Origin of the sequence: Paenibacillus sp. FSL H7-0703 (genome assembly GCF_038003485.1) — a bacterium.
Taxonomy (GTDB): domain Bacteria; phylum Bacillota; class Bacilli; order Paenibacillales; family Paenibacillaceae; genus Paenibacillus; species Paenibacillus polymyxa_B.
In genome coordinates this window covers 4,225,515-4,283,185 of sequence record NZ_JBBOPF010000001.1, presented here as the reverse complement: position 1 = coordinate 4,283,185, position 57,671 = coordinate 4,225,515, and the positions used below count along the sequence as shown (strand labels likewise).

The window sequence follows — 57,671 nt, the reverse complement described above, 5'->3', positions numbered from 1 at the left end:
CCCTATCGAGTGCCGCAGGCTCTTACACTATTCCGCATCACATGGGAGAAGGTCAAAGGCTTCGTCCGTAAAGCCGGAACCATTATTCTTGCAGGTTCCGTTGGCATCTGGCTCTTGTCCAATTTCGGTCCGCAGGGCTTCGGGGCAGAAATGAATGACAGCCTGCTTGCCACCGTTGGGGGTTGGTTCGCTCCATTACTGGCCCCTCTCGGTTTTGGCACCTGGCAAGCAGGAGCTTCCCTGCTCACAGGCTTTATGGCCAAGGAAGTTGTCGTATCAACGATGAATATTATTTACCACGTTCCCGATATGCAGGGACTTGAACTACAAGTCAGACAGGCCTTTACACCGCTTGCCTCTTTTAGCTTTATGGTGTTCATTCTGCTGTATGTTCCGTGTCTGGCTACGGTAGCGGTCATTCGTAAAGAAACCCTTTCGTGGCGTTGGACCGCATTTTCTGTGATCTATCCATTGACCGTCGCATATATCATCGCTGTCTTGATCTATCAATGTGGCAGATTATTAGGTTGGGGTTAAGTCAGGCCCTATAGTAAATAAAAGGAAGTGGATTCCATGATCAATATCAGCATTTTATTGGTGATCCTCGGTTATAGCGCGTGGGTGTTGGTACGATTTTTACGAAAAAGCCGTCAAGGCGCCTGTGCGGGGTGTTCGTCGAGCAAGTCATGTCCTGGCTGTGCCGTGAGTTCTATGAATGAAGATCATGCGAAAATCAAGAAAAGTATTTAATTCAAAAACTCATCATTACATGAAAAAAGCGGCTCCGGGGGTTTCTTACACCCGGAGCCGCTTCTTATTTACGCTTAAAGCTCACCGTATTCACCGATATACTGCCAAATGCTCACTTAGCTCTCGCGTGTGCAAGTAAACTTCACGGTACAGCTCGTATAGGCCTTCATACTGTGCCACACGTTCTGGGTTCGGGGAATATCTCGCTGCTTCACGCAGAAAAGCTTCAGCGCACGCTTGCAGAGATTCAAACCAGCCGCTACCATAAGCAGCCAGCATGGCCGCTCCCAAGGCAGGTCCCTGTTCGCTTTCCAGCTTGATGATATCCGCGTTAAAAATATCTGCCTGCATTTGCAGCCATGCCTCATTACGCGCACCGCCGCCGATGGAGATTACCTCATTCACCGTTTTGCCCGTTCCTCTCAGAATATCAATGGATTCCTTGAGCGAAAACGTTATTCCTTCCAGCACCGCTCGTGTAAAATGCACAAGCTTATGCCCCGCATCCATCCCGATAAAGCTGCCTCGAATGGTTGCATCCGGATGAGGTGTACGTTCGCCGACGATATAAGGCGTGAACAGCAGCCCTTGGCTGCCCGGCTCAACAGAGTTCACATCTGACAACAGTGCATCAAAAGAATGCTCTGGTGCAAAGGTATCCTTAAACCAGGTCAAGCTGTATCCGGCCGCGAGCGTAACCCCCATAATATAATAAGCATCCTGCTCACTATGATTAAAAAAATGTGCCCGTCCCTGCACATCAATATCCTTACGTTCCTCATAGGAAAGTACAACCCCTGAGGTGCCGATGCTGCACAGGGTGCGGCCTTCGCTCAAAATGCCAGCGCCAATCGCGCCACATGCGTTGTCCGCACCACCTGCAAAGACCTTCGTTTCAGGCGAAAGCCCGCTCTGCTCCGCAATCTCCGGCAGTAGTGTACCCGTCTGATCAAAGGATTCCACCAGCGGCGGGAACAGCGACAACGGTAGGTCAAACGCGGCAGCGATCTCTTCGCTCCACTGCTTGTTCGCAATATCCAGCAGCAGCGTGCCCGCCGCATCCGAGTACTCCGTCGCCAGCTCTCCTGTCAGACAGTAGCGCACATAATCCTTGGGCAGCATAAAATGTGCCGCACGGGCCAGCACGTCTGGCTCATGCTCCTGCACCCACAGCAGCTTGGGTAGCGTGAAGCCTTCCAGCGCGCGATTACGTGCGATGTTCAGCAGCTCCGATCCGAGCTTTTCTTCAATACGACGGCATTGTGCTGTTGTACGCGTGTCATTCCACAGAATAGCCGGACGAAGCACTTGGCCCTCCTTGTCAGTCAGCACAAGACCGTGCATCTGTCCCGAAAAGCTAATACCGTCCACGGCATCTGTGCCGCCGATTCCAGCCTTCTCCACAAGCTGTTTCAGTGATGCTAACGTGCCACTGACCCAGTCCTCAGGGTGCTGTTCGCTATATCCTGCCTTCGGCTGATGGAGCGGATAAGACTGGGAGGTTTCATAAGCCACCTGCCCCTTACGGTTGACCAGCACCGTTTTGACCGCGCTGGTACCCAAATCTACGCCGATGACATAGCGTTCCTGCTCCTGATTCAGCTTCTCCTGCATTGGAGTTCCTCCTTCCCTGTTATCGTACAGCCCTTATAAGTTCTGATATTAGTCAGCTAAAATGTATTGATTTAATGTTGCTTTCAGATATTCCTGACGACCGGATACGTTTTTACGTGGTGTTTCGTTCGCCAAAGCATATTCAGCCAGAGAAGCAAGCGATGCTTTTCCGGATACGATGTCTGCTCCAATACCTTCTTTAAAGCTGCTGTAGCGCTTCTCAATAAAGTCTTCAAACACACGATCCTCGATCAGTTTAGCGGCTACCTTCAGTCCCTTCGCATACGTATCCATACCTGCGATGTGCGCAAGGAACAAGTCTTCTGGCTCAAATGATGCTCTGCGCACCTTAGCATCAAAGTTGATACCGCCACGGCCCAAGCCTTCATTTTGCAGCACTTCATACATGGTTAGTGTGGCATCATACAGATCAACCGGGAATTCGTCCGTATCCCAGCCCAGCAGCAAATCTCCCTGATTTGCATCCAGTGATCCCAGCATGCCGTTAATCCGTGCTACACGTACTTCATGATCAAAAGTATGACCCGCCAAAGTTGCATGATTAGCTTCCAGATTAAGCTTGAAATGCTGATCCAGATCATATTTTTGCAGGAAGGCAATCGTCGTCGCCGCATCAAAATCATACTGATGCTTCGTTGGCTCCTTCGGTTTTGGCTCAATCAGGAACTGAGCGTCAAAGCCAATTTCACGCGCATAGTCTACGGCCATATGGAACATACGTCCCAAATTGTCCTGCTCCAGCTTCAAATCTGTATTCAGCAGTGTTTCGTAGCCTTCCCGGCCTCCCCAGAAAACATAGTTGTCTGCGCCCAGACGTTTGCCCACTTCCAGCCCTTTCTTAATCTGGGCAGCTGCGTGTGCGTACACATCTGCATTGCAAGTCGTCGCAGCTCCATGCAAATAACGCGGATGACTAAACATGTTCGCCGTGTTCCACAGCAGTTTTTTCCCTGTAGCTTTCATATGTTCCTCAATTAGATCCACGATGGTATCCAGATTGCTGTAAAATTCCTTCAATGACGCGCCTTCTGGTGCAATATCCACATCATGAAAAGCAAAATAAGGTAAATTCAGCTTATCCAGCAGCTCAAAGGCAGCCTCCACACGTGCCTTCGCCAAATCCAGCCCGGTAAACTTGGACCATGGACGTTCCGCTGTTTCTACACCAAAAGGATCGGAGCCGCCTGCAACCAGTGTATGCCAATAGGCCATGCTAAAACGCAAATGCTCCTCCATCGTTTTTCCCGCTACAATTTCCTGTGGATTATAAAATTTGAACGCAAAAGGATTGTCGGATTGCTTGCCCTCAAAGTTAATTTTAGATACCTGTTCGAAATAAGCCATTATAAGTTCCTCCTTTATAGTAAACGTTTACAAAAACGATTCTAGCACAGCCAAAAGACTTTGTCTATTGCTTAAACTAAGTTTGTTTTTATGATATAATATCAGGAATTACACCAACAGGAAGTGAATTAACCATGAATGTCACTGGCGATCAGGCGCTTGTCAAAAAGCTAAATAAATCTATTGTGCTGGAGCGTATTCGCCTTCATGCTCCGCTATCCCGGTCACAGTTATCCAGTCAAACTGGATTAAACAAGGCTACCGTCTCCAATCTGGTGGCAGAACTCATCACCGATGGACTTGTATATGAGACGGGATTAGGGGAATCCAGCGGCGGGCGTAAGCCTTTAATGCTGCTGTTCAACAGCCGTGCAGGCTTTGTACTCGGTATTGAGGTGAGCGTACAGTACATCAAGGGCGCTCTGACTGATCTGGCAGGCACCATTGAAACTGAGCTTACCCTTTCCCTTACTCAGCATGATCCCGCCTTTGTTATGGAACAGATTCGAAAGCTCGTTCAGGAGCTCATGCAGGCCACTCCTCCCTCCCCTCACGGTATTGTCGGCATTGGGCTGGGGGTGCCGGGTATGGTGGATGAAACCGGAACCGTTTTGTTCGCACCCAATCTGGGCTGGGAAGAGGTTCCGCTGCGGCAGCAACTTGAGACCGAGCTAGGTCTGCCCGTCGTAGTGGATAACGAAGCTAACGTCGGCGCACAGGGCGAGTTGTACTATGGGATGGACGGCGATCACCGACAGCAGGTGCGGGATCTGGTCTACATCAGTGCAGGGTCCGGGATCGGGGCCGGGATTATCATTGATGGCAAACCGTATCAAGGAGCTTGGGGGTACGCCGGAGAGACGGGTCATATGACCATTGATTGGAACGGACGACTCTGCTCCTGCGGTAGTCGCGGCTGCTGGGAACTCTATGCTTCAGAGAAGGCGTATGTAGCATCCACATTGAAACTACCTGCACAGAATACAGCGGAATTACTGCCATTTGCTCAGCAAGGTGAAGCAAGTACATTAAGCGTCCTTGATGATATTGGGCGATATTTGGGTGTGGGTATTACCAACATTGTGAACAGCCTCAACCCCGGAATGCTTATCATCGGCGGTCCACTGGCGGAAGCCAGACCTTGGTTGGAGCAAAGCATGCGTGATGTGATTGACGAACGTGCCCTGCCCTATCACCGTCGGCAACTACAGATTCGTTTCTCCACGCTTGGCAGCCGTTCGACGATGCTAGGTGCCGCCTATGCGGCAACAGCTCCTTTTCTGGGGCGAGTACGCGTGTCTTTATAGAAGAAAAAGCGTACGGGAACACTTAGGTTCCTGTACGCCCACTTTTCTCGGAATTTTGCAAAATCCTATAAAAAAGATTAGGGACTATAAAAAGGCCCCCTCCGCAGTATGTAACTGCGATGGAGGCCTTATCTATACCCTATAACGATCCACAGGACCGTTGTCTGCTCTTAGGTTGGATTAAGCGTTCAATACTTTTTCAAACTTGGTTTTGTTCATACCGGAAATACGTTCTTCTCCGATCAAAGTCAATGGAACGGCACGAATGCCCATATCCCAAACCTCTTGTGCAAAAGCTTCATTGGTTTCAATGTTGCGTTCTTCGTACTCTACGCCTTTTTCACTCAAATAGCTTTTTACTTGACGGCAATGCGGGCAGTTTGTAGATGTGTATACTATTGCTTTTTCCATGAATATCACCTCATCATTTATTTTGTTACAACATATTTATTCATATTTCCAAGGATCATTACAGGGCCAGTGCGCTGTGCTCCAGGCTTTCGATGTACTTCTCGCTGTCCATAGCAGCCATGCAGCCACTACCTGCTGCGGTAATCGCTTGTCTGTAGCGAGTATCCTGTACGTCACCACAAGCGAATACGCCAGGCACGTTTGTTTCGGAAGTACCCGGATTTACGACGATATAACCGTTCGCATCCGTTGTAATTTGCCCCTCGAGGAAGCCTGTATTCGGATGATGACCAATCGCCACGAACACGCCGCTAACTGTAATGATTTCCTCTTCACCTGTTGCATTATTCAGTACTTTCAAGCCAGTGACTCCGTTCTCGTCCGCAATCACTTCTACAGGAGTACGATTAAGCGCCCATTCAATTTTGTTGTTCGCACGAGCACGATCCTGCATAATTTTGGAGGCGCGCATTTCTTCACGACGATGCACCAACGTTACTTTGGAAGCAAAACGAGTCAGGAAATTGGCTTCTTCCAAGGCAGAGTCTCCACCGCCGATGACAACAATTTCTTTGCCACGGAAAAAGAAGCCGTCGCATGTTGCGCAAGTGCTTACGCCACGTCCGATATTATCCTGTTCACCGGGAATACCCAGATATTTGGCAGTCGCCCCTGTGGAAATAATCAGTGTATCAGTAACCAGTTCACCCAAACCTTCTACATCCAATGTAAATGGGCGAGCCGTTGTGTCTACCTTGTTTACCCAGCCGGTGCGGAATTCAGCGCCAAAACGCTCCGCTTGCTTACGCATATTATCCATCAAATCGGGTCCCATGATTCCTTCAGGAAAACCTGGGAAATTTTCGACTTCCGTAGTCGTAGTTAACTGTCCGCCTGGCTGTGGTCCTTCGATCACCAGTGGGCTCATGTTAGCGCGTGCCAGATAAATTGCAGCGGTCAAACCGGCAGGGCCGGTACCTATAATAATGGACTTGTACATATCTTGGTTCCTCCTAAAATATCATAAGTATTATATAACGAGTTTTCAGCACCGGGTGCTGGGCAACTGCATATACTCTAAAAGTAATTCCACCAGAAGCTTATCCCAAAATGCGGACACCCGGATATTGCAAAAACGAATCACTTGTTTTGTAGCTTCTTATGACTTAGACTGATTCTAAATCCTAATTTCATTATGCGGAAATAGCTGTAAACAGTCAAATGAAGTTTTCATGAAGCGAAGCTTAAAGATAAATCAGGTATGGAGGGATTATCCCGATTATGAATGACGTTTTTGTAGGTAGCTTTATTTCTGCCCTGTCCACTGGACTCGGCGCCGTGCCCATACTGTTTATGCGCAATATCACGCATCGGCTTCGCGATGTTCTGTTGGCTTATGCCGCAGGAATTATGACCTCTGCATCCGTGTATAACCTCATTCCCGAAGCAATCCAGCATTCCAATTGGTTCGTGCTGACTGCGGGAATCCTGCTCGGCTGTCTCGTATTACTGGTGATGGAAATGTACATTCCCCATGCGGATTTGGAGGACCCAGACTCCAAGACCTTTCAACTGGAGTCCAAATCTTTTCTCATTATCGCAGCTATTACATTGCACAATTTGCCAGAAGGACTCTCTGTTGGGGTCAGCTATGCAAGTGAAACTCACAATCTCGGCAATCTGATCGCCTTCTCTATCGGCCTGCAAAATGCCCCGGAAGGCTTTATCGTAGCGTTGTTCCTTGTGAATCAAAATATCGGCCGTTTCAAGGCATTGGGCATTGCTACCCTCACTGGAGCCGTGGAAATCATAACGAGTCTGATCGGCTTTTATTTGAGCAGCTGGGTGAACGGACTGGTACCTTACGGCCTTGCTTTTGCCGCCGGAGCCATGATGTTTATCGTCTACAAGGAACTGATTCCCGAGAGTCACGGGGATGGCAACCAGCGGATCGCCACATTCTCTTTTATTCTCGGCTTAATTACGATGATTGGGCTAACCGAATGGCTATAGCCGAGCAACACAAAAAGGCTGCCTTCTGCCTGTAATCCAGACAGATAAGTAGCCTTTTTAGCATGTTCACATGGAGATACCTCATTTTTTTTGGTTCATGGAGCGCAGTGCTTCACGGTACTGCTCGTCCTCACTTTTGTGAGTCTCCTTCTCTCCATTGGATATTTGGGAACGTCTATCCTTTTCTTCGTCCTTTTTGGCAAAACCACGTAAAGCCGCACGATAATCCTGATCTCCGTAAGCATCTTTGATATTCTCGCGATCCTTTTCCACCTTCTTATCCGTCTGGATATCAGGCATATTGCGATGCTCCTCGGCATGGTGTTCTTCGACGTCGAGATTTTTATGCTGCATCTCTCGCGTTTGATCTGTCAATTCACGCACCTCGGGTTCCACCTGCACAGGATAAGGACGTTTGCTTCTTTGCCGTGTATCCTCTTCGGTGGGCCGAGTCTTGGGAGAGGACTTGCGCGTCATCTTCGTATTAAATACCAGCAAAAAAATAAAGGCAACCGCAGCTACTACGATAAAAGCAATGGTCATCGGCGGCCTCCTATTCTCTTTCAGCGCTACGGTACCGTCCCGCTATCTCAGCGACCCGTTTGCCCAAAGAGCGACCTAGTGCAAGATCATCACCCGTTGGAAGATTAGGCGGTCCATTGGGGTCTGTCTCCACCGGACATGTTATCCCTACGCCGTAATAGGAGCCGTATAACGCATTTTCCGTAATATTAGCGGGCAGTCCTACAATAATCATGCCTTGATGAAGCATCGGAGTAATCAAATTTAGAAGCGTGGATTCCAATCCACCATGAACGGTAGCGGTTGTGCAAAACACAGCGCCGATTTTATCCACCAGCTTGCCCTGTGCCCACAGATACCCCAGCTTATCAATCCAGCTTTTCAGACCGCTGCTGATCGTACCAAAATGGCCTGGGCAGCCCCATATAATCGCGTCCACACTCACTAGCTCATTCACATCAGCCTCATTCACATGCTTTAACAACACTTCTGTGTGCTCAAGGTGTGCTCCTTCTGCGATCGAGTGAGCAAGACGTTCGGTATGCCCATTTTCACTGTCATATACAATCATGATTCTGGTCGTCATTATGCGCATCATCCTTTGTCAGCAAAATCATCTTTTCGCATGCGCTCTTAACCTTGCCCAAAATCCAACTGAATATTATGAAACGTTTGACGCATACTTTGAAAATCCAAGAACTAGGGAGGCATGTTACACATGAATTCACGCGCCATATTAGTCAACCTGCTAGTGATTATCATTATTCTGGCAGGAGGTGGAGCCGCCGCCTATTACTACAATCAATCCGCCAACTACATAAAAACCGATAATGCGCAAGTGAGCGGACAAGCGGTTACCGTTGCCTCTCCAGGCGCGGGCAAGCTCACAGGCTGGAATGCTGAAGTTGGCAAAACCTACACTGCTGGAAGCACACTTGGTAGTGTTGAGGGAGGCGGAAGCCGAATTAGCGTTACGATTCCAACCGATGGTACTATCGTGCAGCAATCTGCGGTCAACAACTCGATTGTTGGGGCGGGCACACCTTTAGCGAAGGCTTTTGATCTAAACAATTTATGGATTACTGCCAATATAGATGAAACGGCTGTACAGGATCTTCAGGTAGGACAGACGGTTGATGTATATATTGATGCTTACCCGGATACGTCTCTGAGCGGTAAACTCGAAAAAATCGGCCTGGCAACCGCATCGACTTTTTCTTTACTGCCCACTTCCAATACCACTGCCAACTATACCAAGGTGACGCAGGTCGTGCCTGTCAACATTTCCATTCAAGGTTACAAGGGGCTGGGTATTATCCCGGGAATGAGTGCGACCATCAGAGTTCACAAGTAGGAGGCTGTCATGGATCAAAAAATGTCCGTCGGACGTATTCTGTCCGTGCTGCTGCTAGGCGCCTTCATTTCGATTTTGAATCAAACGCTGCTTAACGTGGCCATTCCACACTTGATGAATGATTTCAATGTGTCTGCCACGACCGTTCAATGGCTATCCACCGGATATATGCTAACCAACGGGATTTTGATTCCTATCACCGCTTTTCTGATTGAGTCATTCGGAACACGTGCGCTATTCATCTCCGCGATGGGGTTATTTACTGCGGGATCTGTCGTCTGCGCTGCCAGTACCGGCTTTGCGCCTATGCTGGTTGGACGCGTTATTCAGGCCAGCGGAGCAGGCATTATCATGCCTGTAGTCATGAACGTGTTCCTGACTGTGTTTCCTCCGGAAAAACGGGGCGCCGCCATGGGTACCATGGGGATCGCCATGATGTTTGCCCCGGCGATTGGACCAACTTTATCCGGCTGGATTGTGGAGCATTACAGCTGGCGACTGCTATTTTTACTCGTTATTCCGCTGGCAATCATTGATATTCTGTTTGCCATACGCTGGCTCAAAAATGTATCCAAGCTAACAAAACCGAACTTTGACCTGTTGGGAACCATCTTTTCCACACTGGGCTTTGGCTTCCTGCTGTATGGCTTTAGTTCAGCTGGAGACAAGGGCTGGGATAGCAATACGGTAATACTTACACTCGCTGCCGGGGTTGTGTTTATTGTATTGTTTATCGTGCGCGAGCTGAATATGGTACAGCCGATGCTGGAGTTCCGTGTGTTTAAATATGATATTTTTACTGTATCGACCTTAGTTGGGGCTACCGTCAACATGACGATGTTTGGCGGGATGCTGCTGCTACCGATCTATTTGCAAAATATACGCGGCTTTACACCGCTGCAATCCGGTCTGCTGCTGTTGCCGGGTGCACTGCTGATGGGTGTGATGTCACCGATATCAGGGGCAGTATTTGACCGTATAGGCGCAAGGCCGTTGGCGATCATTGGACTGATTATTACGGCAGTCACGACATGGGAATTCAGTCTGCTGACCGATGCCACCACCTACGGACATATTATGATCATCTATACGATTCGCAGCTTCGGAATGTCATTGCTGATGATGTCCGTCCAGACAGAAGGGTTAAACCAGCTGCCTCCCCATCTCGGCAGCCATGGTACAGCCATGTCCAATACAGTACGGCAAATTGCCGGGTCTATCGGTACCGCTTGGCTCATAACTGTAATGAGTAGCCGGACCACGATTCATGTAGCGGATTATGCGAATGTCGCTACCACCGCCAATGTTCCTTTAACCGAAGGGGTAGCACAGTTGGGACAAACCCTCGCGCAAACAGCGAGCATTTCAACAGAAAGTGGTTCATCGTTGGCGCTACAACAGGTGTACCGAAGTGCCGTTACAGAATCAACGATCCATGGCATTAATGATGCCTTCATCATTGCTACAGGGATTGCACTAGCGGGGCTATTGTTTTCCTTGTTCTTGCGACGGTCTACGCCGCGCCGAAGATAGACGTACAGCGTTGGCGAACAAGAGGTATAAGATGAACTTGCCTTTCAGACAGGCTGGTACTGTAAAAGAAGGAGCATTCACCCCTTGGATTTTAAGAGGTATGAATGCTCCTTTCTGTTTGTCATCTTGTGATTATTAGTCCTATGACCGCAATAAGCGCAGGCCATTCAAAATGACAAGTAATGTGCTGCCTTCATGTCCAATCACCCCAAATGGCAGGGCTATATCTTGCACAAAGTTGCTGATCACAAGCAGCAAAATGACACTTACCGCGAAGATCATATTTTGTTTGACCACCCGCTGCGCCTTGCGCGCCAGTGCTATCGTCGGAGCGATCTCCTCGATTCCATCGTTCATCAATACCACGTCAGCGACCTCTAGCGCTGCTCCGCTGCCATGCATCCCCATGCCTAGTCCTACGGTTGCCGCAGTCAACGCTGGAGCGTCATTCACACCGTCGCCGACCATGACGACATGCCCGTACTGCTCCCGCAGCATGCGAATATGGCTGACTTTGTCCTCCGGCATTAAGCCAGCATATACGGCGTCGACTCCGGCCTGCTCCGCGATCACAGCAGCCGTTTCTGGGCGGTCTCCGGTCAGCATGACGACCCGGATCCCCTGCGCTTGCAGGCGTTTCACGGACTCTTGGGCCTGCGGACGCAGCTCGTCGCGTAGTGCCAGCATCCCGGCAATCTGATCATCCGTGAGGATAATGGATACGGTTTTGCCCTCAGCTTCCAGCCGGGCCCGACTCTCCATCCAATCTGGCTCTGCCAGAGAACCAGGTCCATCCAGTACATTTGTACGACCGATTTTCCACTTCACCCCGCCTATGATGCCTTCCATTCCCCATCCGGTGAGTGCCTGCACTTGCTCGGTTGGGAGAAGATCTCTCTGTCCCAATTCAGCTTCCGCTTTGGTTACAATCGCTCGCGCCAGCGGATGCAAAGAATAACTTTCAATTGTAGCAACAATGTGCAATAGCTCATCGGCATCGTATTCTGCGGCGGTAATCCAATCCGTGACGACAGGTGACCCCATCGTTAACGTGCCTGTTTTGTCAAAAGCAACAACAGAAGTCAATGCCATATTCTCCACATGTGCACCACCTTTGAACAGGATGCCTCGTCGGGCACGGTTGGAAATGGCCGATAGCATCACTGGCATAATGGATGACACGAGCGCACAGGGTGAGGCCACGACGAGGAACACCATAGCCTTGTAGAACGCTGCTGCCCACGTCCAGCCTAATGCTATGGGTGCACCGGCAATGACGATCAGCGTGACAGCAACAACAATTCGGGCGTACACCGATTCGAACGTTTTAATAAACCGCTGGGAATCGGGAACTTCGGTCTGGGCCTCTTCCACCATACGAATGATTTTTGAAAATAAAGTGTCCTCTGAGGACTGACTAACCTCTACATATAGCACGCCTTCTCCATTGATGGTGCCGGCATATACTTCGTCACCTTCCACCTTATTTACCGGAACAGATTCACCGGTAATTGATGCCTGATTCACTGCCGAAACGCCCTTGGAGATTCGGCCGTCCGCCGGAATCAGTTCGCCCGGCTTCACCAGCAGCAGGTCGCCTGGCAACAGCTGCTCAATGCCGACCGTTTCCGTTCCCTCGCGAGACAAGCGCAAAGCCGTTTCCGGCTTCAACGCCATAAGCTCAGAAATATCCTTACTACTACGCTCGGTGGTATAGCTCTCCAGCGCACCGCTGAGTGCAAAAATAAAGATCAGCATGGCTCCTTCATTCCAATAGCCAATGGCCGCAGCTCCTAGGGAGGCAGCGATCATGAGCAGATTAACATCCAGATCATGTTCTCGGATCAGTGTTTCGACCCCTTCTCTGGCTTTGGACCAGCCCCCAAGGGCATAGGACACTACATACAGAATGACCGATAGCCATTGCCACCAATGTGAGACTCCCCATGCCATCAGCATCAGCAATCCACTACCTAGAGCAGCTTGCATCTCCTTATTTTTCAGCATGCTTTTAAGCTGAAATTGCGGCTTGCGATTCGGACCGGGTCGTCCGCTGCCACTGTTTTTTGAAAGGGTTCGGTTAGAGGGAGACAATGTATCTTGTAATCGTTGAGCAGCTTGCATCATGTCACGTTCCTTTCCATATTTTGTTCCTTGTACTAGCATTTCATTGAGAATGATATCCATTGTTAAGTGCCCTAAAATAGCACATGCTGCTTCGGGAAGTCCGAAGCAGCATGTTTGACAATGAGAATGATAATCATTTTTGCATCTATACAATTATTTTGGATTAGCGAAACTTTTGTTTTATTATATACCTTTTCTTTTCCACTTGTAAACCAGCAATGGCCTAAATAAAAAAAGATACCCGCGCAAACACCGCAGGTATCCTCCATATTTAAAGCATCCTATTCCAAGAATTCCGGTTATCTTCAGGCTAAAGGAAACTTCCACGCATGATTGTGTGCAGTTCCTGAAGTGTGCTGACGATCTCCGGGCTGTTGCAATCCCAAACGCGCAGCCGCAAGGCGTGCAGTGGGAACCGCTGTGTCCGGGCAAATGACCCCCGTCAACTCATTCTCCAAGATCGAAATTCTATCCAGAGAATGGTTAATTTCATCTATTGCTACCCATAAAGGAAGCTCAGGCTTTACACGTCGAACAGCTTCCATTATGCATTTTATCGTATCACTATTATTCTCATGACCATCGACACCGGATGGAATCAACTGATCCTCAGCCCTAATGCCATCGGATGAAGTTGGTATGACTTCTAAGATGACCGTATCGGCAAAACGTGCCAGATCTGCAGCTTGAGCTACCTGCTTGATCTGTCGTACGCTCACTTCGGACATGTTATTGGAATTGGCTGACTCCCCCGACCGTGCGGCTTGCCTGTTCCCTGTTTGGTTTACGTTAGGCACCAAAGACGGGTCAACTGTCAAAAGCACACCTACCCGATATGGAATGCACCGAAGACGCCCGCATAAAGTCTGCTCTGCAACGCCGTCAATCCAGTCTCGCGTTGCCCGGAATTCGTCCACGTCAGCCGGATTGCGCACTATAATCTCCAGCTTGGGTTCTCCCCCCTGCCGCACGCTCCGCAACGCCGCACGCAGTAATGCCTCCAGCTGCATATCTTGCAAGCTTCCAATACCCACTGCATTGTTCTGCTCAATTAGGGCTATAGTGAGTGGTGATCCGTTCAAAGACTCGAATAAGCTTTCATATTGTGTTTCCAGCAAACTGATAATTCGACGGGACAAATGCTCACACAATCCAGGCAGGCCAGATGCCTGGTTAAAGGTTTTGTACGTGTCAGATGCACGTGAACCGGGAATAAGGATGGGATCGGGCTCCCCGTCAGGGGCATGAATCGTCTGTCCAGACTCTGCTACGTCCAGATAGGCATAGCATAGTTTCCCTACACGGCCAGATGCCAGTGACAAGGGACCATGCAGAAGACTATAACCGTCATAACTGCCTATTTCTGATGCTGTCTCTGTGCTTATACGACTCAAACTTGCAGGAGCATCGGCATAAATCCGTATGGAGGTGCGCCTGTATTCATCGCTCCATTTTAGGAGTGTACCCATTGCTTGCCCAATATCGTTGCCGTTATTCAGCATCGTTTCCTCAAGTAATTCCGGATTCGCAGCCATCAAAGCCTCTGCTCGACTGATTACGCCCTGCTCAGCTAAACCAACCAGCCAGCCCAACGGATCTTCCTCCTGCGTAGCAGATACTTCATGGCTGCCTGCCTTTAGCGTCTCCATAGCCAACCTCTGTGCAGCAGCCTCCATACCCGGCTCTGGAACTTTGAGATCCCGGCTATTTTTGCCACCCAACAGCTCTGCGAATACATGCATCAGTTTAGCCTCCATGCTATTAATCCATCCTTTCTTCCGTCAGCAAGTTGGCACACACGAATTCGACTACCCCTCCAAATAAAGAAAACGCTTACCCATAATGGAGCAACCGAATCTTACATGGGCCTTACTTGTAAAGCCCCTACCTTAACGTATTAGGCACGCCACACATTTATACATTTCGGCACAACTACCCTACATCCCAAAATAAATCTCTATCCTGCTGGTACAAGACCACTCGAAAAAGGAACCTATAAAATAAACACCCCCGGTCTTCACAGGATGCCTACATCCGATGTTAACCCGGGGGTGTTTATTTTTTTACTCGTAAGAACGAACCTTCAATACACGCATCACATTCAATACGGCTAGCAATGTTACACCTACATCGGAAAATACAGCCTCCCACATAGTAGCAATACCGAATGCTCCCAGCGTAAGAAACACTGCTTTGACACCTAGCGCAAATATAATGTTTTGCCATACGATACGACGTGTGCGCTTGGCGATATGGATCGCCGTAACCAGCCTTGAAGGCTCGTCGTTCATAATTACGATATCTGCCGCCTCAATCGCAGCATCCGATCCCAAACCGCCCATCGCTACACCGACATCTGCCAGCGCCAGTACGGGTGTATCATTAATCCCATCGCCTACGAACAAAATTTTGTCGCTCGTTTTTTTACTTACAGACAACTGCTCGATGGCTTCGGCTTTGTGCTGAGGTAACAGTTCTGCCCGTACTTCATCCAAACCCAACTGTCGTCCTACGGCCTCGGCAACAATCCGATTGTCACCCGTCAGCATGATGGTTTTCACCACACCCAACTTTTTCAGTGAAGCAACCGTTTGGGCTGCGTCTTCCTTAACCTCATCTGAAATCAGAATGCACCCGGCATACGTTCCGTCTACAGCCACATGTACGACCGTTCCTTCATCCAGCGTCCCTGCTTGCTGCGCCACGTTAAAAGCCACATGCTCCCGCTCCATCAGCTTGGCGTTTCCGGCTGATACCAGACGACCATCAATTTGTGCCTGAATCCCGTGACCGGATATTTCACTATATTGCTGAACCCGTTCTGCTCTGAGTTCTTTACCGTAGGATTCACGCAGAGAAGCAGCAATAGGATGTGTGGAATGCAGCTCCGCCAAAGCGGCGGTTTCGAGCAAGGTTTCGTTTGTAAAATCTCCGGCAGGATAAATCCCTGTTACACGGAAAACACCTTTGGTGAGTGTGCCTGTTTTATCAAAAACAGCGTATTTCACATGATTCAGAGCTTCAAGATAGTTCCCGCCCTTGATCAGGACACCTGAACGGGAGGCTGCCCCAATTCCCCCAAAGAAGCCCAGTGGAATGGATACTACCAGCGCACAAGGACAAGAAATAACGAGGAAAACAAGCGCACGGTATACCCAATCTGCAAATTGTGCACCTGGCACAACAAGCGGTGGAACAACCGCCAACAACAGCGCTACAATAACCACTACTGGAGTATAGTATCTGGAAAATTTCGTGATAAACTTTTCAGTCGGCGCTTTTTTGGCACTCGCATTTTGCACTAATTCCAAAATTTTCGAGACCGCCGATTCACTAAATTCTTTGCCAACCTCTACCGTTAGAAGTCCGTTCGTATTGATAAATCCACTCAACACGTTGCTTCCCGGCTCTACGGTACGAGGCACGGATTCACCAGTCAACGCAGAGGTATCCACATGCGATTTACCATCTATAACTTTACCGTCCAGCGGGATCTTCTCGCCCGGCTTAATTACAATCAAATCCCCAATGCGAACGTCTTCTGGGGACACTCTCCGTAAGGACTCAGCCGTCTTCAGGTTGGCATAGTCCGGTCTAATATCCATCAGATCACTGATGGACTTACGTGAACGGTTAACTGCGATGCCTTGAAACAGCTCTCCGATTTGATAAAAGAACATGACAGCTACGCCTTCCGGGTATTCCCCAATGGCAAATGCACCAACAGTAGCCAGCGTCATCAGGAAGTATTCGTCAAAGGCCATTCCACGCACTAAACTGCGTGCAGCCTGCAAGACAACATCACCGCCAACGATGATATATGCCAGTAAAAATAGGGCCAGCTTGCCTACACCTTCGACAGGTAACCACCAGGCAATAGCCGCAACGACCGCACCAATAGCCAAACGCGCAATCATGCGGCGCATACCGTCCGTACCGTGATCATGCGTATGCCCAGCGTGGCCATCATCTCCATGCGAATGTGAATGAGCGTGGTTGGCTTCACCATGTTCGTGCTCTGCATGGTGGTTGTGATGCTCGTGTCCATGATCGCCGTGGTTGTGTCCATCGTGCGTATGGGCTTGCTTGCCATGTGCTCCATGATGATGATCAGCGTGGCTGTGAGCCGCATGTTGCTCGACCTCGTGTGTATGCCCTTCACCTTCACTATGATGTTTATGACCGCATGCACAATCATCTGTGCAGTCTGACTGTACTGCACCAGCATTGCTTCGACTGTCTTCATGCAGGCGGCCACGAGCATTTTTCACAACCATTCGAACATGCGGCTCGAGTCTTTGAACCTTCCGTTCAGTCTGGCGAAAAACCTCTTCTTTTTGATCCGAACTTGTGGTCATCGTCAACGTTTTCGTAACAAAATTGACCGAGCAATCCAGGACCCCTTCTATTTTACTGACTCCATTTTCAATCTTTAGAGCACAGTTGGCGCAATCCAAACCTTCCAAAATCCATTCATGCCGTTCCGTTCTTTTTAGAGCATCCATAATCATTGGCCTCCAATTAACTATATATGAGCAACTGTTCATATATTATTTGTTAAGGCCATTATATTCAGGATCAGGGTCAAAAGTCAATGACTATAGCCCTTTTTTAACAAAAAAATCGACTTCAACGGACAAACGCCAAAAGAGCGCCAATCGCTTGGCGCCCTCTGTTGTTTTATCCCAAAAATTATTGATGTGATATGTGCTGATGGGTTTGCAAAAAAATCTGCTCCACATGATTATCATCCAGTGAATAAAACACCGTCTTGCCTTCTTTGCGTCGTTTGACAATACGCAGGTTGCGCAAATAACGAAGCTGGTGGGATACCGCAGATTGTCCCATGTTCAACACCTGGGTCAGATCATGAACACACAGTTCTTTTTGTGCCAGGGCATAAATCAGCTTGATTCGTGTCGGGTCACCCAGTGCTTTGAACAGCTCCGACATTTTGTATGCGATGGAATCCTCAACAAGGGAAGATTTTATGCGCTCAATTTCCTGATCTGAACCGTGACAAGCCGGCTCGCAATCCAAAGCTTCCGTTTCAGAATTCATCCTTTTCACCCCGTGTATTTCGACTTGATGCTCCTATTATAGCAAATTCGTAGAGTTTACGAATAGCTTATATTACAGCTTGCCCTGTAACAGAAAACTTCCAAGTCTCAATGCTTGCCTAACACTACAGCTTTACACTACTTAGAGCTTAATAAAGCTTAATTCAACGTTTTTAATACTTCATCACTGTAAGGAATAATTTCATTTATTTTTTGATCACGTAACTTCACCGCAAACGCTGGATCAACCAGCAAAGCACGTCCAACCGCAACCAGATCAGCTTCCTCTCGTTCTACTTGCCCCACGAGTTGTTCTAATCTTGCCTCTACACTACTGGATTGATCGGTTTGACGATTATTATTTTCCAAATCACTCAAAAACGCCTTCTCCAAACCAATCGAGCCCACAGTAATCACTGGCTTGCCTGTTATCTTTTTGGTCCAAGCTGCCAGGTTTAGATCAGACCCTTCAAATTCCGGTTCCCAAAAACGGCGGCTTGAGCAATGGAATACATCCACCCCGGCCTTCACTAATGGAGTGAGAAACTGTTCAAGTTCCTGTGGTGTTTGGGCCAGCTTTTCTTCATAATGGTACATCTTCCACTGGGAGAATCGCAATACAATTGGGAAATTCGGTCCTACTGCACGACGACAAGCCTCAATGACCTCCACCGCAAACCGAGTACGCTGGACCAAGTTGCCTCCGTATTGGTCGGTGCGCTTATTGGTTTTGTCCCAGAAAAATTGATCGATTAAATAGCCATGTGCTCCATGAAGCTCAATACCGTCAAAACCCACTCGCTGGGCATCGGCAGCGGCCTGTGCATAAGCTGAAATAATATCCGCAATCTCAGCCTCCGTCAATGGCTCAACCACCTTTTCGCCGGCGGGAGAGATACCGGATGGACCGACAGGCAATGCCTCGGGATTCGGTTGATTATCTGCACCTATTTTACGGGCCGCACCCACATGCCAGAGCTGCGGTATAATCTTGCCACCTACCGCATGAACCTCCTCAACTACCTTGGCCCACCCCTTTAATCCCTCACCATAAAAATTAGGAATGCTTGTGTGCTCCACAGCTGCGGGATGATTAATAGCAGTCCCCTCTGTAATAATCAATCCAACTGCATTTTCGGCACGGCGACGATAATACGCAGCCACGTCAGGCCCTGGAATACCTTGAGGAGAAAAATTCCGTGTCATTGGCGCCATAACAATCCGATTGGGAAGAGATAAATTACCTAACTTAAAAGGTTTAAACAGTAATTCTGTGTTCATTACTTTTTCCTCCGCTCTCCACTAGTATTATCGTTTTCACTCTACTGTTATACAATTCCATTTTACACATATGTAAACTTGAGTTCAAGAAGCCACAGTTTTTATTTTAATAAGCTACACAAAAAAAGAAGAAGCGGCTCTAAGTCCGCTTCCTCTTTCCTAATTCGTTTGTACTTGAGTGATTTTGCAAAAATTTCAACTTATTAGTGTGCTACCATGTTGTATTCCATAATCCATACAGAACCACCAACAACAGTCAACAGGATAACTACCCCGAAAATCAAAGTCATGACATTCCAGCGCGGTCCATTGCTCTCACGAATGTGCATGAAGAAGAAAAGCTGAACCAGAAATTGCAGCACTGCCGCGGCTAAAATAACAACCATGGTCGAAGTGCGGCTCAACATATGATTCATAACCACACCGAGAGGAATGATGGTCAGTACGATGGACAGAATAAACCCGATAACATAGGATTTCACTGAACCGTGAGAATCATCATGACCATGCGAACCCGCTCCTGTTTGATGCTGTGCCATCTACATCACCCCCATCAAATAGACGACTGTCAGCAAGAAGATCCAGACAGCGTCCAAAAAGTGCCAGTACAAGCTCAATGCCGAAACTTTCCCCTTCGTCTCTGGTGTAAGCCCGCGTTTTTTCAACTGGAACATGAGTCCAATCATCCAAACCAGACCTAACGAAACGTGAAGTCCGTGCGTTCCGACTAAAGTGAAGAATGCCGACAAGAACGCACTGGTTCCAAAATTGGCTCCTTCGTGTACCAACTCAACAAACTCGTAAACCTCAAAACCGATAAAGCCAAGACCCAGGATCGCCGTCACGATTAACCAGTTAATTAATCCCTTCATGCTTCCTTTGTTCATGGCCAACACAGCCAGACCACTTGTGAAGCTGCTCGTGAGCAAGAGGAACGTTTCAACAATAACGCCCGTCATGTTAAACAGCTCTGCGCCACCCGGTCCTCCGGCTGTGTTGTTCCGAAGGACGACGAAGGTTGCGAACAAGGTACTGAACAGGATTACGTCCGTTACGAGGAAGATCCAAAAACCAAGCATCTTCAATTCTTGCGGATCGTGATGCCCGTGGTCATGATCATGGCTTTGGTGTGCTGCAGCTTGTGCCATTATACAGACCCCCTTATTGCCGCTTCCGTGCGTTTTACTTCATCCGCAGGGATATAGTAGTCGCCATCATAGGAGAAGAACGAACGGCAAATCATACAAATTGCCACACCGATCAGTCCTGGAATATAGAAGAACGACCATCCGAATACGAACCCGAAACCTGCAATGAAAAAGAATACCGACATAATGAATGGAATCGCCGAGTTCTTCGGCATATGAATCGCTTCAATTGGCGGTTGCTTTCTGAAAATACCTTTTGCACGTTTATCTTTTTCTGCCCACCAGTCATCACGTTCTTCTACTTGTGGAATGGTAGCAAAATTGTACTCCGGTGCAGGTGAAGGAATCGACCATTCCAACGTATGGCCACCCCAAGGATCGCCTGTTGTATCCTTCAGCTTACGGTAATTCTTGATGCCCAAAAGAATTTGAAGAACCTGGAACAAGAAACCAATCCCCATCAAGAATGCCCCAACGGTCGAAACGAGGTTAAGCGGCTGCCAGCCGGTATCCCAGCCGTAAGTGCTCAGACGACGCGTCATACCCATCAGACCGAGAGAATATTGCGGAATAAAACATACATAGAAACCGATGTTCCAGAACCAGAAAGCCCATTTACCAGGCGTTTCAGGCAATGTGAAACCGAACATTTTAGGCCACCAATAGTACAGACCTGCCAAGTAACCGAACACTACACCACCAATCAGAGCGGAGTGAAAGTGAGCGATCAGGAAGTAACTGTTATGGAACTGGAAGTCAGCAGGCGCTACAGACAACATGACGCCCGTCAAACCAGCAATCAAGAAGTTCGGAATAAAAGCAATTGACCACATCATAGGAGTCTTGAATGTAATCTTACCCCGATACATCGTGAACAGCCAGTTAAATACTTTAACCCCTGTCGGTATTGCGATAACCATCGTCGAAATCGCAAAGAATGCATTAACATCTGCTCCTGATCCCATCGTGAAGAAGTGATGCGCCCAGGTGAAGAAGGACAAGATCGCAATAATGAACATGGCGTAAACCATGGACTTGTATCCAAACAATTTCTTTTTGGAGAATACGCTGATAACCTCGGAATAAATACCGAAGGCAGGCAAAACTACAATGTATACCTCAGGGTGACCCCACATCCAGATCAAGTTGATATACATCATCGGGTTACCGCCGAAATCAAGCGTAAAGAAGTGTCCTCCTCCGAAGCGGTCAAGGAACAGCAATGCCAAAGTAACCGTCAGAATCGGGAATGCGAAAATGATAATAACACATGACGAAAATACGGACCACGTAAAGACAGGCATTTTCATCCAAGTCATACCAGGTGCACGCATTTTAATAATAGTAACAATAAAGTTGATACCCGTAGCCAATGAACCTATACCCGAAATCTGAATACCCCAGATATAGAAGTTCTGACCGACGCCAGGACTAAATTGCAGTTCTGAAAGCGGTGGATAACTCAACCAACCTGCGTCTGGCGAACCACCGATAACGAAGGACAGGTTGAACAACATCGCTCCCATAAAGAAAAGCCAGAAGCTCAATGCGTTCAGGAAAGGGAACGCAACGTCGCGCGCACCAATTTGAAGTGGTACGGCAATGTTAAACAAACCAAACATCAACGGCATCGCCATAAACAGGATCATGATCGTGCCATGTGTTGTGAAAATCTGGTTGTAATGCTCAGGATGCAGTAGTGTAACATCCGGTGTAGCCAGTTGAACACGCATCAATAATGCATCCACGCCTCCGCGGAATAACATCAAGATGGCCGCAAGAATATACATAATACCGACTTTTTTATGGTCAACGGTAGTCAACCAGTTTTTCCAAAGCCAGCCCCATTTTTTGAAATAAGTGAGCACAAACACGATCCCGATTGTTGCCAATGCGATGGAGACGTCCGCTCCATAGATCATCGGATCTCCAGTAACGAAGAAAGTGGATGCAAACTCTTTTATTTTGTCAAGCATTGGGGGCCTCCTTCCCTATAATCATTTAATTGTGTCCGCTCATATTCATATGACTCATGTCCATTGCCGCATGATCTTCTGCGCCGGACTGAGAAGAACCTTCTGTGGATGTAGCTTCACCATGTCCAGCATGTGGGTTAGAAGCACCCTCCACTACATACTTGTTAACAATGTCTTTGAACAAGCCATCTGGAATCGAAGAATACTCATCAGGCTGGGACAAACCTGGTTTTGCAAGCGCCAAATAGCCGTCTTTCGTCAGCGGCTTAGACTGCTTTTTGATGTCAGCGACCCAGTTTTTATACTCTTCATCCGACTGGACTTCTACATCAAAACGCATTTGTCCAAAATGCTCACCGCTAAAGTTTGCACCCGAACCAAAGTAAGTTCCTTCGTGATCGGCCTGCAAATGCAGTTTCATAGCCATGCCTGACATGGTGTAGATTTGTCCGCCCAATTGCGGAATCCAGAACGAGTTCATCGGGGCGTCAGCAGTCAGTTCAAAACGGACTGGAACACCTTTAGGAATGTGAACTTGGTTAACTGTAGCTATACCTTCCTCTGGGTACATAAAGAGCCATTTCCAGTCCAGTGAAGTCACTTGAATGGTTACTGGCTTTTGCGTACTTGCCAACGGCTTGGAAGGCTCCAGCAAGTAGGTATATCTTGCAGTAATGACCGCAATAATACAGATAACGATAATTGGAATAGCCCACCATGTGGTCTCCAGCTTTTTGCTGTCATCCCAGTGGGGTTGATACTTCACCTTGTTTGTCGGTGTATCACGATACCGCCAAATGATGAAGAAAGTCAAAATCATGACCGGTACAATTATTAGCGCAGACAATGCCGTTGTAAGAATGATCAGCTCTTTTTGTGCTTGCCCAACGGGTCCTTTCGGATCGAAAACAACGTATTTTCCGCCAGCATAAAAACACGTCCAAATGAGCAATGCTACCGTGAGCACGGTCAAAACCAACGCAATAATCGCTTTTGGTTTTTTGTTCATGTTGTTCCCCTCTCCTTAAATAATAAATTACTCAAAACTTTACGAACTCCTGTAATGTTGCCCCTATATAAGATAGCAGAAAAGTGGCCACTTTTTTTATTGTTAACAGAATTGTCGATTATTTGTCCGTTTTTTGTGAAAAACATCTCTAAAAATAAAATTTCTCTTGCAAATTCAAAATTTCTTATTAATACAAAGATGACATAATAAAAACGTTATTTGTGTATCTTAAAGAAGTTATATTAAAGAAAAAAGCGGGACTCCTTACAGTTATCATCCTACACTGCTCGAAGCCCCACATTGTTGTTTTCAGCATATATTTGCTTTAAATCATTTTTAAATTGTATTAACTGCGGCCGTTTTCCTGGTCTTCCTTCTTGCGGGCAATGACAAATGATTTCCCAACTAGAAAAATAAAAATCCCGGCAACAACGCAGCCAATACCTGTCATTAAATATATATTCCGATCAGTTAAATTACCTATATCAAGCAAAATAAGGATAATACCTGCAATACAGGCGATCCAAGCGATAACAGATACCGTCCGGCTCATTTGCCCGTCAGTTGATCCTGATTTCCTAAAATTTGCAGCCATACCCTCCACTCCCTTCGGTCTAAAATAATTTTTAACGCCCTCGTCCGGTATTTTTGTCAGTATGCACATATCTTGCTTCTTTATTCCTTGGTCTCTACATACCTGAAACAACCCTCTGCATATCTTGACTATTATTACCCCGGAAGACCCAGTGTTCAAACAAAAGGGAGCAGAGACAGGCCTAAATCTGCCTTATTTTCAAAACATCTCTTCGTTTATCGTTTAACGTCTGGTCTCCAACCAGTTATTACTTATTACATTTCGATACCAATAGTAACTTTCCTTCGGGGTGCGGACCTGTGTGCGGAAATCGACATGAATCATGCCAAATCTCATATTATATCCCTCTGCCCACTCAAAATTGTCCATAAGTGACCATGCCATATATCCTTTGACATGAAGGCCGTCATGAATAGCCCGGTGCACCTGCACCAAATGCTGCTGCATATACGAAATACGACGGTCATCCTGAATCTTGCCATTCACGACATCATCATTGATGCAAGCCCCATTCTCTGTGATATAAATATCGAGGTTACCGTATTTTTGCAAATAATGCAGTACCTCGTACAGCCCACGCGACTCCACTGGCCAACCGATATCCGTTACAGGTAGCCCCATATTGATTTCTTCAGATTGAAGAAACCCGGCTTCAGGATTAAAACGATTAACTGACATAGCATAGTAATTGATACCGATCATATCAATAGGCTCGCCGATAATATCCATATCCCCATCCTGAATAGGCACGGTGGCTCCCTGCTCCGCAAACCAGTCTACCAAAAACTGAGGATACGAGCCTTGATAAATAGGTTGAAGAAACCAGTCACTGTGCAGGGAAATGGTGCGCGCACAAGCGGCTTTATCTTCCTCAGATGTGCTGTAAGGAACAGCCCAGGAGACATTGGGAGCGATACCGATCTGACCACTGGTGCCCAGCTCGCGGAAACGGCGCACAGAAAGACCATGCGCAACTAGCAAATGATGTCCTACATCAATGGCTGTCTGAAGATTTGTCAGACCCGGAGCATGAGCACCCAGCATATTAGATAAAAAGGCGATGCACCATGGTTCATTGAATGTTAGCCAATGGTGTATTTTACCGTGAAACTCGCGGAACATCGTTTCTGCAAACTGGACAAACGCTTGAATCGTGCGACGATTCTCCCATCCTCCAGCATCCTGAAGCGCTTGAGGCAGATCCCAATGGTACAGTGTACAAAACGGTTCAATCCCATTTTCGTTCAACAAATCGACTACGCGATGATAATAGTCCAATCCTTCTTGATTGACTTCACCGTCACCATTGGGAAATATACGCGGCCAGGACACTGAAAAACGGTATGTACGAATGCCCAGTTCCTTCATTAGGCGGATATCTTCCTCGTAGCGATGATAGCTGTCACAAGCTACATTGCCGTTATCACCGTTGAATACTTTGCCAGGCGTATGGGCAAAGGTATCCCAGATTGACAAACCTCTCCCATCCTCCTTATAAGCTCCCTCGATTTGATAGGCTGCCGTCGCGGTCCCCCACATAAAGTCCTGCGGAAATTGAAAAATGGTCATATTGTCTCTTCCTCTCTTTCAATTATAATCGTATGTCTGTTCGTTATTTCCTGCTCTTTGGTAAAAATCCATGACAAAATAAATCCTCCATGCTCAGGATCAGGCAGAGCCTGACGAGCATCTGCGCTAAACGGATGTGAATAGCGAATCGTGCAGCTTCCCGTCTGGACAGACGCGGTCAATTCAGCACGGACGAGCCTGGAACCAGACCATTCCATGCCGACCGTCATCCCGCCATGCCCCTTCAATCCACTGACCCGTCCCTCCGACCATGCCGTTGGCAAGGCAGGCAGTAACGTCAGCTCTCCCGGACGGCTTTGTAGCAGCATTTCTGCAATCCCCGCCGTCGCACCAAAATTACCGTCGATCTGAAAAGGCGGGTGAGCATCGAATAAATTAGGATAGATCGATCGCGACAGCAAGGTGCGAACATACCGATGTGCGGCGTCGCCATCTTCCAGCCGAGCGTACAGGTTAATCAACCAGGCACAGCTCCATCCGGTATGACCACCACCGTGATCAAGCCGTCGACGCAGCGATATGCGGGCTGCCTCAGCCAGCTCCGGGGTATCACGGATGTGAATTTGTCGACCGGGATATAACCCATATAGATGCGAAACATGTCGATGCCCAGGCTCCGCTTCCTCAAAATCGACAAACCATTCCTGTAACTGGCCGTGACGTCCGATTTGATAGGGCATTAACCGTGCCCGTGTCTCCTCGCAGCGGTTGCGGAATTCATCGTCTAATTCCAGCAGGTCCGCAGCTTGAATGCAGTTATCCAACAGCTCCCGAATCAGCGTCATATCCATGGTGGAGCCCATAGAGATACTGCAATCCTCGCCGTCCGACGTTTTGAATTTATTTTCAGGTGATGTAGATGGACATGTCACAAGCCGACCCTCCGGGCCTTCCACGAGCCAGTCCATGCAAAAGGCTGCCGCCCCCTTCATGAGGGGATAAGCTTGTTCTGCCAAATAGGCTGTATCCAGGGTAAACAGATAGCGCTCCCATAGGTGAGCAGTTAGCCATACACCCCCAAGCGGCCAAAACGCCCAACTGGCATGGCCCCCTGAAGGTCCGGCGTATCTCCACACATCTACATTGTGATGAGCTGCCCACCCTTGAGCACCATAATGGATGGAGGCTACCCTCCGTCCCGTACGAGCCACTTCTCCAATCATGTGCAGCAATGGTTCATGGCACTCGGCAAGATTGCATACCTCTGCGGGCCAATAGTTCATCTGAGTATTGATATTGGTTGTATAATTACTGTTCCACGGCGGCTGCACACGGTCATTCCAGATGCCCTGAAGATTGGCAGGCTGACTCCCCGGACGCGAACTGCCCATGAGCAAATAGCGGCCATACTGAAATAACAGCACCTCCAGCCCCAGGTCGGCCTGACCTTTCTGATAACGTTCTAATCGCAGATCGGTCGGTAGAACGGAGTCGTCGGTTAGAGTATCACCTCCCAGTTCTAATGCAACGCGGTCAAACAGCTTTCGATGATCCTGTTCATGGCGTTGCCACACCTGCTCACTTCCCAGCGAAATTGCTTCGTCTAAAATGACTTGACATGCTTCTGCTGATTCCGTTGCATCACTATTCGGCATAGCATGAAATCCCTGAAATCCGGTAGCTGCTGCCAAATACACCGTGATTTTATCCGCGCACGAGATGATCAGTGCTCCATCAGCACCCTTCGTCAAGGTTCCTCCCTCAGGAATAACCCTCGCCTGAACTGCAAAAGCCATCCCCAAATCATTTTCATAAACGACAGACTGTGGATGATTGCCATGATAATTAGATTCCACATGACTGGGCGCTCGCCCAGTCAACGTAATAAAGTCCCTGATCGGCTCATCGGATGGATCGCCATTATCGCTATCCCATTTGGATGAATCACCAAAATGTGCATCCTCTCCAACCTCGTCTTCACAAGGATGGGGGGAAGTGATGCGCACAGATGCATGGATCTTCCCAAGCTTATTCGCAGTCAGTGACACCATCATGATTCCATCTGGCGCACTGGCGATAACTTCACGAGTATAGCGGACTCCATCACTTTGAAAAGTGACCGCTGCCGTTCCAGTCAGCAAATCCAGTTCCCGTTCATAATGCACAATTTCCCCTAGGCCCTCCTGCGTAATCCACAAATCTCCCAAAGGCTGATAGGCTTCCGTATCGCGACCTAGCATATTCGCATTAATCAGTTGTTCCGCTTCCTTGTATTTTCCATCTGCAATCAGCTTTCTGACAGGTTGCAAATATCGCAAAGCATCATACTGAACGCCGTCTCTGGGAAACCCGGACCAGAGCGTATCCTCGTTTAATTGCAAATGCTCCTCTCTGATTCCGCCAAATACCATAGCTCCCAGTCTTCCATTGCCGACTGGCAATGCTTCCTCCCATGCCTCAGCAGGCTGGCGATACCATAAACGCAGGGACTGTGGCCTTTTGCCTTTCGTCACATCAAACCCTCCCCCATCAAGATGAAACAGAGCGCTAATCCCGTATGGACCATAAGGACAAGCGCTCTGTCATTCCGGCATTCAAATTTTCGTTAAAAGCAGTCTGCTACTTAGAAGCCTTACCGCTCCATAACTCCACTCTGTCCTTTACCAGTTGCGTGTATTGCTGTTCCATTTGGACAGCTCCGGCGGCATCCAGTTCTTTAATCATGTTGTCGTATACCGTATCAAAATTGGAAGCTGGTGCTAAAATAGCTTCGGGTATACGTTTGCGGATAATGTCTGTCGTTTTTTTGAATGTAACGTTATAGTTGGATTCATTGTCTGTTGTCAGGTTATAGGCTGCGCCCCAAGGCTTTACATCAAATTCTTTCTTGTCCGGGAACAGATCTTTCCACGTTTTTACGCCATACGCTTTAAGCGATTCTTTCTCTGGCTTCGAATAAGCCGCGATAATTTGTTCCGGGAATTTGGCAGTATAGTAGTTGCCTGTAGGGTCCTTCACGCCGTCACCATAGTGTCCACTGATGAGCGTGTACAAATCTATACCCGTGGATTTGTTGAAGTTGGTTGTATTGTTCGTTTTTTGCTCCAGTACATCAGCCGGAATGACGCGTTTGCCGTCTTTGATCTCATAATGCTTGCCCTCGATCCCCCAGTTCACTAGCACCTGTCCTTCATCGGAAGCTAAATAATCAAGGAATTGAATAGCCCGCACCGGGTCCTTGCAATTTTCCGTAATACCTACACCATAACCGGACGCGAAGCCCGTATCCTGAAAGGAGCTATCCTTGTATTTCTCCGAGAGTGTAACTGGAAAATGCGCGTAGCTGGAATCGGCCTTGCCTGAAGCTTTTAACGCATTTTCGGCATCCTGATACCCCCACTCCTGATCAATTAGACCGAGGACACGGCCGCTGGCAATTTTGGATTTGTATTGATCACTTTTTTGCACAAACGAATCTTTATCGAGCAGCCCTTCATTGTACATGTGGTTCAACCAACGGAAATATTCCTTTTCTTCAGGACGTTTGTAATGAAGCTTCGCTTCAAATGTTTTGGGATCAATAAAATATTCACCATCATCTGGCGCTCCAGTCGTCTGGAAGGCAGGATTCGTTACGGTAATCATAATTCTCCAGTCGTCTGCATCCAGCGTGAGTGGGATCGTTTTTTTGCCATTGATCGTTGGGTGCTTGGCTGTATAGGTTTTGAGTACGTTTTCATAATCCTGTAGCGTTCTTACCTTTGGATAACCTAACTCCTTGAGCACCTTATGCTGAATTTCAAATCCGCCCGTCGCGTCAAAACTCTCCTGTCCCACACCTGCATACGTAGGAAGGACATAGATGGATTGATCTTTATTACTGTATTTCAAACGATCCATATAGGGTCCATATAGCTTTTTGAGATTGGGTGCGTGATCGTTGATCAGATCTGTCAGATCAATCATGGCCCCCGCATCCACAAGCTTGTTAATATTTGCTTTAGGAGAAACCAAGTCCGGGTATTCTCCACTTGCTGCCATCAAAGCAATTCGGTCATCTCCACCTCCGCCGCTGACATCAAATTCCGCATTCAAGGTTACACCTGTTTTCTTGGTGATTTCCTTGCCTATTTCATCCTTCATTCCATTCCATTGCGGGCTTGTATCTGCTCCGAAGAAGCTAAACGTAATCGGGTCTGTACCGCTGGACGTGCCTTCCTTCGCTGCTTTATCGCTTCCTCCACAACCTGCGAGTGCGGTAAGAGACACCGCGAGCAAGGGAATCAGTGCAAATCTGGACCAGTGTTTTTTCATGTATAAATCCTCCTATATTCCTATGATGACTTCTCCTGCAAATAACTTCTATTTCACTACCGGTATCCCGATTTTTATGATTTCACTGCCCCCAGCGTCATACCGCCTACAAAATATTTTTGCAAGAACGGATACACCATCAGGATGGGGAGCGTAACTGTAATCGTGATTGCCATTTTAATCGACTCTGGTGAAATTTGAGCCATTTGCTTAGCCATATCGTTACTATTCGTCATACTGGAGCCGCCTTGCTGCGTACTTTGCAGTATCTTCATCAGCTCATACTGTAGCGTCGTCCATTGCGGCGCCCCACCATTATACAAATACGTATCAAACCAAGCATTCCACTGACCTACTGCCAGAAAAAGAGCAATCGTCGCCAATACTGGTTTGCACAGCGGCAAAATAATTCTCCAGTAAATCGTAAAATCATTCGCCCCATCGAGTTTGGCAGACTCCTGCAGCGCATACGGCAAACCGTCCATAAAGGAACGAATAACAAACACGTTAAATGCGCTAATTAAGCCTGGAAAAATGTACACCCAAAACGAACCCAGCAGATGCAGATCCCGCATCAAAATAAACACGGGCACCATCCCGCCGGAAAAATACATCGTCAACGCCAAAAACGTAGAAATAAACTTACGAGCGCGAAACTCGACCCGACTCAATGTAAAAGCAAGCATAGACGCGCAGATCAATCCAAGTACCGTCCCGACCAAAGTACGAAGAATAGATATTTGCAGGCCCTGAAGAAGGCCATCGTACTGGAAAATCGTTTTGTAATTTTCGAGTGTAAATTGGCGAGGCCATATATAAATACCACCGCGAACCGTGTCCGTTGAATTGTTCAGGGAAATCGCAAGTACGTTCAGAAACGGGTACAGCGTCAACACCACGATCAGAGCCATGAGGATATAGTTGAACAGATCAAACAGCTTCTCAGACCGGGTAGCATTAAATGCCTTATTCGTCATTTCGCTTCTCCCTCCCTACATGATGCTTTCTTTGGTCAGTTTTTTAAATATACCGTTCGCCGTAAACAACAGCAGAATGCTAACCAGCGAGTTGAAAATACCAATTGCCGTCCCATAAGAGAAGCGACCCAAATTAATCCCGTAATTGAGCGCGTACAGATCCAGCACCTCGGAATAATCCGTCACGAGACTATTGCCAAGCAAGAACTGCTTTTCAAAACCGTTGCTCACCAGATGTCCAATTGCCATAATGAACAGAACGGCAATCGTCGAGCGGATACCCGGCAGTGTAATATGCCACATCTGTCTCCAACGGCTCGCTCCATCTACGCGCGATGCTTCATACTGTTCTTGATCAATTCCGGTGATTGCAGCTAAATAAATAATCGTATTCCAGCCCGTCTCTTTCCAGATGTCGGAAGCGGTTACAATGTACCAGAACCAGCTCCCCTTTGCCATGAACTGAATCGGTTCATCCACAATATGAAGCGCTACCAATATATCGTTGACAATGCCTCCGTCAATGGACAGCATCTTGGTGACCAAACCGGCTACAACTACCCAGGATACAAAATGCGGAAGGTAGGATATTGTCTGCACGAACCGTTTGAACAGCATACCACGCAGCTCATTTAACAGAATTGCAAAGAAGATCGGTACGACAAAACCAAATATAATCCCCATCAGGCTCATCGCTAGCGTATTGCGTAATACCAGATAAAATCGTTCATCCTGAAATAGCTCAATAAAGTTATTCAGCCCTACCCATTTCTGGTCCGAAAAAGATTTAGCTGGCTTATAATTTTGAAACGCCATCGTCCAGCCCCAGAGCGGAAGATAGCTGAAAACAAACACCCATATGACGAAAGGAATGGACATAAAATAAAGATACTTTTGCTGCTTCACACTGTCCCACAAGCCTTTTCTACCACGTTCAGGCTTCGGGCCGCGAGCCTTGCGCGGTCTTCTCCGGTTGGATTCAGGAATCACAGCACCATTACTGGAAGCGGTTTCAGTTGAAGATTCCATAACAAGCTCCTCCTCATCTCTAGATACTATTATCATACTTTGCTGGCTTGAAAGCGGGTACCCGACGAATTAGGAGAAAAATCAGTTCAAAATTAGATATATGGAATGAAAAAATTACATTCGTGCCACTACACATGCGGATGGTGCTTCCCCTCGCTGTTGCCCCCGGATTTCTTGTATAAGCAACCAAAGGTAGAAATCCGGGGACAAAGGCGACCGCTTCGCTTGTCCAGCACCATTCCGCCTGTTCCGTTCTAATGTAAATTCCCTGAAAGAAGTCTTGTAAAAAACAAAAGATCAGCAATGTAAGCTGATCAGAGGTAAAGGATAAAGGTTAATGTATATTGCACTACAGATAAATCAGGGTTTATATACATATATTGTTATATACTCCTCGATTAAAGGCATAAAAATAGCTTTCTAGCATCAAAGTGCTAGAAAGCTATTTTGATTTATTTTACCGTGATCGTCCCGAAGTACATGTACATGCCACAATTATACTCATATACCCCTGGCTTCAAATCCTTGACGGTAAAATAATTATTTTCATGATCCAGGTAAACGTCCATTCCGATCTTCAACGACTGCACTTCATCAATGCAAGTAAAGGATGTCATTTTCTTGAAATTGATTTTGGTTGGAACGCCGGATTTCACTTCAATATTTTTAGGATAGAAACCGTCCCCTTTTACACCCACTGTAACAATCTCATATTTGGTCTTGTCTGGCTCTTCCTGAGCTTGTTTAGGTTGACTGGCCGGAAACGACGACACGCTCCCCTGAAAATAAAACAAGACAAACCCGCCCATGCTCAGGGCTACAAAACCAATCAGCATCAAATGCCAATGCTTAGAGATAAGTGTTTTCATTCATATCAGCCCCTCCTGTTGAATGTCTACATGTGACGCATCAACTCTAACCAGTATATAAAAGTTAATCAAAATTTTAAATACCTCATTTCACAGGCTCGGATGATCCAGCTCATACAGGTTGCGGTATCGGGGCTGCTCCTGCCACAGCTGTTCATGACTGCCCCGCATGGAAATGGTGCCCTGTTCCATAAAGATCACCTCGTCCATATGCTCCATTCCTGTCAGATGATGCGTGATCCAGATCAATGTTTTGCCTTTCAGCACACGAAACATCGTCTGCATGAGTTCATGCTCTGTCAGTGGGTCAAGTCCCACTGTTGGCTCATCCAGCAAAACAATTGGGTGATTTTGCAGCAAAATCCGCGCCAGTGCAATTCGCTGTTTTTCTCCACCGGAAAAACGAAGCCCCGTCTCCTGCATTCGGGTATCGTAGCCCTCTGGCAAAGAATCAATCAGGGCTCCAAGCCCTACCTGCTCTGTTACTGCACGAACCTCATCCAGCGTAGCATCGGGTCGTCCCAGCCGAATATTGTTCGCTACCGTTGTATCGAATAAATACGGCTGTTGGTTTAGCACTGCAAATAGACTGGAGTATGCTCCACCTGTATATACGGGAATCCCTGCGACAGTGACGCTACCTTCATCAGGCTGCAATGCTCCCTGAATCAGGTTCAGCAGCGTGGACTTGCCCGCACCACTGCGACCAAGCAATGCAACCTTGCCCCCCTGTGGTACGTGCAAAGAGATATCACGAACGCTCCATTCCTGTGTTGCCGCATAGCGGTAGCTTACGTTGCTCAGCAGCAGGTCTCCTCCGTGGCCCAATCGCATAGCGGTAGCCTGTTCCTCTAGAGTGTCTGCTGTTCCACCTGCTCCAGGTGTAGGTGTGTCTTTCTCCGAATCCTTTAACCGTCGAAGTGAATCCTGATACTCCGGCGCATGAACCACTGCTTCTCCAGCGCGAACGAAGGCATCCAGCAATGGAAAAGCCACAAGGGCAAAGGATGCCAGCCATGTGGCTTCTATACGATTCTGTGCTACCAGTCCCCCGGCCCACACAGTCATAATTACAACCCCGCCACCTACAACGCATTGTGCGATCCAATGCGAACGCCACTCGCTTCGGCGAAGTGAATTTTCCATCACGGCAGCCCTATTGTGCCGTTGTGTAAAGGTACTCAGGAAATGCCCAGTCCGTCCGCTCAGCACCAGATCACTCATGCCGAACAGAGCATCCGTCAGCTCCTGATAGGCTTTACGCCGTTCCTGCTTGAACGTTCGCCGTTTGGCGAGTGAGGTCCATAGTGAGATAGCTGGGGCAATAAAAAGCAAAAATCCGCCATATAGCGCCATGAGCAAGGCAAAGGTTCCGTCCATCCGTCCGACCGCCGAGATGCCTGCTGCATAAATCAGCAAAGCCGATAGCGCAGGCAGAACTAGCTTCAGATAGATGTTTTGAAGCTGCTCAATATCCTCTGCCAGCAGTCCCAAGAGGTCCCCTGTACGGAATTTGCTGCGAATCATCAGCGCCTGCGGTTCCACTGCCCGATATAAGCGTACCCGCATACGGGACACAAGGCGCAATGCTGCATCATGTCCTACCAAGCGCTCCAGGTACTGAATAACCGCTTTACTAAAGCCAAATGTTCGCACAAGCACAATTGGAACGTACACCATTAATATATTTTCCGGTTTTAAGGCCGAACGGGTAATCAGATGACCGGACGTAAAGAGCAACGCGCCCGCACATCCAATGGCCAATGCACCCAAAAGAGCAGCTATCAGAAAGGCCCAAAAATATTGTCTCAGATACGTCACAAACCAGCCTTGTCTGCTATTGTCCGTTACTCTCATATCGTCCGTTCCCTCCTTCCGACATCCCCGTCAGCAATCGGTAATATGCCCCCTTACGGGCAATCAATTGTTGATGGGAACCTACTTCTTCCAGACGACCTTGATTCATCATCCAGACACAGTCCATATCTGGCATCCAATGTAGCCGGTGGGTGGCAAGAAACACTCTTTTGTGTTTCAAAACCGATAAAATCGTCTGTTTTAGCTCCCACTCTGTCTCAATATCCAGATGCGCCGTAGGCTCATCCAATAAAATGACCGGACGGTTACTGAGCAATGCCCGCGCCAATGCAATCCGCTGCGCCTGCCCTCCGCTCAGTGTCCTACCTGCTTCACCAATGGGCTCATTCATTCCACCCAGAAGACCGTCTACCAGTTCACGCAGTCCAACCGCGTCAATCGCCCACTCTACCTGCTGGTTGGATGCCTCAGGTTCATAAAAGCGGATATTATCTGCCAAAGAAGCGCTAAACAGGTAAGGATGCTGTGGAATATAGGCAATATGCCGTTGCCATTCAGTTTTGGCTTCCCCACCCAATCCGCATCCATTCAGGAGTAGCTCGCCTGAAGTCGGATCAGCAAAGCCGCCAAGCAGACTAAGCAGCGTCGTTTTACCTGCACCGCTAGCTCCAACGATGCCGATCATGTTCATGTGCGGTTCAACATGTGCAGACACATGTTCAAGCCGAGCCGAACCGTCTTCATTAAGGAGGCACACATCAGACAGCTCAAGAATGTCCTGTCCCGTGATGTCCAATCCTTTATCGTTAGCTGCCTGTTTATTCGGCTTGGTCGCATCATCCTCTGTACTGAGAATGGAGCGTATTGCTCCCCAAGCCTCCTTGCCATCCAGTGAAGCATGATAGTCTGATCCCAACTGGCGTATAGGCATAAAATATTCTGGCGCCAAAATAAGCACCGCCAGCGCTGCCTCCAAACCCACCGAGCCACTAATCAGGCGCAGACCCAAGCCTACCGCGACAAAAGCGACCGATAGCATACTAAAAAAATCGAGGGCAAATGAGGAAAGAAACGCTACCCGCAGCGTGCGCATCGTTGCCGTGCGGTATTGGTCGCTGACCTTCCCAACCGTTTCCCCATGCTCTTGGCTACGACCCAAAAACCTTAGTGTCTGAAGTCCACGCAGCGAATCCGTGAAATGATGAGATAACAGACGATAGGAACGCCACTGCTTGTCTGCCTGCTTCCGCGCCGCTAAGCCGAGCAAAATAAAGAAGCCTACCAGAATCGGCATCGTAGTCGTCAAAATCACACCTGAAATGACATCCAATGTGAAAACATACACAAGTACAAGTATAGTTACAGCCATCATGTCAATCATTCGAGGAATGGACAGTTCCAAATACGTGCGAAAACGATCCATGCCGTCCAGCGCTAGCGTCACCAATTTGCCGCTGCCTTCCTGCGCTGCAAAACCCGGCCCCCGTTCGAACAAACGTGCAAGCAGACGCTCCCGTAAGGAAGCGCCTGAAACTTCGGCAAAACGGCCGGCTGTCCGGCGTTGCAGCCAGATCATCGTATGCCTCATTGCAAAAGCTGCGAAAAACAACGCCAGCGACGGCCAAGCCATCACCAGCGGATTTTTATCAAATAAAATCGTAACAGCCTTTGCTAAGAAGATTGCTTGTGCAATCACAGCGGCCCCCTGGAGCAGGGAAAGGGCAGCCAGTAGCAGCATCACTGGCCGAATGCCCTTTAATTCAAACCATGCCTTATCCATTAGTATTCCAAATGATCCTTCTCACTGAGGCGCTTATGGAAAACAAAATAGCTCCACGCCTGATAAGCCAGCACAAAGGGTAAAAGCGTTGCTGCAACAATCGTCATGGCTTTCAGTGTGTAATGACTGGAGCTTGCATTATAAATCGTCAAATCAAAAGCACTGTTAATCGAGCTCACCATAAATCTTGGGAACAAACCGACGAATAACGAAACGAAGGTCAGTAAAATCACTGCACCTGTCATCCCGAAGGCCCATCCTTCGCGGCGCTGCTTCAGGAAGTACCATGTCAGCACATAGGCGACAATTCCCACTGCTACCGCAGCATACATAAAGGGACCGCGACGTGCAAATAAATCCGTTGCAAAATAAGTCCATACCACCATGCCCACAAGTAAAATGCCCAATACCGGAAGAAACTTGGACGCGATCACACGAGCGCGATCCCGTACTTCTCCAATCGTCCGCAGGGAAATAAACGTCAGTCCGTGCATTAGACACATTCCGACCACTGTCAGTCCAATCCATATGGTGTATCCATTGAATACATCGGAAAATCCAGCTTTCAAATCCATGTTTTGCTGAATAGGTACACCTTTCACCAAAGCCGCAAAAGCCATACCGAACAGCATCGGCGGTAGAAAGCTACCAATCAGAATGCAGGCATCCCACGTTCCTGTCCACCATTTCCCTTCAGCCTTGCCGCGGAACTCAAAAGAAACTCCACGCAAGATCAAACCTAGCAAAATAAAAACAAATACCAGATAATATCCGCTGAACATAGTTGCATAAAAATGCGGGAAAGCGGCAAACATCGCACCTGCTGCTGTAATCAGCCACACTTCGTTGGCATCCCAAAATGGACCAATCGTATTGATCATCAAACGTTTTTGTTGGTCATTGCGCGGTACCAATCCCGTGGCCATCCCCACGCCAAAATCAAAGCCCTCCAGAAAAAAGAAACCAGTAAACAACACTGCGATCAATAAGAACCATAAATCATTTAGCGACAATGGTGTCACCCCCTTGAGCAAAAGGATCATGAATTACCGTTTGCTGATGCGGCTCAATATCTGGACCTTTGCGAGCCGTACGGTAAAACAGAAACGCCAGCACACCTGTTAAAATTAAATACAATGTGGTAAATGAGATGAACGAGAACAACACTTCTCCAGCCACAACAGTAGGCGAAACAGAATCTTTCGTTTGAAGTAAACCAAATACAGTCCACGGTTGGCGACCTATTTCAGTCATGATCCAACCTGAAGTATTCCCAATGAATGGAAGGGATATCCCCCATATCATAAGACGGAAGAACCAGCGATGTGAACCTTCCAACTTTTTACGGAACGTCAGGTAAGCTCCGTATAAAGCGAGTGCAATCATGCCACATCCCGCCGCAATCATAATGCGGAAGCTCCAGAACGTGGTTCTTACTGGCGGGATATAATCTCCCGGACCATAGGTTTTCTCATATTCTGCCTGAAGCTCATTCATACCAGGCACAGAGCCGGTAAATTTACTATAGGATAGAAAACTCAAAGCAAAAGGAACTTTAATCTCAAAGGTATTTTCCTTTTTTCCAGGATCAATCCATGCGATAACTGTCCAAGGAGCGGGGTCACCGCTGTTCTCCCATAAGCCCTCACTGGCAGCCATCTTCATCGGTTGTGTTTTCACTAAATATTGAGCCTGACCATGACCAAACAAAGGAATAGCTATGGCGCTGATTAAGGCAACAATAATGCTCAATTTGAAAGAAGGTTTAAAAAAGTCCATATTCTTTTTTTGCATCAGCTTCCATGCACTGATACCCGCGATCAGAAATGCTCCTGTCGCAAAAGCAGCAAACAGCGTATGCGGAAATTCCCATAGCAGTTGTTCGTTCGTTAGCAGAGCGGCAAAATCTTTCATTTCTGCACGTCCATTTTGAATCTCATATCCTACGGGACGCTGCATGAATGAATTAGCAGCTAGAATCCACAATGCCGATAACATCGTACCGATAGATACCAACCACATACAGATTAAATGGACCGTTTTGGACAATCTTTCCCAACCGAATACCCATAATCCGATAAACGTCGATTCTAGAAAAAATGCAAGCAATGCTTCAATCGCCAGCGGCGTACCGAATACATCACCGACAAAACGGGAAAAGTCCGACCAGTTCATCCCGAACTGGAATTCTTGCAAAATCCCGGTGACTACGCCCAGTGCAAAGTTAATCAGCAGAAACGTTCCCCAGAATTGAGCCATTTTTTTGTACAAGTCATTTTTCTTGATAACATACATAGTCTCCATAATTGCCACCAATAACGACAATCCAATAGAGATCGGCACATAAACAAAGTGAAGAATCGTTGTGGTTGCAAACTGCAACCGTGCCAAATCCAATACGTCCATGATGTTGCTCCTCCCCCTGCACTTCTCTTAACAATGATTTATAGTGTCTGTAATCTGAAGTCTTCTACATTTGTGATAGTATTCACATTCTTACATATGCAGCGGTCACTTTTTAGAAAATGACTCACTCCGTACCTTCACCATGGCTGTCATGATCCGGCTTCAGATTATCCCCATTATATAGAATAAATTTAAATGAAATAGAATCGAAAATGTGAACATCGTGTCGAAGCTGTGTCATAATGGTGTCGATTTGATGAAAACGCCCTAAACTCCATAATAAATGTGACATTTTCGATTGATCTATCCATTTTTTCACCATAAAAAAAGAGCCTCTCTTCGTTCGAAGGTTATACCTCCGACATCTGCAAGAGAGACTTCATAGCGTTAAACCTAGGAATCTATCAACAGCCATCTGTTCCTCCATTCTTTTGAACCCGATTACGGTAGGAGGAAGGTGACATTCCAGCATACTTTTTAAATTTACTATGAAAATAATCTGCATTCGCATATCCCACGCGTTCCGCCACCTGGTGTACCTTAATTCCTTGTGCAAGCAATTCCCTTGCTCGCTCAATCCTCACCTTATCCAGATAGGCATTAAAGGCCTCGCCAGTATGACTTTTGAACAGTTTGCCCAAATATCCACTATTGTAATTGAACATATCTGCCAGTAACTCCAGTCGCAAATTTTCATCATAATGACTATGTATAAAGTCAATCATTTGTTTCATGATGATGCCCTTGCCACCAGATTCAGTCTGGCCAATCCATTGCAACACATGCTCCAGCGAGTGATCCACCAGCTCGCCCAATGTGGAATAAGCATATACATCGGTTATAAAGCTGGAGTGCTCCTCCACCACGGTTCGGCTGTGATCCTGTCCGGCTGCATACTTGTTCAACGCCAGTGTGAATGTTTGGGCGAACGCCGCCTTGATTGCAGATTCTGTGCGATAAATCCGTGGAAATTGGTCTTCCATTTCCTTAATGACACGGGTTGCAGCTTCACTATTAGCCATATCTAGCGCATAGTACAGCTTTTCTGCATAACGTAGGGGATCATTTGTAGCACGATCAGACGCTCCACTCATTTCAGCCTCAACTGTCTCCAATTCGTGTAGGTCTCCAGAAAGCAAGACTCTTTCTGCCCGGAACAAAAACGTACGTTCTAACAATCGTAGTGCCTGCTCAAAAGATCTGGGAATGTCGTTAAGAATGGATACAGGATCACCGGCAGCCACATAAATTTCCGTTGCCCACGGCTTTAGCTCCTGTCGCCAAGCAGCCAGTAACTGAAAAGCATCTTTCTCCGTTTTTAACGTGGCGGGAAGCAAAAGACCCATATATATTCCAGCCTCAAACACGATACCTCTGCCCTGCTCATGGCACAATTCCGTTAGCCGCTGCTTTGCTGCCGACTGCCGAGCTTGCCGATCCCAGTCAGGAATACGTAAATCCAGCAGAATAACCTGATAGCTACTCCAGTCCAACGCTGGTAACGCAGGCTGTTGTCCATGTTTTCCGTTACCGCTTTGATGTTCAGCTTGCTCGGATGCTTTGTGCAGAGAATCGCTGCCTTCTACGGCATTACGAGCATGCTCTCGATGAACCGGAAACAATAATGCTTCGATCCAATTACGCTCATGGGAAGGCGTACTTCCCCATTTACCGTCTTCTTTCTCGTCCTCAATGTTTTGCCATACCCGTTTCAACTCTGTCGTCATTTCTTCCTCATCAACTGGCTTCAGTAGATAGCCATCTACCCCGAAGCCCAAGGCTTGCCGTGCATAATCAAAGTCTGCATATCCGCTTAATATGAGAAAATGAAACGGCTCTCCGTTCTTTTCACGTATGCTTCGTATGACCTCCAGTCCACTCATCCCGGGCATACGAATATCTACAATGACCAGCTCCGGCCGATGCTCTCCGAACTTATCCAGAGCCTCGCGTCCGTTCCCTGCCGTATCAACAATACGGAAGCCACAATTCCCCCAGTCAATAATAGAGGACAATCCTTCACGAATCGCAGGCTCATCATCTACAATCATTGCTTTATACATTTGACTCTTCCTCCCTTGGTATGGAAAAGTATACGGTTGTTCCTACTTGTAATGCGCTTTCAATATGCAGACCATTACGTTCGCCGTACATCAATGTCAGACGTTGGTGTACATTACGCAGGCCAATACTGCTCCCTTCCGGCTCATCCGCCCCCCTGATCCGAGCTAGCAGACGGGTCAGTTGCCCAGCTTCCATGCCGATCCCGTCATCTTCTACTTTAATTTTCAACTCTCTTTGTTCTATTGTAATATCTACCTTCACGGTAACTGGCTCTTCCTTATTTTCCAGGCCATGAATGACTGCATTTTCCACCAGCGGTTGTATGATTAAGGGAGGAATCGACATGTCCGTCGCGCTTTCTTCCAAATTCACTTCATAGATCAAACGATTTCCAAATCTGAACTGCTGAATTTGCAAATAGGATCGCACCATATCCAGCTCCTGTAGTACCGTCGTTTTACCACTGCCAATCTCCAGATTCCGGCGCATCAGCCTGCCAAGCAAACGCACCGTCGTTGCAATTTCCGCTTCCCCATTCAGATGTGCTTTCATTCGAATGGACTCTAGCGCATTAAACAGAAAGTGCGGATTAATTTGGCTGGCCATCATTTTTAGCTTGATATCCTTTTGTGCCAATTCCAGCCTGTTGTTGTGCTCACTCGTCTCATAGACCTGCGCCATGAGTTGGCGAATACTACTCACCATATAGTTGAAACGGCGGGATAAATCCCCGATCTCATCTCTTCCCTCCACACTCGATACCACATGAAAATCGCCCGCGGCTACCTTACCCAGCTCATAGCTCAACCGCTGTAGTCGTTTGGTAATCAGCCAGGAAATGATGGTGATTAGAATCAGTGCCATAACCAGCACTGCAAGAACACATAAAGCACCAATCAGGCTGATTCGGTTGGCTCCCTGTACAATATGCTCCGTCGAAAACACTGAAATAATCGTAAATCCGCTCACACTGGAGGCGGGCAGCAGCTCATCCACGATGATGTTGGAGGGCACTCCGTTGATTTTCGCTTCATATATTCCCTTACCCGCACGCTGGACGTCAAAGCCCAAATGTAAATCTCCCAACGTCTGACCCACCGACTGTGGACGAGTAGCTGCGACTACAATCCCGTTACGATCCGTAATCAATGTTTCAAAAGGCTCCTTGCTCAGCATATGATTCAACTCGGTCTGGCTCAGCGATATCATCAGAACTCCCTTGGTATTGTATTCAGGAAATGGAATTTGCCGTATCAGGCTCAGGCGATTAACCGGGTTATCCTCCTTATCCTGAATGTAAAACCAGTTAATCGCCGTCCCCTTCAAAGCCGTCTGGAACCACGGCTGCCGCTCAATATTAGAATCTACAGGAATAAACTCCAGATTATTGACAAGCGTCGGATTGTACGAATAGAACCGGATGGTAGCAACTTCTCTATATTGCTGAGTATACTCATTAAAATCCTTGTATTGATGATACGCATTCATGAGCTCAAGCATGCCCGAATAGCGGCGGTTCGCCATCTCCTTTAGCCTTTTATCGAACATGAGCCCATTTGAAATATCCGTTGGCACACGCAGTAAATTTGCCGTCTGGCTCTTGATCTTTTCCACATTGTTTACCGTCTGGGCAATTGCACTATTCAATGCCTGCTCTCGCAAATAAAAAGTAACGCAGCCGCCCACCACCAGCACCGGGATCATGACAATCAGTACGTAGGAGAACAGCAGCTTATTCCGCATACGCATATTATTCATCAAAAGCCGTACTCCACGATTCATGCCATCCCTCCCATAAGATAAGCGCTTACATTTTTATGTATTTTCACATTCTCTATCACAATCTACACGTTTCCAGTTTAAAGCTTCGTAACCTCTATATCTATATTTTTGTAAAATTTAAAAATGTGGCGAACGGAGTCACCACACTTTACGATTCCTAAACTATTTACGTACAAAAGGTTCGATATGCACTCCCTGCGGCAGCTTATGCGGATCTTCCGGGTTGATACGGTCATAGAACATAATGCCGTCCAAATGGTCCATTTCATGCTGCACGACAACCGCTGCATAACCTTTGAAAGTCAATAGCTCCTGTGTTCCGTCTGGTAAAGTGGCCTTAATACGAATTTTTTCGTAACGCGGTACATATCCGGCTACGTACCGATCTACAGACAAGCACCCCTCACCCTGTTCCAAATAAATCATGGACGTGGAGTGACTGACCAGCTTCGGATTAAACAATGCATACTCTACCGTTTTGTCCCCATCTTCATAATAAATAGCGCACATTCTTTTGTTCAAACCTACCTGGTTCGCAGATAACCCCACACCCGGGCGCAGATCATAGCGGCCAGCCAGCTCTTCATTTTGGCTATTTTTCAGATAATCTAGCATCCATTGCATCTGTTGCAGGTCCTCTTCAGACAGCGGCAGGCATACCGGCTCAACCTTTGTGCGCAAAATCGGTTCCCCTTCACGCACGATATCCTTCGTGAGAAGCATGTCCATCGATTGATTACTCATTCGTCAGCCTCGATTCATTTAAATAAATATACTTTCATGTTATTCTGCAAAAGTTAGGGAGTTCCCAATATTCCTACAAGTTTTATCCCATAAATTATATCTATTCATGAAATGAATTGTCAAAATGAAGCGGTATTTAAGCCATTAAATATTCATTGCCTTAATGGTTTATCTAATTAACAATTATACTGATGCTCTATATATCCTTAAACGAAAAACCCCCTTAACCAATGAAGTGGTCAGGAGATTTTTTGCCGTTATCATACCTTTGAAATTAATCTACGTATCTTTTCTTACTATTAAGATGGCTGCTCCAACGCACTTGGAGCTTCACTAAACAGCTGCGCCTTTGGATTCGGCTGTGTCCAGGTATTATAATATTGCGAGTTCTTGCCGTAGGAGTTGTCAATGACAACGTGCGGCATATCAAGCAGACAGGCCAGAATGTGACCATGCAGCCGTGAAGTGCGAACCTCTCGGTAAGAGCTGAACAGCGTAACCGCTTTGTTCATGAGATGGTCTGTATACTTGTACCAGAATGTACGCGTAGGCAACGGGCCACCAATTTTCTTATCCAGTCGATAAAACTTCTGGAAATAAACAATTCCCTTCACTTCCAGCGGAGTGAACAAAGTATCCCAGTCCAGACGGTGAGCGGCATCTGCCTCGTCATCGAACTTCTTTTGTCCACCCACCGTTTCAATATCTGTGCGCAGGAAATACAATACATCCTTCACGGTTTCCGTAGTCGGCTTCAATGGCCAGAGCTGGTGTGCCATATCAGGACATAGTGTGATACTGCACTGGTTCAGCTTGTCCTTAGCCCACTGATAAGAGCGTGTATCCCGCACAAACATATGTAGATCCGGATGAGCATTGAACAAGGCAGCGACTTCATTAGCCTTCTGTTCAGATTGAAAGTGGATCGTCTGCGGCATAATCACAATTCGGTGGTTAGGGAAATCGCGAACGATGCGTTCTCGCAAATTTTGGTGATTTGAATAGAGATCGCCGAAGTTGCCGCCGCCGTGGCACACGATAATCCAGTCACCCGGAATTTGAAGCCGATCGGGAATATCCATAGCGCTATAACGGGCACGGACACGGATGCCATTATCCTTGAAGAACGCCTCGGTGCCTTTCATGATGAGTACATCCCCACCGTTATTATAGACGGGATAATCGACATAAATGATATTCGAACCTTGGGGGACTACGTCGAGAATGACGCTCAGCTTATTTTTCAGTTTAGCCATGGGATGCAAATTCGGCATCTTTCAGTTCTCCCTTCCTGCGCTTCTTTTGTATAGTCTGAATGACAAATGTAATATCACTTTTATCAAAAATGATCCGTGATAGCGGAACATTGAAAAACATCGGGAATGAGAACAGTGAGAACGCCAATCGTACACAAGCGCCTACAAGCAAAGCAATCGCAATGCCGTCCAGACCGAAGATCGGTGTACAAATAAAAAATAGACCGACGGTGATTGCATAGGCTACAATTTGCCGGAACAATACCAGTCCCGGACGTCCCAGCGCGTTAAAGGCCGAAGCCAGAATCCATGAGCCGCCACCAATGATACATTCCAGTGATAGCAGGTAGAACGTTAGCGATGCTTCCAGAAAAGCGGGGCCGTACAGCAAACCCAGCATGTATCGTCCAATGAAGAGAGCAGGCACAATGACGATTAGCATCGCAGCCATAGAGATGCGAAAAGCACGACCCACCGTTTCGACAATCTTGCTGTGCTCCATCCCCGTCACCTTAGGAAAAGTAACGTTAGTGACGGCATTTTGCACCACATTGAACACACGAGACAAGGCGTAGACGACAGAGTATAGACCGAACGCTTTGGGTGATAGCAGCGCCACAATAACGATTTTGTCCGTTTGTGTGGACAGCGTCCCCATCAGCTCCATCCCGTAAACCCTCGCTCCATAGCTATAATAAGGACGAAGCACTTGGCGGCTGGTAAATGGGCGGAAAGCACGCACATTCATATACTTGCGCAGACGGAGGAACGCCCACACTAGTGCAAGGAAACTCGCGGCAAAATTCACTGCTCCTGCCAGCTGCACATTGAGCAAGCCCATCAGCCACAGTGTCACCAGACCGATGAAATTCAGTAACGGGTAGTAAAACAACAGACCATTATATACGCTAAACCGATCAAGTCCTTGCGACAATGCTGTCGTCAGCGCTGTAAGCACTGCCAGCGGTACAGCTGCCGCACAATAAAGCTGGGACAGCTGGATGATGTCCGCACCATAACCATTCAGCCATAGCGGCATGCATATCCAGGCCACCGCTCCCGCCAACAAGCTGGCAGGCAACTGAATCCAGAGCGACAACGCCAGCAGTTCTTCCGTCGTGCCTGTTTTCTTCTTGATGTTGTAAATTAACGACGTTGGTAATCCGAAGCTCAACACACTGCCGATCAGCGTAGGCCAGAACAGAACTGCCGCCAGTTCTCCTTTCCCCTCTACTCCGAGCATACGTGCGGTCAGGATGGAAGTCAGGGTCGTGACGATTAGCACAAAAAAATTGTTAAAGCTCGTGCGCATGATCGTTTTAGCGAGACTGTCACCCGTGAATACTTTCCTTGCTGCTGTCCATGTGCTCATGTTACGTCCAACTCCTGTTCCTTATTAAGCCTCTCGTCTCTATGCTCAATCGCGTCTTATGACGCACCTCCATCAGCCTACCGTTTTTTTTGAATTACGTTCAGGCAACTGTCCCCCGCCAATAGGCTCCTTCGGGCTTGAAAAGATCGCTTTCAACGCTCTTCTATAGCCTTGAATGGCAGTATGATTTTTCTTGGGCTTTTCTCTCAAAATCTGATACAACGTCGTCCAGTATAGTGCTGCATAACCAATCGGCCCAGATCCCTCGTCACGCAGCAAATGAATATGATTCATCACCCGCATATAAGTAACCTGCTCCATATTGTCACGCGACGACGGCGATTCGTGATGAAGCAGCGTAAGCGCTGGGTTAATGTATAACGGACCGCTTTTCATTGCGATGCGTGAAAGTAATAAATCCTCGCCTACACTATAGCTTTGCAACCAAGGTACCGGCTCCAGACTGCGAATCGCCTCACGGCGAAATGACATATTGCAGCCATGAAAAAACTGGGTTCTAAACGTCTTCTTGGCCTTATGCCAGTTATACATCGAGCCGGACTGACCGCTGAGGGACAACCTCCCTTTGGACAAAGACTGCTGGAATGACAACAAGCATCGAATCGTTCCCATGAAGCTGTTACTCATTCCCTGTGCAATACCGCCGACACCAGCGGCCTGCGGGTAAGCCTCATAGGTACGCATCAACTCATTCAAGTAGTTGCTCGGCAGCTCAACGTCATCGTCAAGGAACAAAATGATGTCACCCTGCGCAAGTTCAGCTGTCTTTACACGAGATAACCATAATCCCGGCTGCTCCTTACGATGATATCGGTAGGTAATTCCCGCTCTGCCCAACTGACGCTCATAACGTTCCAGCACATGCTTCGGCAGTTCTCCGTCGTCAATAATCCATAGCTCGGTTTCACATGCCTCCGGTGCTCCCCCAATGGCAATTGAATTAATGCATCGGGTCAGATCATCAACCCGATTTCGGGTGCACAGAGCAATGGACAAGCTTAACATCATACTCCCCCTTTATCCTGTCAGTGTGTAAAAAAACAGTTTACTGAACCGCCGGGCCTAAATATTCGTTATATTTTTGCTTGCGCGGATTCAGAATGAACAACACCCCCTGCTTGTATCCATCTGCGGCATTAAAATTGCGGCGCAGCGTTTCTTTGAGCATCAAGTAGGATAAGGTCCATAAAAGGGCTCCATACTGAATCACTCCAGCCTTTTTCAAGGCAAGAAAATAATAGTGGTTAATCGCTGTAGCCTTGGCTACTTTGCCCGCCTTATCGCGCGAGCTTGGAGATTCATGATGAATGATGGTTAAGTCAGGATTGATAACCAATTTGCCATAACGGCTCGCCAACTGGCACATGTACAAATCGTCAGCCACGGCATAACTGGTCATCCACGGATACGGCTTCATGTCCCGAAGCGCATCTCTCCGAAATGACATATTGCAGCCATGGAAAAATTCTGTATCGAAAACCTCCGTTGCTTCGCCCCAACGCAGCAAGGAACCTGCCAGACTACTAGGCGAGAGCTTGCCGAGGGATGAAGACATCTGAAATGTCAAAACGCCCAGCAGCTTTCCTGCCCGGCTCGAATATAATCCCTTTGCAATCCCTCCAACACCCACAATCGTTTCATCCTGATCATAGGTATCGAGCAAACGCCGGATATAGAGTTTATCGTCCAGTTCTGCATCATCGTCAAAATACAGCACAATATCATACCGCACAAGGGACAAGGCCTCATAGCGGGATAACCAAACGCCGGGACGACTTTTTTTATAATATTTCAAAACGCTTTGAGGCAATCCGGATACCATGTGACGGTACTGCTCGATCTGTTGGTCGGAAATATCGCCGTCATCAACAATCAGCAGTTCTACAGCCGTATGCTCCAATTGCTGCTGTACTGCAATAGATTGTATACAGCGTGTCAGGTCTTCGATCCGGTTGCGGGTACAAATGATGATGGAGACATCGGACATGCCATTACCTCCTGTGTGTGTATCCAGATGCTTTGGAAGAGATATTCAAAGTTTTTCCAATTGCTGGATTATATATGTTTATTGTATCTTTGACAGCGTTTTAGTGTATATACCTCTTTTGTATACTTTTTCAGTCTCCAAAAGGGTAGACAATCCTCTAAAAAGAGCAAAAAATCAGGATTGGCTTCTGTGCCAATCCTGATTTACCCTTGGAAGTCCAGAAACAACGTCGCATTCACATACCGACGTGCCATGGACAAAAAATAACTATTTTGCACCGCAACTGCTGCCACCAGCAAAGTATTACGCACTGCTTCACACTGGTTAGGGGTCAAATGCTGTAAACGACTGGTGTATTGATCAGCCGCCTGAACCAGCAGCTCCTCTGTCGCACCTTCCTGACGCTGCTGTCCTGTAACGGAATTTCCGTTGTCCTTTGCATAGCCTGCTCCAGCAACATCGAGCAGTTGGTCTCCGTTCGCATCCAGCTCCTCAAACAAAGTTGAATAGGCCGCGTACAAATCGACCGGCTGAATCAGATCGTCCGTATCATCTTCGGGTTGTTGGAACAGGATATGAAATAGCTGACGAATGGATTCAAAATCAAGACATGATTTTAAATCTTCTACAATGAGCAATATAGCTGCCTGGTTGACCGAGTATTTTTTGCCGATCTTCGGAGCGCCGAGAAATTCCTTGAAGTCGCGTTTGACCCAATTTTGCATAGAGGCCAGTGAGACATGGCTGTATTCGACCAGTTGACCCAGGGAAACAATCTCCTGCAGCGAAAAGGCTGCGCTGTGCTTACCCTTGATGATTTTATCTAGCACAGGTGTCACGTCGGTGTATAAAAATGTCGGCATCGTGCTCCCGGAACGGGCGAGATGGCTATGAGTGCGCCTCCAGGCGTCCTGCAGAACGGCCAGAGGCTGCAATTCGCGGCGACCTTCCATGGCCAGCAGCAAATGGGCCATATCACGACGAGTAAGGGTAAAAGACTCCATCTGCTTTCCTCCCTTTCTTACATTTCAAGTTCATTTGAACTCATCATACGCCCTCAAACTAGGCTTGTAAAGCGAAGCAATGAGCCGTGCGGGTTCTATTATGCCTTATTTTCCGTGTAAATTGGAGGTAGGTGACCTGCTACGATTCCATATGAACCTTGTATATTTCCTTTTAAGTTCTTAAAATAAGTTCAAGTGAACTTAAAATGGAGTTCCTTAAAAAATTGAACGAAAAAGGGATGAGTGAAAATTATATGGGTATAGGTGTCAGTCTATTTTTGTTTGCGGTGTTGATTTTATTTAGTGCTTTCTTCGTGGCTACCGAGTTTGCGATTATTAAAATCCGTTCCAGCCGGGTTGATCAGCTGGTCGTGGAGAACCGTAAAAACGCACTGGCGCTACAAAAAGTCGTCAATAATCTGGACGGCTACCTGTCCGCCTGTCAGCTTGGTATTACGATTACAGCGTTGGGACTCGGCTGGCTCGGTGAACCGACCGTAGTCAAATTGCTGGAGCCTCTCTTTCAACAGCTCAACATCAATGGGGATTTTTCACATATCCTGGCCTTTATTATTTCATTCGTCATTGTAACTTACCTGCACGTGGTGATCGGCGAACTGGCTCCCAAAACATTGGCGATCCGCAAAGCGGAAGCTGTCAGTCTGTTAACCTCCCCAGTCATCGTGTGGTTTAACCGGATTATGTATCCGTTTATTTGGCTCCTTAACGGCTCGGCCAATCGTCTGGTTCGTCTGTTTGGTCTTCAACCGGCTAGTGAGCATGAAGAAGCGCACTCTCAGGAAGAAATTCAGATCATTTTGTCCGAAAGCGTGGAAAGTGGTAAGATCAATAACACCGAATATGGCTACGTAAATCGTATCTTTGCTTTTGACGAGACCGTTGCCAAGGAAATTATGGTGCCACGTACAGATATGGTATGCTTGTTTACGAATCGCTCGCTACAAGAAAACATGCTGACTATTCACGAAGAGCAGTATACCCGTTTTCCGGTGGCGACAGATAGCAAGGATCAGATCATTGGTATGATTAATACCAAACAGCTCTTCCTTGAGTATGATCGCAATCCCGAGCTTGTTTTCGACAGCCTGATTCAACCGATCTTGACCGTTCCGGAAGTTATCCCCGTCAACACGCTGCTGAAACGTATGCAGAAGGAGCAGGTTCATATCGCTCTCCTGGTCGATGAATACGGTGGAACCTCCGGCCTCATTACCATCGAGGACATTTTGGAGGAGATTGTTGGCGAAATTCGGGACGAATTTGATAAGGATGAACGGAAGGAAATCGAGAAACTGACGGAGAACAGTTATTTGATGGATGGTAAAGTGATGCTTTCCGATCTGAGTGATCTGACGGGCTTGACATTGGACGATGAAGACGTGGATACTGTCGGAGGGTGGGTGTATAGCCGGGTTCCGGAACCTAGACAGGGCAAGGAATTCATAGAAGAAGATGTGAAATTTATCATTCGTGAAATGGGTAAAAATCGTATTCGTCGGGTGGAGATTATTTTACACCACACATCCCCCGCATCTGAATTGGAAGCAGAATCGGACACTTCTTCCCGGGAGTGAACCGTGTGACCTGAGCGTTTATCTTTGCTCTTGTGACACTTGCGTTCACTCCTACTGAAATGACATATTTTCAGGGCAAACGACTTAGGTCGTTTGCCCTGCACGCGTGTAAGGAGGAGCTAGTAAAGTGGATATTTTATCTTCTATTATTATGGGAATTATTGAAGGACTGACAGAGTTTTTGCCGGTCTCTTCGACGGGTCACATGATCCTCACGGCTAATCTTCTAGGATTAAACACAGAGAATGATACGGTCAAAACGTTTGAGGTTATCGTGCAATTAGGTGCTGTGCTGGCAGTCGTCGTATTATACTGGCGCAGATTCCTGAGCCTGTTTGATTTCAGACGCAAAATCTCGAGCCAGCCACGTCTAAACCTGTTACATATTATTTTAGCCATGATCCCTGCGGGCCTGATTGGCGTACTGTTCCGTGATGTAATTAAGCAATACCTGTTTGGTCCTGAAACGGTTTTGTACAGTTTGGTGATCGGGGGCCTGCTCATGATCGCGGCTGAGAAATTTCATCCGCCTATTAGATCACATACGCTGGATGAGATCACGTACAAACAAGCATTTACCATCGGTATGTTCCAAGTCCTAGCTCTATGGCCAGGCTTCTCCCGTTCAGGCTCAACCATGTCTGGGGGCCTATTCGCACGTGTAAGCCATACGGCAGCCGCGGAATTTACATTCCTCGTATCTGTTCCGATCATGCTGGGTGCATCGGGTATTGATATGATCAAAAGTATGGATCATCTGTCTATGAGTGATTTTCCAGTGTTCGCAGCCGGCTTTATTACTGCCTTTATCGTCGGAATGCTGGCGATCAAAACATTCCTCGGTCTGCTCAAACGCTTGAGCCTGACTACGTTCGCCATTTACCGCTTCGTGCTGGCGGCTGTGTTCTTTTTCATTATTTTATAAGCCATTGTTTGGTACCAATAACCAATAACTAAAAAGGGATATCCATAGGGTCTGAATGATCAGCCTTGGATATCCCTTTTACTATTTTGCAGAAAGGATAGATCGTACTGAACTATCCCTATCATGCGTTCTGATTATTGTTTGGATTCCAGCGTAGTCAAATATTCCGAGATTTGAGCTGGCGTTTTAGCGTATTTGCTGTGCAAATGAGCAATTTTTTCGCCATTACGGAACACGAGCAGACTCGGAATGCCGCGCACTTGATTTTCGTCGGCAATCGGCTGAAATTTCTCTGCATCAAGCGCAAAGAAACGCTTATCCGCGTTTTCCTCAATAATACCGTCCATAAATTTATCCAGTGTCTTGCAATCCGGACACCAGGTTGTATCAAATTTCACGACGGTCAGACCGTCACCGTTAATTAAATCCTGATATTGCTGCTGAGATTCGATGCGTTCCATTCGTTGGTCCCTCCTAGAGTGTATTTATAACGTCTCCATATTCACATATGAATAATAAACCGAAGCTTATTCTTATATTGTAATGATTCTTTTATAAATTGCAACTGGGATAGGTACATGTTCAAGCGTGTACTTGGTTATAGACTGAAATGTAGCGTTTATAGCTAGGAGCAACAGATGAACACGCTTTTGTACCATCATTGCCCTTATCAGCGGTATTGCGCATCATAACGATTGGCTCGGCTGATTTGCTGTAGCGTCTGCCGCTCTTGCCTGGTTAGCGGTGCAATATCCGCAGCAGAAATATTATGCTCCAATTGTCCCAAAGAGCTTGCACCCGGGATCACAGCAGCGACAGTCGGATGTGAAAGACTATAACGAATCGCTGTCTGCCCCATACTACGGTCGGACCCTGCAAATGCCTTTAATTGCTTACGCACATCCAACAGCTCTGCTTCATTGTAGTCCAGATATCCCTTGGCTATCTTCCCTTCCCCTTCGTCAGCCAATACACCACTGGCCACAGGCCCACGTGCAATCACGCTAATTCCCCGCTCCTGAAGCAAAGACAGTACCTCCTCCTCTGCACGCCGATCCAGTAAACTATACTGATTCATAACACTAACGATATTCGAACGTTCGACATATTCACGGATGACATGAGGGCGAATGGAGGAAATACCATAGTAACGAATAACGCCCTCCCGCTGGAGTTGCTCAAAAGCCTCTATGGTTTCGTCCATCGGATCGTCAGACGTCCCTCCGTGCAGCTGATACAGGTCGATGTAGTCCGTTCCAAGGCGACGCAGGCTCTCTTTAACAGCAGATAGAATATATTTCTTGGATGGGTCCCATCCCCAGCCCTCCTGCCCCGGTAGACGCCGATTGCCGACCTTGGTCGCCAGGATGACCTCCTGTCGTCGTCCACGGATCGCTGCACCCACGATTTCTTCATTGCGTCCGTGCTGGTACAAATCCGCCGTATCCAACAGGTTTACGCCCCTGTCTAGCGCTTCATGAATCAAGTAAACACCTTGCTGCTCCTCCGTACCGACCGACATGCATCCCAAACCAATCTCACCTACCAGCAAATCCGATGATCCCAGGCGGTTTTTTTTCACTTATACTCCCCTCACTTCCAACAACGTATAACTTTAAATTTTTAATATTCCTTTATTATACGAAAAAAATATACAAAAAAAACAACCCCAAAGACATAGAGACTCCACGCTCTCCAATCCTTTGAGGTTGTTGTATGAGATTCGTATTCCATTCATGCTATCCGAACAGCCATTGGACAGCCTTAGGAAATTGACGCTGAAAACAATCCACACGATGTACCGCATCCTGATCCAGCTCAAGAAGAATATCTTTTGCATCCAGTCCCTGTGTCCGCAGCATCTCGTGTGCCTGGAGGGTCAGCGGAACCATATCTTTTTGTACATTCGTTTTCCCTTCACCTTCACGGGTCCCAACAGATATATAAAAGCGATGTATCCCATCCCTCACAGTTGCACAAGATGCAGATCGCATATAATCAATCATACCCGGATACCAATACGAGCCTGAGATGGAACCGACGCGTCCGAATACGTCCTTATACTTGAAGGCGGCATACATGGAAATTAATCCGCCCAATGAGGCGCCGATGATGCCCGTATGCTCCGATCCAGTGCGCACTGGATATCTTGCCTCGACGTACGGCATTACTTTTGTAACCACAAACGCCAGATAGGCATTTCCGACACCGCCAAAAGCAGGTCTTCCTTCTACTAAAGCCGCTGCCTTCCAAGGCGTGTAATCATCCAGTCGATTTACGGGATCAATACCTACCAGCACCACACGGGGCAGCTCTCCCGTAGAAAAACCTCTTTCCAGCTCATCCAACCCGCTTAGAAATAAAGAGCTGCCATCCTGCACATACAGCACAGGATACAGCTCATTATGATTCACGGAGACGGGAGGTGTATAGATGTGTACAAGGTACCCATCTAATGGAATTTCATCTATATGACCTTTCATCCTACACAATCCTCCATGATGTGAATGTATTCATTACAGTGCAGCATCCATTTCCTTGATCATTTCAGATACGGATTCCAGACCATTACCTGACAGGTACCAGTAGTTAGGATCAAGGTATACAATATGACCGTTTTTAAATGCATTGGTTTTCTTCACCAGTTCATTCTCCATGGCTTGTTTGCCTGTAACCTGTTCCTTGCCTTCTTCGACCACCACAGCCCCACGGTCAACGACAAAAATATAATCCGGATTTTTTTGCTGTACATATTCAAAAGAAACCTTTTGACCATGCGTGGATACTTTAATGCCAGGATCTACAGGGGTTACGCCAAAAGCATCATGAATGATACCGAAGCGAGATTGTGAGCCATATGCGCTCAGGCTTCCTTCATTCGTCAGCACGATCAGTCCTTTAGCTTTGCTCGCTACAGCCTTGTCATGTACGGCCTTGATGGAGCTATCAATCGCAGCCAGTTCCTGCTTGGCAGCATCTTCTTTGTCGAAGATTTGACCCAGTGTTTCAACGTTTTTCTTAAAGGAATTGATATAATCCTTGGTGTCTACAGCCATCGAAATGGTCGGTGCAATTTTACTCAACTCTTTATATGCATCAGCTTGTCTGCCACCGATGATGATCAGCTCAGGAGACAGATCACTGATTTTCTCGTAATCCGGTTCAAACAGCGTGCCCGCACTTGCATATTTGGAATCTTTATATTTGCTCAAATATGTAGGAAGATCCTGCTGCGCTACCGCCGCAACGTCTACGCCCAGCTTATCCAACGTATCCAGTGAGCCAAAATCAAAGACAACGACATTTTTTGGGTTAACTTTGACTTGTACCGGGTTTTCATCCAGTGCGTGTTTGACCGAGATGGTTTTGGATTCCGTTGTTGCAGTAGAAGAGCCGTTGCCAGTCGCTTCCGGTGTTGCCGGAGCTGCTGTGCCACATGCCGACACAATCAGTACCAATGCAAGCATTAGCGTTAAAAACATCATATTTTTCTTCATTTAACATTCCCCCTAAGTGAAATAAACGCAAATTTTATGGTCACCAATCTGTTGAATCGGAATATCCATATCGTACAAATCCTTTAATACCTGACTATCAATCATCTCGTCAGCCGTTCCTTGTTTTAGCAACCTGCCATCCTTCATCCCCACAATATAGTCTGAATAGCAGGATGCAAAATTAATGTCGTGCAACACGACCAGAATCGTTTTGCCGAGATCATCCACCAAACCGCGCAACGTCTTCATAATCTGAACCGAATGCTTCATATCCAGATTGTTCAGCGGCTCATCCAGCAGGATGTATTCTGTGTCCTGAGCCAAAATCATGGCAATAAAAGCCCGCTGTCGCTGTCCCCCACTAAGCAAATCAATATGCTTATCTTTCATATCCTCCAGTCCCATGTAAGCCATAGACTGCTCCACCATTTTGCGATCCTCGCTGTTCAATCTACCCTTGGAATACGGAAAACGGCCGAAGCTAACCAGCTCCTTCACGGTTAAGCGGATATTGACATCGTTCGTCTGTTTTAAAATAGATATCTTCCGGGCTAGCTCCTCACTTTTCGTCAGACTCACGGCCTGCCCGTCAATGAGGATTTCTCCCTCATCACTGTCAGTCAGGCGACTGATCATCGACAACAAGGTGCTTTTTCCAGCGCCATTAGGTCCAATAAAGGAGGTAATCGTACCTTTAGGTACAGTGACGGATACCTGATCCACCACATTTTTATTCCCGTAGCGTTTGGATACGTTTTTGACTTCTACCATGACTTATTCTCCCGCAGCAAAAGATACAGGAAGTACACCCCCCCGATAAAGTTAATAATGACACTGACCGTTGTCGATAAGTCGAATACTCTTTCTGCCAGCAGTTGGCACCCTGCCAATGCAATGACGCTAACACAGATGGAGGCCGGAATAATATAACGATGCTGATAGGTTTTCATCACCTGATAAGCCACATTGGCCACAATTAATCCGAGAAACGTAATCGGCCCGACAAGCGCTGTAGAAATGGAAATGAGAATCGCTACAATTACCAGTAGCCTTTTAATGATAAAACCATAAGGAAGACCCAGGTTAATCGCATGCTCCCGTCCGAGCGACAGCACGTCCAGATACTTGATGAATCTCCACGCATAAGCGAATACGAGAACAAGAATGAATACAGAAAGCCACAGCAGCTCGGTATTTACGTTGCTGAAGCTAGCAAAGCTCTTGTCCTGGATTTTCGCAAATTCGTTTGGATCAATCAGTACCTCCATAAAGGTAGATAAACTGTTAAACAGCGTGCCGAACACCAGACCAATCAGCAAAAGTACATAAATCCCGCGTCCATCTTTGCGGAAAATTAATTTGTATAGCAGTCCTGCGAACAGCACCATCAGCCCCACCGATATCAAAAAGTTCAATTCTTTGCTGGTCGAAATGAAAGGGACGGAACCAAATGCAAAAATAATCGTCGTCTGAATCAGCATATACAGTGAATCCAGTCCGATAATACCGGGAGTCAAAATCTTATTATTCGTAACCGTCTGGAAAATAACGGTTGCAAAAGCAATGGAGCCACCTGTCAGAATGAAGGCTGCGATCTTTTTCAATCGTCGTGGCAGCGCGTAATGCCAGGTATGCGGAAGATCTATAAACACGAAAGCAGCAATCAACACAAGCGCGGCAGCGGCTAATATTCCGATTTTTAATTTAGGATTCATAAGCCCTTCTCCTCAGCAGCAAATACAAGAACAACGCGCTCCCGATCACACCAACCGTAAGCCCTACAGAAATTTCATACGGATAAATGATCACCCGTCCCAAAATGTCGCAAAACAGCACAAAGACGGCGCCCAAGATCGCTGTATGGGCCAGGCTTTTTTTCAGATTATCCCCCATATACATGCTGACCAGATTGGGTACAACCAGCCCCAAAAAGGGAATCGTCCCGACCGTTAAGATGACAACAGAGGAAACCAAAGCCACGATCACCAACCCAACATTGACGGTGCGCTTATAATGAACTCCCAAATTCGCCGCAAAATCCTCGCCCATGCCTGCAATTGTGAAACGATTCGCATATATGTACGCCAGCGCAACCAAAGGAACACTAAGATATAGCATCTCATAGCGACCACTCATGATTAGAGAAAAATCCCCCTGCATCCACGAAGAAATGCCCTGGATCAGATTGTATTTGTAAGCAAAAAAGGTCGTTACCGAATTTAAAATACCTCCAAACATCAAGCCGACAAGCGGGATAAATACCGGGTCCTTGAAACGAATTTTATCCAGTATTTTCATAAAAATCAGCGTTCCCCCTAAAGCAAATCCAAAAGCCGTCAGCATCTTCGTCCAAAATCCCGCCGCTCCAAACACCATAATAGCCATCAGCACACCTAGTCGTGCCGCATCCATCGTCCCCGCGGTGGTGGGCGATACAAATCGGTTCCGGGTAAGCTGCTGCATGATCAATCCACAGATACTCATACTCGCCCCTGCGATAATGATACTGATCAATCGTGGGAATCTGCTAATCAGGAGCACCTGCGCCTGATCGTTGGTTAAGTGGAACACATCAAGTGGAGTTACATTATGAACACCAATAAAAACCGAGGCGAAGGCTAGTACCAGAAAAGCCA

At 47.3% G+C, this 57,671-nt stretch carries 49 protein-coding genes (2 of these 49 cut by a window edge); 8 read left to right on the top strand and 41 right to left on the bottom strand.

What is annotated here, in order from left to right:
- Both feoB and MHB46_RS18935 read left to right on the top strand, forming a co-directional pair.
- Positions 1-537: the final stretch of a ferrous iron transport protein B gene (gene feoB / locus MHB46_RS18940; protein WP_341163110.1), read on the top strand. 1,473 nt of this gene lie to the left of the window's left edge; 537 of the gene's 2,010 nt are visible here — the last part of the coding sequence; the start codon falls outside the window, past its left edge; the stop codon is at positions 535-537.
- A gap of 36 nt (positions 538-573) precedes the next feature.
- A complete protein-coding gene (locus tag MHB46_RS18935) occupies positions 574-750 on the top strand; it encodes a FeoB-associated Cys-rich membrane protein (RefSeq protein WP_341163109.1) in 177 nt (58 codons plus the stop codon).
- Between the two features lie 90 nt (positions 751-840).
- On the opposite strand, the gene xylB is transcribed toward MHB46_RS18935, so the two are convergent.
- Together xylB and xylA are read right to left on the bottom strand one after the other, a co-directional pair.
- A complete protein-coding gene (gene xylB / locus MHB46_RS18930) occupies positions 841-2,364 on the bottom strand; it encodes a xylulokinase (RefSeq protein ID WP_341163108.1) in 1,524 nt (507 codons plus the stop codon).
- Positions 2,365-2,412: 48 nt separating this feature from the next.
- Positions 2,413-3,729: a xylose isomerase gene (gene xylA, locus MHB46_RS18925; RefSeq protein ID WP_341163107.1), complete on the bottom strand. Its 1,317-nt coding sequence runs from the start codon at positions 3,727-3,729 to the stop codon at positions 2,413-2,415.
- Between the two features lie 134 nt (positions 3,730-3,863).
- Here xylA and MHB46_RS18920 point away from each other — a divergent pair, with 134 nt between their 5' ends.
- Positions 3,864-5,036, top strand: a complete 1,173-nt coding sequence (locus MHB46_RS18920) for an ROK family transcriptional regulator (protein ID WP_341163106.1) — start codon at positions 3,864-3,866, stop codon at positions 5,034-5,036.
- 180 nt (positions 5,037-5,216) lie between these two features.
- On the opposite strand, the gene MHB46_RS18915 is transcribed toward MHB46_RS18920, so the two are convergent.
- Positions 5,217-5,447: a glutaredoxin family protein gene (locus MHB46_RS18915; RefSeq protein ID WP_007432162.1), complete on the bottom strand. Its 231-nt coding sequence runs from the start codon at positions 5,445-5,447 to the stop codon at positions 5,217-5,219.
- Between the two features lie 58 nt (positions 5,448-5,505).
- Entirely contained in the window at positions 5,506-6,447 is a 942-nt protein-coding gene (gene trxB / locus MHB46_RS18910) for a thioredoxin-disulfide reductase (RefSeq protein WP_023990316.1), read from the bottom strand.
- Positions 6,448-6,728: 281 nt separating this feature from the next.
- Here trxB and MHB46_RS18905 point away from each other — a divergent pair, with 281 nt between their 5' ends.
- Positions 6,729-7,460, top strand: coding sequence for a ZIP family metal transporter (locus MHB46_RS18905; RefSeq protein WP_013311970.1), 732 nt, complete (start codon positions 6,729-6,731; stop codon positions 7,458-7,460).
- 81 nt (positions 7,461-7,541) lie between these two features.
- On the opposite strand, the gene MHB46_RS18900 is transcribed toward MHB46_RS18905, so the two are convergent.
- Both MHB46_RS18900 and MHB46_RS18895 read right to left on the bottom strand, forming a co-directional pair.
- Entirely contained in the window at positions 7,542-8,003 is a 462-nt protein-coding gene (locus MHB46_RS18900) for a hypothetical protein (protein ID WP_341163105.1), read from the bottom strand.
- A gap of 10 nt (positions 8,004-8,013) precedes the next feature.
- Positions 8,014-8,568, bottom strand: coding sequence for an NAD(P)H-dependent oxidoreductase (locus tag MHB46_RS18895; RefSeq protein ID WP_341163104.1), 555 nt, complete (start codon positions 8,566-8,568; stop codon positions 8,014-8,016).
- Between the two features lie 132 nt (positions 8,569-8,700).
- On the opposite strand from MHB46_RS18895, the gene MHB46_RS18890 reads away from it, so the two are divergent.
- Both MHB46_RS18890 and MHB46_RS18885 read left to right on the top strand, forming a co-directional pair.
- Positions 8,701-9,336 carry an HlyD family secretion protein gene (locus MHB46_RS18890; protein ID WP_103050342.1) on the top strand — a complete coding sequence of 212 codons (636 nt, stop codon included), beginning with the start codon at positions 8,701-8,703 and terminating at the stop codon, positions 9,334-9,336.
- Positions 9,337-9,345: 9 nt separating this feature from the next.
- Entirely contained in the window at positions 9,346-10,869 is a 1,524-nt protein-coding gene (locus MHB46_RS18885; RefSeq protein WP_165179334.1) for a DHA2 family efflux MFS transporter permease subunit, read from the top strand.
- Positions 10,870-11,010: 141 nt separating this feature from the next.
- On the opposite strand, the gene MHB46_RS18880 is transcribed toward MHB46_RS18885, so the two are convergent.
- The 28 genes from MHB46_RS18880 to MHB46_RS18745 all read right to left on the bottom strand — a co-directional run bounded on the left by MHB46_RS18880 (position 11,011) and on the right by MHB46_RS18745 (position 49,018).
- Positions 11,011-12,993, bottom strand: coding sequence for a heavy metal translocating P-type ATPase (locus MHB46_RS18880; protein WP_341163772.1), 1,983 nt, complete (start codon positions 12,991-12,993; stop codon positions 11,011-11,013).
- A 308-nt stretch (positions 12,994-13,301) separates the two neighbouring features.
- Positions 13,302-14,753 (bottom strand): PEP-utilizing protein, encoded by a 1,452-nt coding sequence (locus tag MHB46_RS18875; RefSeq protein ID WP_341163103.1) that lies wholly within the window; start codon positions 14,751-14,753, stop codon positions 13,302-13,304.
- A 306-nt stretch (positions 14,754-15,059) separates the two neighbouring features.
- On the bottom strand, positions 15,060-17,501 hold the full coding sequence (locus tag MHB46_RS18870; RefSeq protein WP_341163102.1) for a heavy metal translocating P-type ATPase: 2,442 nt from the start codon (positions 17,499-17,501) through the stop codon (positions 15,060-15,062).
- Positions 17,502-17,688: 187 nt separating this feature from the next.
- Positions 17,689-18,057, bottom strand: coding sequence for an ArsR/SmtB family transcription factor (locus MHB46_RS18865; protein WP_007432172.1), 369 nt, complete (start codon positions 18,055-18,057; stop codon positions 17,689-17,691).
- Positions 18,058-18,215: 158 nt separating this feature from the next.
- Positions 18,216-19,337: an NADH:flavin oxidoreductase gene (locus tag MHB46_RS18860; protein WP_341163101.1), complete on the bottom strand. Its 1,122-nt coding sequence runs from the start codon at positions 19,335-19,337 to the stop codon at positions 18,216-18,218.
- 203 nt (positions 19,338-19,540) lie between these two features.
- A complete protein-coding gene (cyoD, locus tag MHB46_RS18855) occupies positions 19,541-19,876 on the bottom strand; it encodes a cytochrome o ubiquinol oxidase subunit IV (protein ID WP_013311980.1) in 336 nt (111 codons plus the stop codon).
- The gene (gene cyoC / locus MHB46_RS18850; protein WP_341163100.1) at positions 19,877-20,485 is read right to left on the bottom strand and encodes a cytochrome o ubiquinol oxidase subunit III; all 609 of its coding nucleotides are present in this window, start codon (positions 20,483-20,485) and stop codon (positions 19,877-19,879) included. It lies immediately after the preceding gene.
- Positions 20,485-22,461 (bottom strand): cbb3-type cytochrome c oxidase subunit I, encoded by a 1,977-nt coding sequence (locus MHB46_RS18845; protein ID WP_013311982.1) that lies wholly within the window; start codon positions 22,459-22,461, stop codon positions 20,485-20,487. The genes cyoC and MHB46_RS18845 overlap by 1 nt, the downstream gene beginning before the upstream one ends.
- Positions 22,462-22,486: 25 nt before the next feature.
- Entirely contained in the window at positions 22,487-23,470 is a 984-nt protein-coding gene (gene cyoA / locus MHB46_RS18840; RefSeq protein ID WP_165179329.1) for a ubiquinol oxidase subunit II, read from the bottom strand.
- A gap of 346 nt (positions 23,471-23,816) precedes the next feature.
- Positions 23,817-24,065 carry a hypothetical protein gene (locus MHB46_RS18835; protein ID WP_061828909.1) on the bottom strand — a complete coding sequence of 83 codons (249 nt, stop codon included), beginning with the start codon at positions 24,063-24,065 and terminating at the stop codon, positions 23,817-23,819.
- Positions 24,066-24,287: 222 nt separating this feature from the next.
- Entirely contained in the window at positions 24,288-25,634 is a 1,347-nt protein-coding gene (locus tag MHB46_RS18830; protein ID WP_341163099.1) for a GH1 family beta-glucosidase, read from the bottom strand.
- A complete protein-coding gene (locus MHB46_RS18825; protein WP_341163098.1) occupies positions 25,631-28,108 on the bottom strand; it encodes a glycoside hydrolase family 95 protein in 2,478 nt (825 codons plus the stop codon). The genes MHB46_RS18830 and MHB46_RS18825 overlap by 4 nt, the downstream gene beginning before the upstream one ends.
- Positions 28,109-28,214: 106 nt before the next feature.
- A complete protein-coding gene (locus MHB46_RS18820; protein ID WP_341163097.1) occupies positions 28,215-29,909 on the bottom strand; it encodes an ABC transporter substrate-binding protein in 1,695 nt (564 codons plus the stop codon).
- 74 nt (positions 29,910-29,983) lie between these two features.
- Positions 29,984-30,886 carry a carbohydrate ABC transporter permease gene (locus MHB46_RS18815; RefSeq protein WP_023990333.1) on the bottom strand — a complete coding sequence of 301 codons (903 nt, stop codon included), beginning with the start codon at positions 30,884-30,886 and terminating at the stop codon, positions 29,984-29,986.
- Between the two features lie 15 nt (positions 30,887-30,901).
- Complete coding sequence (locus MHB46_RS18810) at positions 30,902-31,915, bottom strand: ABC transporter permease (protein WP_341163096.1); 1,014 nt, start codon at positions 31,913-31,915, stop codon at positions 30,902-30,904.
- A gap of 452 nt (positions 31,916-32,367) precedes the next feature.
- Positions 32,368-32,784 (bottom strand): cupredoxin domain-containing protein, encoded by a 417-nt coding sequence (locus MHB46_RS18805; RefSeq protein ID WP_341163095.1) that lies wholly within the window; start codon positions 32,782-32,784, stop codon positions 32,368-32,370.
- A gap of 90 nt (positions 32,785-32,874) precedes the next feature.
- Entirely contained in the window at positions 32,875-34,641 is a 1,767-nt protein-coding gene (cydC, locus tag MHB46_RS18800) for a thiol reductant ABC exporter subunit CydC (RefSeq protein ID WP_341163094.1), read from the bottom strand.
- Positions 34,622-36,382: a thiol reductant ABC exporter subunit CydD gene (gene cydD, locus MHB46_RS18795; RefSeq protein ID WP_341163093.1), complete on the bottom strand. Its 1,761-nt coding sequence runs from the start codon at positions 36,380-36,382 to the stop codon at positions 34,622-34,624. Before cydD ends, cydC begins: the two co-directional genes overlap by 20 nt.
- Positions 36,382-37,395: a cytochrome d ubiquinol oxidase subunit II gene (gene cydB / locus MHB46_RS18790; RefSeq protein WP_341163092.1), complete on the bottom strand. Its 1,014-nt coding sequence runs from the start codon at positions 37,393-37,395 to the stop codon at positions 36,382-36,384. The genes cydD and cydB overlap by 1 nt, the downstream gene beginning before the upstream one ends.
- Entirely contained in the window at positions 37,382-38,788 is a 1,407-nt protein-coding gene (locus MHB46_RS18785) for a cytochrome ubiquinol oxidase subunit I (protein WP_069290415.1), read from the bottom strand. The genes cydB and MHB46_RS18785 overlap by 14 nt, the downstream gene beginning before the upstream one ends.
- A gap of 404 nt (positions 38,789-39,192) precedes the next feature.
- Positions 39,193-40,851, bottom strand: a complete 1,659-nt coding sequence (locus tag MHB46_RS18780) for a response regulator transcription factor (RefSeq protein ID WP_341163091.1) — start codon at positions 40,849-40,851, stop codon at positions 39,193-39,195.
- A complete protein-coding gene (locus MHB46_RS18775) occupies positions 40,844-42,634 on the bottom strand; it encodes a cache domain-containing sensor histidine kinase (protein ID WP_341163090.1) in 1,791 nt (596 codons plus the stop codon). The genes MHB46_RS18780 and MHB46_RS18775 overlap by 8 nt, the downstream gene beginning before the upstream one ends.
- Before the next feature lie 162 nt (positions 42,635-42,796).
- A complete protein-coding gene (def, locus tag MHB46_RS18770) occupies positions 42,797-43,378 on the bottom strand; it encodes a peptide deformylase (RefSeq protein ID WP_322161327.1) in 582 nt (193 codons plus the stop codon).
- Between the two features lie 299 nt (positions 43,379-43,677).
- Complete coding sequence (locus tag MHB46_RS18765) at positions 43,678-44,652, bottom strand: polysaccharide pyruvyl transferase family protein (RefSeq protein WP_023990345.1); 975 nt, start codon at positions 44,650-44,652, stop codon at positions 43,678-43,680.
- Positions 44,627-46,006, bottom strand: a complete 1,380-nt coding sequence (locus tag MHB46_RS18760) for a lipopolysaccharide biosynthesis protein (protein ID WP_322156466.1) — start codon at positions 46,004-46,006, stop codon at positions 44,627-44,629. The genes MHB46_RS18765 and MHB46_RS18760 overlap by 26 nt, the downstream gene beginning before the upstream one ends.
- 72 nt (positions 46,007-46,078) lie before the next feature.
- Positions 46,079-47,032 carry a glycosyltransferase family 2 protein gene (locus tag MHB46_RS18755; RefSeq protein ID WP_341163771.1) on the bottom strand — a complete coding sequence of 318 codons (954 nt, stop codon included), beginning with the start codon at positions 47,030-47,032 and terminating at the stop codon, positions 46,079-46,081.
- 40 nt (positions 47,033-47,072) lie between these two features.
- Positions 47,073-48,014: a glycosyltransferase family 2 protein gene (locus MHB46_RS18750; RefSeq protein ID WP_341163089.1), complete on the bottom strand. Its 942-nt coding sequence runs from the start codon at positions 48,012-48,014 to the stop codon at positions 47,073-47,075.
- A 203-nt stretch (positions 48,015-48,217) separates the two neighbouring features.
- Positions 48,218-49,018 (bottom strand): DUF1836 domain-containing protein, encoded by an 801-nt coding sequence (locus MHB46_RS18745; RefSeq protein WP_025721933.1) that lies wholly within the window; start codon positions 49,016-49,018, stop codon positions 48,218-48,220.
- Between the two features lie 224 nt (positions 49,019-49,242).
- Between MHB46_RS18745 and MHB46_RS18740 the strand changes: the two genes are divergently transcribed.
- Positions 49,243-50,613, top strand: a complete 1,371-nt coding sequence (locus tag MHB46_RS18740) for a hemolysin family protein (RefSeq protein ID WP_039273784.1) — start codon at positions 49,243-49,245, stop codon at positions 50,611-50,613.
- A 127-nt stretch (positions 50,614-50,740) separates the two neighbouring features.
- On the top strand, positions 50,741-51,538 hold the full coding sequence (bacA, locus tag MHB46_RS18735; protein WP_103048284.1) for an undecaprenyl-diphosphate phosphatase: 798 nt from the start codon (positions 50,741-50,743) through the stop codon (positions 51,536-51,538).
- Positions 51,539-51,672: 134 nt separating this feature from the next.
- Here bacA and MHB46_RS18730 read toward each other — a convergent pair whose 3' ends face one another.
- From MHB46_RS18730 to MHB46_RS18700, 7 genes are all read right to left on the bottom strand, one after another.
- A complete protein-coding gene (locus MHB46_RS18730) occupies positions 51,673-51,999 on the bottom strand; it encodes a thioredoxin family protein (protein ID WP_025721930.1) in 327 nt (108 codons plus the stop codon).
- Between the two features lie 209 nt (positions 52,000-52,208).
- Entirely contained in the window at positions 52,209-53,120 is a 912-nt protein-coding gene (locus MHB46_RS18725) for an aldo/keto reductase (RefSeq protein WP_341163088.1), read from the bottom strand.
- A 157-nt stretch (positions 53,121-53,277) separates the two neighbouring features.
- Positions 53,278-54,021, bottom strand: coding sequence for an alpha/beta hydrolase (locus MHB46_RS18720; RefSeq protein ID WP_341163087.1), 744 nt, complete (start codon positions 54,019-54,021; stop codon positions 53,278-53,280).
- A gap of 33 nt (positions 54,022-54,054) precedes the next feature.
- The gene (locus MHB46_RS18715) at positions 54,055-55,035 is read right to left on the bottom strand and encodes a siderophore ABC transporter substrate-binding protein (protein WP_341163086.1); all 981 of its coding nucleotides are present in this window, start codon (positions 55,033-55,035) and stop codon (positions 54,055-54,057) included.
- 12 nt (positions 55,036-55,047) lie between these two features.
- Positions 55,048-55,806, bottom strand: coding sequence for an iron ABC transporter ATP-binding protein (locus MHB46_RS18710; RefSeq protein WP_039273792.1), 759 nt, complete (start codon positions 55,804-55,806; stop codon positions 55,048-55,050).
- Positions 55,800-56,750 carry an iron chelate uptake ABC transporter family permease subunit gene (locus tag MHB46_RS18705; protein ID WP_209940458.1) on the bottom strand — a complete coding sequence of 317 codons (951 nt, stop codon included), beginning with the start codon at positions 56,748-56,750 and terminating at the stop codon, positions 55,800-55,802. Before MHB46_RS18705 ends, MHB46_RS18710 begins: the two co-directional genes overlap by 7 nt.
- Positions 56,740-57,671, bottom strand: the 3' portion of a protein-coding gene (locus tag MHB46_RS18700) for an ABC transporter permease (protein ID WP_341163085.1). It continues 22 nt past the right edge of the window; the window shows 932 of its 954 coding nt (coding positions 23-954); its start codon lies off the right edge, out of view — the gene reads right to left on this strand; it ends in the stop codon at positions 56,740-56,742. The genes MHB46_RS18705 and MHB46_RS18700 overlap by 11 nt, the downstream gene beginning before the upstream one ends.

Bases quoted from the DNA above. Each gene is read 5' to 3' on its own strand.
- MHB46_RS18815 (WP_023990333.1), bottom strand. From the start codon at position 30,886: ATGACGAATAAGGCATTTAATGCTACCCGGTCTGAGAAGCTGTTTGAT.
- cyoA (WP_165179329.1), bottom strand. From the start codon at position 23,470: ATGAACAAAAAACCAAAAGCGATTATTGCGTTGGTTTTGACCGTGCTC.
- MHB46_RS18710 (WP_039273792.1), bottom strand. From the start codon at position 55,806: ATGGTAGAAGTCAAAAACGTATCCAAACGCTACGGGAATAAAAATGTG.
- MHB46_RS18775 (WP_341163090.1), bottom strand. From the start codon at position 42,634: ATGAATCGTGGAGTACGGCTTTTGATGAATAATATGCGTATGCGGAAT.
- MHB46_RS18750 (WP_341163089.1), bottom strand. From the start codon at position 48,014: ATGTCCGATGTCTCCATCATCATTTGTACCCGCAACCGGATCGAAGAC.
- cydD (WP_341163093.1), bottom strand. From the start codon at position 36,382: ATGGATAAGGCATGGTTTGAATTAAAGGGCATTCGGCCAGTGATGCTG.
- MHB46_RS18835 (WP_061828909.1), bottom strand. From the start codon at position 24,065: ATGGCTGCAAATTTTAGGAAATCAGGATCAACTGACGGGCAAATGAGC.
- MHB46_RS18890 (WP_103050342.1), top strand. From the start codon at position 8,701: ATGAATTCACGCGCCATATTAGTCAACCTGCTAGTGATTATCATTATT.
- MHB46_RS18935 (WP_341163109.1), top strand. From the start codon at position 574: ATGATCAATATCAGCATTTTATTGGTGATCCTCGGTTATAGCGCGTGG.
- MHB46_RS18765 (WP_023990345.1), bottom strand. From the start codon at position 44,652: ATGCCGAATTTGCATCCCATGGCTAAACTGAAAAATAAGCTGAGCGTC.
- MHB46_RS18720 (WP_341163087.1), bottom strand. From the start codon at position 54,021: ATGAAAGGTCATATAGATGAAATTCCATTAGATGGGTACCTTGTACAC.
- xylB (WP_341163108.1), bottom strand. From the start codon at position 2,364: ATGCAGGAGAAGCTGAATCAGGAGCAGGAACGCTATGTCATCGGCGTA.
- MHB46_RS18830 (WP_341163099.1), bottom strand. From the start codon at position 25,634: ATGACCATTTTTCAATTTCCGCAGGACTTTATGTGGGGGACCGCGACG.
- MHB46_RS18805 (WP_341163095.1), bottom strand. From the start codon at position 32,784: ATGAAAACACTTATCTCTAAGCATTGGCATTTGATGCTGATTGGTTTT.
- cyoD (WP_013311980.1), bottom strand. From the start codon at position 19,876: ATGGCACAGCATCAAACAGGAGCGGGTTCGCATGGTCATGATGATTCT.
- MHB46_RS18730 (WP_025721930.1), bottom strand. From the start codon at position 51,999: ATGGAACGCATCGAATCTCAGCAGCAATATCAGGATTTAATTAACGGT.
- MHB46_RS18905 (WP_013311970.1), top strand. From the start codon at position 6,729: ATGAATGACGTTTTTGTAGGTAGCTTTATTTCTGCCCTGTCCACTGGA.
- MHB46_RS18875 (WP_341163103.1), bottom strand. From the start codon at position 14,753: ATGGAGGCTAAACTGATGCATGTATTCGCAGAGCTGTTGGGTGGCAAA.
- MHB46_RS18920 (WP_341163106.1), top strand. From the start codon at position 3,864: ATGAATGTCACTGGCGATCAGGCGCTTGTCAAAAAGCTAAATAAATCT.
- MHB46_RS18860 (WP_341163101.1), bottom strand. From the start codon at position 19,337: ATGAACACAGAATTACTGTTTAAACCTTTTAAGTTAGGTAATTTATCT.
- MHB46_RS18885 (WP_165179334.1), top strand. From the start codon at position 9,346: ATGGATCAAAAAATGTCCGTCGGACGTATTCTGTCCGTGCTGCTGCTA.
- MHB46_RS18705 (WP_209940458.1), bottom strand. From the start codon at position 56,750: ATGAATCCTAAATTAAAAATCGGAATATTAGCCGCTGCCGCGCTTGTG.
- cydC (WP_341163094.1), bottom strand. From the start codon at position 34,641: ATGAGAGTAACGGACAATAGCAGACAAGGCTGGTTTGTGACGTATCTG.
- MHB46_RS18760 (WP_322156466.1), bottom strand. From the start codon at position 46,006: ATGAGCACATGGACAGCAGCAAGGAAAGTATTCACGGGTGACAGTCTC.
- MHB46_RS18820 (WP_341163097.1), bottom strand. From the start codon at position 29,909: ATGAAAAAACACTGGTCCAGATTTGCACTGATTCCCTTGCTCGCGGTG.
- MHB46_RS18895 (WP_341163104.1), bottom strand. From the start codon at position 8,568: ATGACGACCAGAATCATGATTGTATATGACAGTGAAAATGGGCATACC.
- MHB46_RS18845 (WP_013311982.1), bottom strand. From the start codon at position 22,461: ATGCTTGACAAAATAAAAGAGTTTGCATCCACTTTCTTCGTTACTGGA.
- MHB46_RS18880 (WP_341163772.1), bottom strand. From the start codon at position 12,993: ATGCAAGCTGCTCAACGATTACAAGATACATTGTCTCCCTCTAACCGA.
- MHB46_RS18870 (WP_341163102.1), bottom strand. From the start codon at position 17,501: ATGGATGCTCTAAAAAGAACGGAACGGCATGAATGGATTTTGGAAGGT.
- def (WP_322161327.1), bottom strand. From the start codon at position 43,378: ATGAGTAATCAATCGATGGACATGCTTCTCACGAAGGATATCGTGCGT.
- xylA (WP_341163107.1), bottom strand. From the start codon at position 3,729: ATGGCTTATTTCGAACAGGTATCTAAAATTAACTTTGAGGGCAAGCAA.
- MHB46_RS18865 (WP_007432172.1), bottom strand. From the start codon at position 18,057: ATGAATTCTGAAACGGAAGCTTTGGATTGCGAGCCGGCTTGTCACGGT.
- MHB46_RS18810 (WP_341163096.1), bottom strand. From the start codon at position 31,915: ATGGAATCTTCAACTGAAACCGCTTCCAGTAATGGTGCTGTGATTCCT.
- MHB46_RS18785 (WP_069290415.1), bottom strand. From the start codon at position 38,788: ATGGACGTATTGGATTTGGCACGGTTGCAGTTTGCAACCACAACGATT.
- MHB46_RS18745 (WP_025721933.1), bottom strand. From the start codon at position 49,018: ATGGAGTCTTTTACCCTTACTCGTCGTGATATGGCCCATTTGCTGCTG.
- trxB (WP_023990316.1), bottom strand. From the start codon at position 6,447: ATGTACAAGTCCATTATTATAGGTACCGGCCCTGCCGGTTTGACCGCT.
- MHB46_RS18915 (WP_007432162.1), bottom strand. From the start codon at position 5,447: ATGGAAAAAGCAATAGTATACACATCTACAAACTGCCCGCATTGCCGT.
- MHB46_RS18780 (WP_341163091.1), bottom strand. From the start codon at position 40,851: ATGTATAAAGCAATGATTGTAGATGATGAGCCTGCGATTCGTGAAGGA.
- MHB46_RS18715 (WP_341163086.1), bottom strand. From the start codon at position 55,035: ATGAAGAAAAATATGATGTTTTTAACGCTAATGCTTGCATTGGTACTG.
- cyoC (WP_341163100.1), bottom strand. From the start codon at position 20,485: ATGGCACAAGCTGCAGCACACCAAAGCCATGATCATGACCACGGGCAT.
- MHB46_RS18900 (WP_341163105.1), bottom strand. From the start codon at position 8,003: ATGACCATTGCTTTTATCGTAGTAGCTGCGGTTGCCTTTATTTTTTTG.
- MHB46_RS18755 (WP_341163771.1), bottom strand. From the start codon at position 47,032: ATGTTAAGCTTGTCCATTGCTCTGTGCACCCGAAATCGGGTTGATGAT.